This is a genomic window from Roseococcus sp. GW821-FHT12F05, assembly GCF_058806835.1.
On record NZ_JBXAQB010000002.1, the window covers coordinates 1 to 54246 of the forward strand.

50 protein-coding genes are annotated in these 54246 nt (G+C 70.4%); 22 read left to right on the forward strand and 28 right to left on the reverse strand.

Going from position 1 to position 54246, the window contains the following annotated elements; translation table 11 throughout:
* Window positions 1-186, forward strand: a 186-nt coding sequence (locus tag AC1ROY_RS04765) for a hypothetical protein (RefSeq protein ID WP_493147449.1), incomplete at its 5' end; no start/stop codon positions are given.
* Between the two features lie 182 nt (window positions 187-368).
* Here AC1ROY_RS04765 and AC1ROY_RS04770 read toward each other — a convergent pair.
* From AC1ROY_RS04770 to AC1ROY_RS04780, 3 genes are all read right to left on the reverse strand, one after another.
* Window positions 369-1346, reverse strand: coding sequence for a tripartite tricarboxylate transporter substrate-binding protein (locus AC1ROY_RS04770; RefSeq protein WP_493147450.1), 978 nt, complete (start codon window positions 1344-1346; stop codon window positions 369-371).
* Between the two features lie 76 nt (window positions 1347-1422).
* Window positions 1423-2388, reverse strand: coding sequence for a tripartite tricarboxylate transporter substrate binding protein (locus AC1ROY_RS04775; protein WP_493147451.1), 966 nt, complete (start codon window positions 2386-2388; stop codon window positions 1423-1425).
* A 67-nt stretch (window positions 2389-2455) separates the two neighbouring features.
* Window positions 2456-3316, reverse strand: coding sequence for a LysR substrate-binding domain-containing protein (locus AC1ROY_RS04780; RefSeq protein WP_493147452.1), 861 nt, complete (start codon window positions 3314-3316; stop codon window positions 2456-2458).
* A gap of 124 nt (window positions 3317-3440) precedes the next feature.
* On the opposite strand from AC1ROY_RS04780, the gene AC1ROY_RS04785 reads away from it, so the two are divergent.
* On the forward strand, window positions 3441-3671 hold the full coding sequence (locus AC1ROY_RS04785; RefSeq protein WP_493147453.1) for a DUF1127 domain-containing protein: 231 nt from the start codon (window positions 3441-3443) through the stop codon (window positions 3669-3671).
* Window positions 3672-3681: 10 nt separating this feature from the next.
* On the opposite strand, the gene AC1ROY_RS04790 is transcribed toward AC1ROY_RS04785, so the two are convergent.
* Window positions 3682-4410 carry a trypsin-like peptidase domain-containing protein gene (locus AC1ROY_RS04790; RefSeq protein ID WP_493147454.1) on the reverse strand — a complete coding sequence of 243 codons (729 nt, stop codon included), beginning with the start codon at window positions 4408-4410 and terminating at the stop codon, window positions 3682-3684.
* A gap of 195 nt (window positions 4411-4605) precedes the next feature.
* On the opposite strand from AC1ROY_RS04790, the gene AC1ROY_RS04795 reads away from it, so the two are divergent.
* The 4 genes from AC1ROY_RS04795 to AC1ROY_RS04810 all read left to right on the forward strand — a co-directional run bounded on the left by AC1ROY_RS04795 (window position 4606) and on the right by AC1ROY_RS04810 (window position 10646).
* Window positions 4606-5376, forward strand: coding sequence for an ImuA family protein (locus AC1ROY_RS04795; protein ID WP_493147455.1), 771 nt, complete (start codon window positions 4606-4608; stop codon window positions 5374-5376).
* Between the two features lie 100 nt (window positions 5377-5476).
* The gene (locus AC1ROY_RS04800; protein ID WP_493147456.1) at window positions 5477-6844 is read left to right on the forward strand and encodes a DNA polymerase Y subunit UmuC family protein; all 1368 of its coding nucleotides are present in this window, start codon (window positions 5477-5479) and stop codon (window positions 6842-6844) included.
* Window positions 6841-10125 carry an error-prone DNA polymerase gene (locus tag AC1ROY_RS04805; RefSeq protein ID WP_493147457.1) on the forward strand — a complete coding sequence of 1095 codons (3285 nt, stop codon included), beginning with the start codon at window positions 6841-6843 and terminating at the stop codon, window positions 10123-10125. Before AC1ROY_RS04800 ends, AC1ROY_RS04805 begins: the two co-directional genes overlap by 4 nt.
* A gap of 68 nt (window positions 10126-10193) precedes the next feature.
* Complete coding sequence (locus tag AC1ROY_RS04810) at window positions 10194-10646, forward strand: hypothetical protein (RefSeq protein WP_493147458.1); 453 nt, start codon at window positions 10194-10196, stop codon at window positions 10644-10646.
* On the opposite strand, the gene AC1ROY_RS04815 is transcribed toward AC1ROY_RS04810, so the two are convergent.
* Both AC1ROY_RS04815 and AC1ROY_RS04820 read right to left on the reverse strand, forming a co-directional pair.
* Complete coding sequence (locus AC1ROY_RS04815) at window positions 10641-11996, reverse strand: MATE family efflux transporter (RefSeq protein ID WP_493147459.1); 1356 nt, start codon at window positions 11994-11996, stop codon at window positions 10641-10643. The genes AC1ROY_RS04810 and AC1ROY_RS04815 overlap by 6 nt on opposite strands.
* A complete protein-coding gene (locus AC1ROY_RS04820) occupies window positions 11993-13243 on the reverse strand; it encodes an NAD(P)/FAD-dependent oxidoreductase (RefSeq protein WP_493147460.1) in 1251 nt (416 codons plus the stop codon). Before AC1ROY_RS04820 ends, AC1ROY_RS04815 begins: the two co-directional genes overlap by 4 nt.
* Before the next feature lie 73 nt (window positions 13244-13316).
* On the opposite strand from AC1ROY_RS04820, the gene AC1ROY_RS04825 reads away from it, so the two are divergent.
* The 4 genes from AC1ROY_RS04825 (at window position 13317) to AC1ROY_RS04840 (ending at window position 17224) form a co-directional block, all read left to right on the forward strand.
* Entirely contained in the window at window positions 13317-14198 is an 882-nt protein-coding gene (locus AC1ROY_RS04825; protein WP_493147461.1) for a TauD/TfdA dioxygenase family protein, read from the forward strand.
* Window positions 14195-15073 (forward strand): fumarylacetoacetate hydrolase family protein, encoded by an 879-nt coding sequence (locus tag AC1ROY_RS04830; RefSeq protein ID WP_493147462.1) that lies wholly within the window; start codon window positions 14195-14197, stop codon window positions 15071-15073. Before AC1ROY_RS04825 ends, AC1ROY_RS04830 begins: the two co-directional genes overlap by 4 nt.
* Window positions 15074-15090: 17 nt before the next feature.
* Window positions 15091-16065, forward strand: coding sequence for a Bug family tripartite tricarboxylate transporter substrate binding protein (locus tag AC1ROY_RS04835; RefSeq protein WP_493147463.1), 975 nt, complete (start codon window positions 15091-15093; stop codon window positions 16063-16065).
* A 67-nt stretch (window positions 16066-16132) separates the two neighbouring features.
* Window positions 16133-17224, forward strand: coding sequence for an Ldh family oxidoreductase (locus tag AC1ROY_RS04840; RefSeq protein WP_493147464.1), 1092 nt, complete (start codon window positions 16133-16135; stop codon window positions 17222-17224).
* A gap of 72 nt (window positions 17225-17296) precedes the next feature.
* Here the strand turns inward: AC1ROY_RS04840 and AC1ROY_RS04845 are convergent, their stop codons facing one another.
* Complete coding sequence (locus tag AC1ROY_RS04845) at window positions 17297-18256, reverse strand: D-2-hydroxyacid dehydrogenase (RefSeq protein ID WP_493147465.1); 960 nt, start codon at window positions 18254-18256, stop codon at window positions 17297-17299.
* 167 nt (window positions 18257-18423) lie between these two features.
* Between AC1ROY_RS04845 and AC1ROY_RS04850 the strand changes: the two genes are divergently transcribed.
* A complete protein-coding gene (locus tag AC1ROY_RS04850) occupies window positions 18424-19302 on the forward strand; it encodes a DMT family transporter (protein WP_493147466.1) in 879 nt (292 codons plus the stop codon).
* On the opposite strand, the gene AC1ROY_RS04855 is transcribed toward AC1ROY_RS04850, so the two are convergent.
* Window positions 19303-19695: a nuclear transport factor 2 family protein gene (locus AC1ROY_RS04855; RefSeq protein WP_493147467.1), complete on the reverse strand. Its 393-nt coding sequence runs from the start codon at window positions 19693-19695 to the stop codon at window positions 19303-19305.
* Window positions 19695-20909: a nucleotide sugar dehydrogenase gene (locus AC1ROY_RS04860; protein ID WP_493147468.1), complete on the reverse strand. Its 1215-nt coding sequence runs from the start codon at window positions 20907-20909 to the stop codon at window positions 19695-19697. The genes AC1ROY_RS04855 and AC1ROY_RS04860 overlap by 1 nt, the downstream gene beginning before the upstream one ends.
* 79 nt (window positions 20910-20988) lie before the next feature.
* Here AC1ROY_RS04860 and AC1ROY_RS04865 point away from each other — a divergent pair, with 79 nt between their 5' ends.
* Genes AC1ROY_RS04865 through AC1ROY_RS04875 form a run of 3 tightly spaced genes read left to right on the forward strand, consistent with a single transcriptional unit; the run spans window position 20989 to window position 23558 of the window.
* On the forward strand, window positions 20989-21945 hold the full coding sequence (locus AC1ROY_RS04865) for a Bug family tripartite tricarboxylate transporter substrate binding protein (protein WP_493147469.1): 957 nt from the start codon (window positions 20989-20991) through the stop codon (window positions 21943-21945).
* A gap of 12 nt (window positions 21946-21957) precedes the next feature.
* Entirely contained in the window at window positions 21958-22848 is an 891-nt protein-coding gene (locus tag AC1ROY_RS04870) for an isocitrate lyase/PEP mutase family protein (protein WP_493147470.1), read from the forward strand.
* The gene (locus tag AC1ROY_RS04875) at window positions 22845-23558 is read left to right on the forward strand and encodes a haloacid dehalogenase type II (protein WP_493147471.1); all 714 of its coding nucleotides are present in this window, start codon (window positions 22845-22847) and stop codon (window positions 23556-23558) included. The genes AC1ROY_RS04870 and AC1ROY_RS04875 overlap by 4 nt, the downstream gene beginning before the upstream one ends.
* Window positions 23559-23646: 88 nt before the next feature.
* Here AC1ROY_RS04875 and AC1ROY_RS04880 read toward each other — a convergent pair whose 3' ends face one another.
* From AC1ROY_RS04880 to dusB, 11 genes are all read right to left on the reverse strand, one after another.
* A complete protein-coding gene (locus AC1ROY_RS04880; protein WP_493147472.1) occupies window positions 23647-25365 on the reverse strand; it encodes a solute carrier family 23 protein in 1719 nt (572 codons plus the stop codon).
* A complete protein-coding gene (locus tag AC1ROY_RS04885) occupies window positions 25365-26195 on the reverse strand; it encodes an inositol monophosphatase family protein (RefSeq protein ID WP_493147473.1) in 831 nt (276 codons plus the stop codon). Before AC1ROY_RS04885 ends, AC1ROY_RS04880 begins: the two co-directional genes overlap by 1 nt.
* Window positions 26192-27436, reverse strand: coding sequence for a GTPase HflX (gene hflX, locus AC1ROY_RS04890; protein WP_493147474.1), 1245 nt, complete (start codon window positions 27434-27436; stop codon window positions 26192-26194). Before hflX ends, AC1ROY_RS04885 begins: the two co-directional genes overlap by 4 nt.
* Before the next feature lie 67 nt (window positions 27437-27503).
* Window positions 27504-27833, reverse strand: a complete 330-nt coding sequence (hfq, locus tag AC1ROY_RS04895) for an RNA chaperone Hfq (RefSeq protein ID WP_493147475.1) — start codon at window positions 27831-27833, stop codon at window positions 27504-27506.
* A gap of 66 nt (window positions 27834-27899) precedes the next feature.
* The gene (locus AC1ROY_RS04900; RefSeq protein WP_493147476.1) at window positions 27900-28553 is read right to left on the reverse strand and encodes an HAD family hydrolase; all 654 of its coding nucleotides are present in this window, start codon (window positions 28551-28553) and stop codon (window positions 27900-27902) included.
* The gene (locus AC1ROY_RS04905; RefSeq protein ID WP_493147477.1) at window positions 28550-29425 is read right to left on the reverse strand and encodes a D-amino-acid transaminase; all 876 of its coding nucleotides are present in this window, start codon (window positions 29423-29425) and stop codon (window positions 28550-28552) included. Before AC1ROY_RS04905 ends, AC1ROY_RS04900 begins: the two co-directional genes overlap by 4 nt.
* A gap of 83 nt (window positions 29426-29508) precedes the next feature.
* Window positions 29509-30903 carry a nitrogen assimilation response regulator NtrX gene (ntrX, locus tag AC1ROY_RS04910; protein WP_493147478.1) on the reverse strand — a complete coding sequence of 465 codons (1395 nt, stop codon included), beginning with the start codon at window positions 30901-30903 and terminating at the stop codon, window positions 29509-29511.
* Window positions 30893-33157 (reverse strand): sensor histidine kinase NtrY-like, encoded by a 2265-nt coding sequence (locus AC1ROY_RS04915; RefSeq protein WP_493147479.1) that lies wholly within the window; start codon window positions 33155-33157, stop codon window positions 30893-30895. The genes ntrX and AC1ROY_RS04915 overlap by 11 nt, the downstream gene beginning before the upstream one ends.
* Before the next feature lie 19 nt (window positions 33158-33176).
* Complete coding sequence (gene ntrC, locus AC1ROY_RS04920; RefSeq protein ID WP_493147480.1) at window positions 33177-34616, reverse strand: nitrogen regulation protein NR(I); 1440 nt, start codon at window positions 34614-34616, stop codon at window positions 33177-33179.
* The gene (locus AC1ROY_RS04925) at window positions 34613-35773 is read right to left on the reverse strand and encodes a two-component system sensor histidine kinase NtrB (protein ID WP_493147481.1); all 1161 of its coding nucleotides are present in this window, start codon (window positions 35771-35773) and stop codon (window positions 34613-34615) included. The genes ntrC and AC1ROY_RS04925 overlap by 4 nt, the downstream gene beginning before the upstream one ends.
* 115 nt (window positions 35774-35888) lie before the next feature.
* Entirely contained in the window at window positions 35889-36929 is a 1041-nt protein-coding gene (gene dusB / locus AC1ROY_RS04930) for a tRNA dihydrouridine synthase DusB (protein WP_493147482.1), read from the reverse strand.
* Window positions 36930-37042: 113 nt separating this feature from the next.
* On the opposite strand from dusB, the gene AC1ROY_RS04935 reads away from it, so the two are divergent.
* Complete coding sequence (locus AC1ROY_RS04935) at window positions 37043-38185, forward strand: bifunctional 2-C-methyl-D-erythritol 4-phosphate cytidylyltransferase/2-C-methyl-D-erythritol 2,4-cyclodiphosphate synthase (protein WP_493147483.1); 1143 nt, start codon at window positions 37043-37045, stop codon at window positions 38183-38185.
* 52 nt (window positions 38186-38237) lie between these two features.
* Here AC1ROY_RS04935 and AC1ROY_RS04940 read toward each other — a convergent pair whose 3' ends face one another.
* Entirely contained in the window at window positions 38238-38984 is a 747-nt protein-coding gene (locus tag AC1ROY_RS04940) for an SDR family oxidoreductase (RefSeq protein WP_493147484.1), read from the reverse strand.
* Between the two features lie 96 nt (window positions 38985-39080).
* Between AC1ROY_RS04940 and AC1ROY_RS04945 the strand changes: the two genes are divergently transcribed.
* The 4 genes from AC1ROY_RS04945 (at window position 39081) to ypfJ (ending at window position 43522) form a co-directional block, all read left to right on the forward strand.
* Window positions 39081-39983: an AraC family transcriptional regulator gene (locus AC1ROY_RS04945; protein WP_493147485.1), complete on the forward strand. Its 903-nt coding sequence runs from the start codon at window positions 39081-39083 to the stop codon at window positions 39981-39983.
* Between the two features lie 166 nt (window positions 39984-40149).
* On the forward strand, window positions 40150-41322 hold the full coding sequence (locus tag AC1ROY_RS04950) for a trans-sulfuration enzyme family protein (protein WP_493147486.1): 1173 nt from the start codon (window positions 40150-40152) through the stop codon (window positions 41320-41322).
* Window positions 41323-41439: 117 nt separating this feature from the next.
* A complete protein-coding gene (locus tag AC1ROY_RS04955) occupies window positions 41440-42618 on the forward strand; it encodes an acetyl-CoA acetyltransferase (RefSeq protein WP_493147487.1) in 1179 nt (392 codons plus the stop codon).
* A 25-nt stretch (window positions 42619-42643) separates the two neighbouring features.
* Entirely contained in the window at window positions 42644-43522 is an 879-nt protein-coding gene (gene ypfJ, locus AC1ROY_RS04960) for a KPN_02809 family neutral zinc metallopeptidase (RefSeq protein ID WP_493148351.1), read from the forward strand.
* Window positions 43523-43658: 136 nt separating this feature from the next.
* Here ypfJ and AC1ROY_RS04965 read toward each other — a convergent pair whose 3' ends face one another.
* Complete coding sequence (locus tag AC1ROY_RS04965) at window positions 43659-44642, reverse strand: isopenicillin N synthase family dioxygenase (RefSeq protein WP_493147488.1); 984 nt, start codon at window positions 44640-44642, stop codon at window positions 43659-43661.
* Between the two features lie 161 nt (window positions 44643-44803).
* Between AC1ROY_RS04965 and AC1ROY_RS04970 the strand changes: the two genes are divergently transcribed.
* On the forward strand, window positions 44804-46384 hold the full coding sequence (locus tag AC1ROY_RS04970) for an ABC transporter substrate-binding protein (RefSeq protein ID WP_493147489.1): 1581 nt from the start codon (window positions 44804-44806) through the stop codon (window positions 46382-46384).
* On the opposite strand, the gene AC1ROY_RS04975 is transcribed toward AC1ROY_RS04970, so the two are convergent.
* The 6 genes from AC1ROY_RS04975 to AC1ROY_RS05000 all read right to left on the reverse strand — a co-directional run bounded on the left by AC1ROY_RS04975 (window position 46379) and on the right by AC1ROY_RS05000 (window position 52648).
* Window positions 46379-47353, reverse strand: coding sequence for a Bug family tripartite tricarboxylate transporter substrate binding protein (locus tag AC1ROY_RS04975; RefSeq protein WP_493147490.1), 975 nt, complete (start codon window positions 47351-47353; stop codon window positions 46379-46381). The two genes, AC1ROY_RS04970 and AC1ROY_RS04975, sit on opposite strands and share 6 nt — an antisense overlap.
* Before the next feature lie 156 nt (window positions 47354-47509).
* The gene (locus AC1ROY_RS04980) at window positions 47510-48526 is read right to left on the reverse strand and encodes an ABC transporter ATP-binding protein (RefSeq protein WP_493147491.1); all 1017 of its coding nucleotides are present in this window, start codon (window positions 48524-48526) and stop codon (window positions 47510-47512) included.
* On the reverse strand, window positions 48523-49491 hold the full coding sequence (locus AC1ROY_RS04985) for an ABC transporter ATP-binding protein (RefSeq protein WP_493147492.1): 969 nt from the start codon (window positions 49489-49491) through the stop codon (window positions 48523-48525). Before AC1ROY_RS04985 ends, AC1ROY_RS04980 begins: the two co-directional genes overlap by 4 nt.
* A complete protein-coding gene (locus AC1ROY_RS04990) occupies window positions 49491-50393 on the reverse strand; it encodes an ABC transporter permease (RefSeq protein ID WP_493147493.1) in 903 nt (300 codons plus the stop codon). The genes AC1ROY_RS04985 and AC1ROY_RS04990 overlap by 1 nt, the downstream gene beginning before the upstream one ends.
* Window positions 50393-51373 (reverse strand): ABC transporter permease, encoded by a 981-nt coding sequence (locus AC1ROY_RS04995; protein WP_493147494.1) that lies wholly within the window; start codon window positions 51371-51373, stop codon window positions 50393-50395. Before AC1ROY_RS04995 ends, AC1ROY_RS04990 begins: the two co-directional genes overlap by 1 nt.
* A 198-nt stretch (window positions 51374-51571) precedes the next feature.
* Complete coding sequence (locus AC1ROY_RS05000; RefSeq protein WP_493147495.1) at window positions 51572-52648, reverse strand: AI-2E family transporter; 1077 nt, start codon at window positions 52646-52648, stop codon at window positions 51572-51574.
* Between the two features lie 10 nt (window positions 52649-52658).
* Between AC1ROY_RS05000 and AC1ROY_RS05005 the strand changes: the two genes are divergently transcribed.
* Together AC1ROY_RS05005 and AC1ROY_RS05010 are read left to right on the forward strand one after the other, a co-directional pair.
* Window positions 52659-53348, forward strand: coding sequence for a DsbA family oxidoreductase (locus AC1ROY_RS05005; RefSeq protein WP_493147496.1), 690 nt, complete (start codon window positions 52659-52661; stop codon window positions 53346-53348).
* Window positions 53349-53480: 132 nt separating this feature from the next.
* Window positions 53481-54140: an acyloxyacyl hydrolase gene (locus AC1ROY_RS05010; protein ID WP_493147497.1), complete on the forward strand. Its 660-nt coding sequence runs from the start codon at window positions 53481-53483 to the stop codon at window positions 54138-54140.
* Window positions 54141-54246: the final 106 nt, after the last annotated feature.

Here is a 54246-nt window from a genome sequence, read left to right on the forward strand (position 1 = left end):
CAGATCAAACCAACGCCCAGTTACCCAAGACATGGCACCAATCTCAAACGCGCACATATCATCTGCATCAACAGATTCGATTTTGAAACAACGATACCCGTCCCGCCGGAAGCCGGCCGGATTGGGTATACCCTCTCTTTCGAGTGGGACGCGGATTCGACCGCGAAGGACATGGACCTTAGCTAAAAGCACCAAGGTCGTCAAGCTCTTCGTGGGTCGGAACCCGCTCCGCAGTGGCATCGCCCTGCGGTGAAGCCGTATCTATGGGGACGACGCCGAACTGTAAAGTGCCCGACGCCAAATTCGTCGCATAAGCCGCATGCGTTCCCCGAGGCTTGCGCGAATCGCGCAGCCCGGCAGGTGCGCCCCTAGCTGTCGGCGCGGATGTGGTTGTCCGTGATCACCCGGCCCCACTTGGCGATCTCGGCCTCCATGAAACGCCCGCATTCCTGCGGCGTACTGGCCACGATGTCGCAGCCCTGCTCCTCAATCTTCGCCTTCACCGCGGGCTCGTTCAGCACCTGCACCATCGCCTCGTTCATCTGGCGCACGAGCGTCTCCGGCGTCCCCGCGCGGCCCAGCAGGGCCCACCAGGTCGGCGCCGCAAAGCCACTGAAGCCCTGCGAGGCAAAGGTCGGGCAGCCCGGCACGTGGCGGCTCTCGGTCGCCGTCGTCACGCCGAGCGGCCGCAGGATACCGGCGCGGATGTGCTGGCTCACGATCACGACGTTGGTCATGAACAGCGGCACATGTCCGGCCACCGCGTCCTGCACGGCCGGCCCGCCGCCGCGATAGGGCACGTGCACCATGCTGAAGCCGCCCTGCTGCTGCAGCAGCGTCGTCGAGACATGCGCGAGACCGCCCACGCCCGAGGTCGCGTAGTTCAGCGTGTCCGGCGCCCGCTTCGCCGCCTCGATCACCTGCTGGAAGTTGTGAAAGGGCGTGGACTGGTGCGCGACCATCGCCAGCGGCCCCGAGGCCGCGTGGCAGACCGGCACGAAGGCTTCCATGGTCTTGAACGGCAGCCGCATCACCGTCTCGTTGGTGGCCTGCGTGTCATAGACGAAGGTCCAGGTGCTGCCGTCGGCCGGTGCCCGCGATGCCTCGATCGCGCCGGTGGCGCCCGAGGCGCCGCCGCGGTTGTCGATGACGATCGCACGACCCAGCACCTCGGCGAGGCGCGGCTGGAACAGGCGGGCGATGGTGTCGGTGGAGCCCCCCGGCGGCCAGGGCACGATCAGCCGCAGGGTCCGGTCGGGAAAGCCCGCCCCGAGCCCTTGGGCACGAAGGACGGACGGCGTCGCGAGCAGGCTGCCCGCGAGGCCAATGAATGCGCGACGGTCCACGGCCGGACCTCCTTTTTTTGTCTCAGGACGTTCGCGATTCACATGCCGGGCGTCGCCCCGGCTGGCAAGCCTGTTTTCAGCTTTCGGCCCGGATGTTGTTGGCCCGGATCACCTCGCCCCACTTGACGATCTCGGCGCGGATAAAGGCCTCGGTCTCCGCCGGCGAGCTCGCGACGATGTCGGCCCCCTGCTCCGCCATGCGCGCCTGCACCGGCGCCTCGGAGAGCACTTGCTTCAGCGCGGCCTGGAAGCGGTTGGTGATCGGCGCGGGGATGCCGGCAGGGCCGACCATCACCCAGTAGGTCAGCGCCTCGAAGCCCGGGAAGCCCTGCGAGGCGAAGGTCGGCACGTTCGGCAGGAAGCGGCTCGGCGCGGCGCTGGAGACGCCGAGCGGGTGCAGCCGACCCTCGCGCATATGGCTGAGGATGATCACGATGTTCGACATGAACAGCGGCACGTGGCCGGCCAGCGCGTCCTGCAGGGCGGGGCCGCCGCCGCGATAGGGCACGTGGCTCAGTTTGAAACCGCCACGCTGCTGCAGCAGCACCGTCGCGATATGGGCGAGCGAGCCCACGCCTGTCGTGGCGTAGCTCAGCGTCTCGGGCGCGGCCTTCGCCGCCTCGATCAGCTGCGCCAGTGTGCGGAAGGGCGTCGAGGGATGCGCGGTCAGCGCATAGGGGCAGGTGCCCAGCAGTGAGCAGAAGGTGAAGGCCTCCATCACGCGATAGGGCAGGCTCATCAGCGTCTCGTTGCTGGCGAGCGTGTCGTTCGCGAGCAGCCAGGTGTGGCCGTCCGGCAGCGCGCGGGCGGTCTCGCCGGAGCCGACCGAGCCCGAGGCACCGGCGCGGTTGTCCACGACGACCGGCTTGCCCAGGATCTCCTGCAGCCGCGGCTGGACGATGCGCGCGACCGTATCGTTGGAGCCGCCGGGCGGATAGGGGACGATGATGCGCACCGGCCGCTCGGGCCAGGATTGCGCATAGGCCGGCGCGGCCAGCGCGGGCACGGCGAGCATGGAACCTAGGGCGGTGCGGCGGTCCATTCCGGGTTTCTCCCTCATTGTCGGCGAGCACCAGAACACGCGGCGGCCCACCGGCTCAAGGGGCGGTTCAAGACGCTTGTGCGAAGCCCTGCCGGATGGCCTCGGCTAGCGCCTCGCCGCCGGGCGAGAGCGGCACCTCGCCGGTGGCGAGCAGGATGCCCATCTCGGCCAGCGCCGGCAGCCCCTCCGCCTCGCCGAGCCAAATGAGCCCGGCCGGCAGGCGCGTGGGCGTCGAGATGGTGAGCGCCAGCCCCGCCAGTGCAACGGCGAAGCAGCCGGACTGGGTGGTGCTGTTGTAGGTGACGCGCACGCGCCGCCCCTCGCGGCCCAGCGCCTCGAGTGCCGCGCGGCGCCAGGTGCAGCCGGGATGGGCGGCGGCCAACGGCAGCGGGTCGCGCTTGTGCAGCGCGCTGCCCTGCGGCCCGACCCAGCGCAGCGGGCCGCGCCAGACCTCCTCGCCGCTGCGGCCATGGCCCTCGGTGAGCAGCGCCATGTCGAGATGGCCATGGGCGAGCCGCTGGACCAGCTCCTCCGAGCTCATGCAGAGCACGTCGACCTCGATGCCCGGATAGGCCTCGCCGAAGCGGGCGAGGATGCCGGGCAGCCATTGCAGCGCGTAGTCGTCGGGGCTGCCGAGCCGCACCTGGCCGATGATCGGCGGGGCGCGGAAGGTGGTGATGATCTCCTCGTTGAGCGCGAGCAGGGTGCGGGCGCGCTCCAGCAGCCAGGCGCCCTTGTAGGTCGGCTCGAGCCCGCGCGGGCCGCGGCGCAGCAGTTCCTCGCCAAGCACCTCTTCGAGCCGGCGCATCTGCATGGAGACGGCGGATTGGGTGCGGCCTACGCGCTCGGCGGCGCGGGTGACGCTCTGGCCCTCGGCGATAAGGACGAAGCTGCGCAGCAGTTCGGGGTCGAGGCCGGCGGGAAGCATGGGGCAGATCATCACAAAAACTGATGGGGAACGTCAAGATTAGTCGTTTGAGTGATGCTTCCAAGATTGCGACTGTTTCCTTGCGCCTCAGATTCGGGGCGCGGAAACCCAGAAGGAATGTGTCATGTCCGCCGCCCGGCTCCTCTCCCCCTCCGCGTTCAGGCCCAATGCCGCGCTGGATGGCCAGAAGGATAGCTTCCTGTGGCTGGAGCACCTCACGCGATTCTGGCGCGCCTTCGAGACGCGCCAACACCTCGCGGAGCTGGACGAGCACATGCTGCGCGACATCGGCGTCACGCCAGCCGAGGCGCGATACGAGGCGCTGCGCAAACCCTGGGACGTCCAGGGCTGCTGACCGCCCCGCGCTAATCGGCGCTGGCCAGGCGGGTGGCGGGCAGCGCCCCCATCCGCCGCGCCTCGTCCATCGCCTCGCGGATGTCGAGGATGAAGACCTGGCGGCGATCGCCCTCGGCGAAGCCGGTCAGGTCGACCCCGGTCATCATGGCGAGGACCGGGGCGTTGCCCGGATCGGGCAGCGCGGTGGTCAGGCCCATCACCCGCCCGTCGCGGTCCACCACGGGGCCGCCGGAGAAGCCCATCAGGGCGCCGAGCCGGGCCGTGAAGCCCGGGCCGAACCCGCGCAGCTGGATCCAGGGCCGGGCCACGCGGCCGGTCGCGAGCGAGCGGCCGAGCCCCTCCGGTCCCAAAGCCCAGATCGCCTCGCTCTCGCTGGGGATGTCCGGCGCGAGGCTGGCAGGCCGGAGAAAACCCTCGGGCATGCGGAGCACGGCGAGATCCATGCGCGGCGAGGTGCCGACGAGGGTGGCCCTGGCCTCGGCGCCGCCATCGGCGCGGCGGACGGTCACGTGGCCTCCCGCCTGGCGCACCACATGGGCATTGGTGAGGAGATGCCGGCTGTCCACGGCGATCCCGGCGCCGACCGAGACGCCGCTGGCCTGCAGGCTGGCGAGGCTGTCGCGCGCCACGCGCGCGGCGGGCGTGCCTTCGGCCTGGACGGCCGGCAGAGGGGCACAGGCCACGAGGGAGGCCAGGACAAGCACCAGCACAGGCGCCAGCCGCGCGGAAAGGGTCATCAGGGGGTGCCTCCTTCGGGGGGACAAGGGGCAGAGTGATGGGGGGAGGTTAAGAAAACCCTTCTTCGGGCTGATTCGCTTTGGATTTTTGCGGAAGCTTTTGTGGCTCCGGATCCCTCCAGGCTCGACGCGAAGGTCCTTGACCAGGGCGGGTGGGGATACTAGAACATATAGAGAACATTCATCGCAACCCATATGTCCGTCGAAGCCCCCCTCCCCCACCCGACCGAGCCAGATCCGACTGATCGGGCGGCCCTCCTCGCCGGGCTGCGGGCGCGGATCGCGCGGCTCGACCCGGGCATGGCCGGCTTCGGCACCGGCCGCGCCGCCCTGCCCCTCTCGCCCGAGCTCGATGCGCATCTGCCCTGGAACGGGCTCCCCCTGGCCGGGTTGCACGAGGTGCTCTCGGCCGAGCCGGGCGCTGCGATGGGCTTCTCCGCGCTGCTGCTGGCCCGTGTCCAGGCCGCCCTGCCCGGCCGCTCCGTGCTCTGGATCGCGCCCGAGCCCGACGCCTACCCGCCTGGCCTCGCGCACCTCGGCCTCTCGGCGGCCGGCCTGATCCTGGTCCGCGCCCCGCGCCCGGCCGACGCGCTCTGGGCCGCCGAGGAGGGGCTACGCTGCCCGGCCATCGGCGGCGCCCTGCTTTTCGGCGCGACGCTCGACCTCACCGCCGCCCGACGCCTCCAGCTTGCCGCCGAGACGGGCGGCGGGATCGGCCTGCTGCTGCGCCCGGACGACGAGAGTCCAGGTCCGACCGCGGCGCTGACCCGCTGGCGGCTCTCCGCCCGCGCCTCGCCCGAGGCCGGCCCGCACCATCTGGGCGAGCCCGGCTGGGAGATCGCCCTGCTGCGCGCCCGCGGCGGACGGCCGGGCGCCTGGGTCGGCGAGTGGGACGCGGCGCGCGGGGAGCTGCGGACGCTCGCGCCCGCGCAGGCCGCGCCGGCGGCGAAGCGGAGGCGGGCGTGAGGAGGTTCGCCCCCCTGGATCTTTTTTACGGATGGAAGGTGCAGGAAACTCAGTTTCCTGCCGGGGTGTTTGAGGGGCAGAGCCCCTCAAGATTCCCCTGATGGGCAGCCGCCGCTTCGCCCGCACCCCGAGCCTCCCGCTCTTCGAGGGCGGCCTGCCCTGCGCGGCGCCGCCTTTGCCGCCAGCCCAGGCCGGCACGCCTCTAGGCGACCGTCGCTTCCTCATGCTGCATGGCGAGAGGCTGGCCGCCGAGCGCCCGGCCGTCTGGGCGCTGCGCTTCTCGCCGCTGGTGGGGATCTGGCGCGAGGAGGGCCTCCTCATCGAGACCACCGGCCTGCCCGACCGCGAGCCCGAGCTGCTGCGCCGCGTGCTGGGCGCCTTCGCCGCGGCTGGGGCAACCGTGCGCGGGCTGCTGGGCGGCGCGCCGGCCGCGCTCGCCGCCCTGTTGCGCGCCGGCGCGCGGCCGCAGGTGCTGGCGCCGGATCAGGAGGCCGCCGCCCTGCCCCGTCTGCCCGTGACCGCCCTTGCCCTGCCGGAGGAGATGATCCCGGCCCTGCATCGCCTCGGCCTGCGCGACGTCGCCGCGCTGGAGGCGCAGCCGCGCGGCCCGCTGGCCCGGCGCTTCGGCACCGCCATCGCCGAGGAGCTGGCCGCGCTGCGCGGCCGGGTCGCGCCCTTCACGCCGATCCGGCCGCCGCCGCGCCATGTCCAGGCGCGCGAATACCTTTCGCCGCTCTGCACCGCGCCGGCGCTGGAGTGGGCGACCGGCGCGCTGGCCGACCTTCTCTGCGTGGGGCTGCTGGAATCCGGCGAGGGCGCGCGGGCGCTCAGGCTGCTCGCCTTCCGCGGCGACGGCTCCTGGCAGGAGCTGCGCCAGGGGCTCGGACAGGCGAGCCGTGACCCCGCCCATCTCCGCCGGCTGCTCGGCCGCCGCATCGAGGAGCTGCAGCCGGAGCTGGGCTTCGAGAAACTGATCCTGGACGCCGAGGTGACCGAGGCGCTGCACGCCCGCCAGGCCGGCCTGCCCGGCGAGGAGACGCCGAAGGAGGCTCTTTCGGAGCTGCTGGACCGCCTGGCCCAACGCGTGCGCATCTGGCGGCTGGAGCCGCGGGACTCGCACTGGCCGGAGCGGGCGGTCCGGAAAGCGGATGCCTTCGAGCCGGTCGCCGAAGCCCCGGCCGCGCCGCGGCCGCTGCGGCTGCTACGGCGGCCCATCCCCGTGGAGGCCAGCGCCGTGCTCCCGGACGATCCACCCTTCCAGATCCGCCTCGGCCGGCGGGTGGAGCGCGTGGTCTCGGCCGAGGGACCGGAACGCATCGAGCCCGAATGGTGGCGCACGCCGGAGGACCGCCCGCCGCGCGACTATTACCGCGTGCAGCTCGCCTCGGGCGCGCGCTGGTGGGTCTGCCGGTGCGGCGCAGCGGGAAAGCCTGACGTGAGGTGGTTCATCCACGGGTTCCTGCCGTGACCGCCGCGGTCCTGCCCCTCCCCGCCCGGCGTCGCGCCGGCCGCGCGATGCCGATAGCCCGGAGCGCTGTCTTCGGCGAGCTGGGCGCCCTGTCCAACTTCACCTTCCTCGAGGGCGCCTCGCACCCGCACGAGTTCGCCATGGCCGCGGCGCTGCACGGGCATCGCGTGCTCGGCATCGCCGACCGCAACTCCATGGCCGGGCTCGTGCGCGGCTGGGTCGCCTGCCAGCGGGCCGTCGCGGACCTGAAGGAGGAGGGGATCGAGACGGAGCTGCGCTTCCTCGCGGGCGTGCGTCTCTGCCTGACCGACGGCAGCGAGTACCTCGCCTGGCCGACCGACCGCGCCGCCTGGGGCCGCCTCTGCCTCCTGCTCTCGACCGTGCGGATGGAGGCGCCCAAGGGCGAGTGCCCGATCACGCCCGAGCAGATGTACACGGCGATGGAGGGGCAGGTGCTGGCGCGGATGGCGCCGGATGCGCCCGACCGCGAATTCGCCTCCCGTCACGCCCGCGAGGCGCGGATGCTGCGCGAGCGGCTGGCACTGCCGCTGCTGCTCGCCGCGCAGACCCGTGCGCGCGGCGCCGACCGGCATCGGCTGGATATGCTGGCACAGGTGCCGGAGGCGCGGCTGATCGCGGCCGGCGGCGTGCGCTACCACGTGCCGGAGCGCCGGCGCCTCGCCGACGTGCTGAGCGCCATCCGCCTCGGCTGCACGGTGGACGAGCTGGGCTTCGCCGCCGAGCCCAATGGCGAGGCCTGCCTCAAGCCGGAGGAGGAGATGCGCCGCCTCTTCAACGGGCACGAGGAGGCGGTGGAACGCGTGGCCGAGGTGGAGGCGGCCTGCCGCTTCGACATGGAGCATCTGCACTACGAATATCCGGAGGAGATCCTCGACCCTGGCCGGACGCCGCAGGAGACGCTGGAGGCGCGCGTAGCCGAGGCCGTGCCGAGGATGTGGCCCGAGGGCGTGAAGCCGGAGGTGCAGGCACAGCTCGACAAGGAGCTCGGCATCATCGGCAAGCTGAAGTACGCGTCCTACTTCCTCACGGTGAGCGAGATCGTGCGCTACGCTCGCGATCAGGGTATTCTCTGCCAGGGTCGGGGCTCTGCTGCCAATTCGGCAGTCTGCTTCGCACTCGGCATCACCTCGCTGCGCCCTGAAACCTACAAGCTTCTCTTCGAGCGCTTCATCAGCGAGCAGCGTGGCGAGCCGCCCGATATCGACGTGGATTTCGAGCACGAGCGGCGCGAAGATGTCATCCAGCACATCTATCAGCGTTACGGCCGCCACCGCGCCGCCATCGCCGCGACGGTGATCCGCTACCGCAGCCGCAGCGCGATCCGCGAGGTGGGCAAGGCTCTCGGCATCGAGGAAGAGGCGACCGCTTTCATGGCCAAGGCCGGCGGTTCGCCCGGCAATGAGTCGAGCTGGGAGGAGATCGCCGAAGCCCATGGGCTCGACCTCTCGAACCCGCGCGTGAAGCTGGCCTGCGAACTGGCCGTAGAGATCAAGAATTTTCCCCGACATCTTTCCACCCATGTCGGCGGTTTCGTCCTGACGCGCGGACCGCTGACCGAATTCTGTGTCGTCACGCGAGCGGCGATGAAGGACCGCCACACCATCGAGTGGGACAAGGACGATATCGATGCGATGAAGATGCTGAAGGTCGATGTGCTCGGTCTCGGAATGCTGAGCTGCATCCGTCGTGCCCTGGATCTGACCGGCATCCGGGCGATGGCCGACATCCGCCAGGAGAGCAAGGCGACTTACGAAATGCTGTGCCGCGGCGAGAGTCTCGGCGTCTTCCAGGTGGAAAGCCGTGCGCAGATGAACATGCTGCCGCGCCTTAAGCCGCGTGAGTTCAAGGACCTTGTGGTGGAGGTCGCGATCGTGCGGCCCGGCCCCATCCAGGGCGACATGGTGCACCCTTACCTCCGTCGGCGGAATCGCGAGGAAGAGCCGAATATCCCCAAGGGCCTGGAGGAGGTGCTGGACTACACCATGGGCATCCCGCTCTTCCAGGAACAGGCGATGAAGATCGCCATCGTCGGTGCCGGCTTCTCCCCCACACGCGCCGACGAGTTGCGCCGCGCCATGGCGACCTTCAAGCACACGGGCGACCTGCCGAAGTTCCATCCCGAATTCATCGCGGGCATGGTGGCCAACGGCTACGATAAGGACTTCGCCGAGCGCTGCTTCAGGCGGCTCGACGGTTTCAGCTCCTACGGCTTTCCGGAAAGCCACGCGGCAAGCTTCGCGCTGCTGGTCTACATCTCGGCCTGGCTGAAATGCCATCGCACCACGGCCTTCACCTGCGCGCTGCTGAACAGTCAGCCCATGGGCTTCTACGCGCCGGCGCAGATCATCCGCGAAGCGCGGGACAAGGGCGTGCAGGTACTGCCGATCGACGTGACGATCAGCGGCTGGGATTCCGCACAGGAGGAGATTCCTGGCTCAAGCCGCCCACTTGGCCACAAGCTGCGTCATGCCCTCCGCCTCGGCCTCCGCCTCGTCAGCGGCCTCTCCGAGGACGCCGCCCTGCGCATCGCCGCCGCCCGCCCCTTCACCGACCTCCGCGACATGATCCTCCGCGCGCGGCTCGACCGCCGCAGCGTGGAGCGCCTCGCCGAGGCCGATGCCCTGCGCGGCCTCGGCCTCGACCGCCGCGCCGCCATGTGGGAGGCGGCCGCCATCGAGCGGGAGGTCCCGCTGGAGGCTCCTGTCGCCGAACCAGCCGCCCGCCTGCCCCGCACCACCGCCGGCGAGCAGGTGGTGCTGGACTACACCGCCACCGGCCTCAGCCTGCGCCAGCATCCGCTCACCCTGCTGCGCCCGGAGCTGCAGCGCCTCAAATCCGTCACCACCGCCGAATTCAACAAGGCTCCCCCCGGCGCCTGGCTGCGGCTGGCCGGTCTCGTGCTGGTGCGTCAGCACCCCGAGAGCGCCAAGGGCGTGATCTTCTTCACCATCGAGGACGAGCACGGCGTGGCCAACCTCGTGCTCTTCCGCGACATCTCGCAGCGCCACCGCGCCGAGGTGGTCGGCGCGCGCCTCGTCATCGCCGAGGGCCGGATGGAGCGGGCCGAGGGTCCCGGCCATCACGTGCCCATCCTGCACCTCGTGGTCCGCAGGCTAGAGGATCATTCCGGCCTGCTCCACACGCTGCACGAGCTGGACCTCGATCCCTCGAACGGAGTGATCGCGCCGCCGGACGGGATAAGGCCCTCTCCGAGGCCGAAAGGCCGGGGCCTCCGCCAGCCCAGCCGGGATTTTCATTGAAGCCTTCGATATAAATTTGCGAGTCATTCTCAATTGCACTACAACCTCCCGACACCGGAGGTTCTTCCATGGCGACTCGCGGCCTGCCCGCCTGGCCCCATCTCGGGCAGGATTCAGAAGCTTTGCCCGAGGCCGAGCGCCTGCTGCTGGACGCGGCCCGCGCCTGGGCCGCCGAAGGGCCGGCCGGCCCCATGGCCGAGGCTGCGCTCGTCCTGGCCGCGGGTGGCACAGAGGGCACGGCCCTCATGCTCGACCCGCTGCTGCGCGGCCTTCCGACGCTGCACCTCGCCGGCCCGCTCTGCCCGCACATCACCGAGACGGAATCCGCGCTGCTGCTGGCCGTCAGCGCGGCGCAGCAGGGCTCGCGCAGCCTGGCGCTCGGGCTGCTGCACCGGCTGGCGCCGCCGCTCACCGCCTATCGCGCCATGCCGCTGCTGGTGGGCCTCGCCTGCGCGCTCAAGCGCAGCGGGCACGTGCTCGCCGCGGCCTTCGAGCCCTCGCGCCTGCCGCGCGGATTATGAAGGGCGCGGCCCCCAGACGCCGGGCCGCACCGCCACCGCCGCCAGCACGCCATAGGCCGTGACGCCCAGCGCCACCGCCAGGAACTGCCCGTCCATCCCGAGGCCCAGGACGTCGCCAAGAAGCCAGCCGCCGCCCACCGCGATGCCGAGCCGCGACAGGCCGGCCGCCACCGGATAGCCCATCCGCCCCGCGCCCATCGCCGCGAAGTACATCGCCATGCCGAGGCCGAAGCCGCCGAAGGCCGGTCCGATGAAGCCCAGCGCCCGCGCCGCGATCGCCGCCACCTCGGCATCCGAGGCGAAGAGGTTCGCGAAGGTCAGCGGGAAGAGCGCCACGCTGACGCCGACCGAGGAGCAGACGCCGAGCGCCATCAGCCCGCCCACCCAGGCGGTGCGCCGCGCCGTCTCCCAGTCGCCCTGCCCGACCGAGCGCCCGACCAGCGCCGTCAGCGCCGAGCCCACGCCGAAGGCCAGCGGGATCATCATGAACTCCAGCCGGGCCGAGACGCCGTAGGCCGCGACCGCGACGGGCCCGTAGGAGGCGAGCCGCGCCGTCACCAGGATGGTCGCCATGTTCGCCACCAAAGCGAGGCAGCAGGCCACGGCGCCGACCGCAAGGATGCGCCGGAACAGCGGCCAGCGCAGCTGCACGCGCAGGTCCAGCCGGAAGCCGGCGGCGCCGGAGGACACCACCATCGCCATCACGACAGCCGCGCCGCAGAAGCTGATCGCGAAGCCGACGCCGATGCCCACCAGCCCGAGGCCGAAGAACTCGCTGAGGAAGAAGGCGAGGATCGGGTAGGAGATCCAGGCGAAGTTCAGCACGCGCGCGGCCAGCGCGTGCTTGCCGGCGCCGCGCAGGATGGAGCCGAGCGTATTGGCGAGCCAGGCCGGGACCGCGCCCAGGCCGAACAGCGCCATCGAATAGGGCACGGCCGCCGCCGCCGCCTCGGCGCCGCCGATCAGCGGCAGCACCGTCCCCGGCAGGATCGCGAGCACGATCACGAACATCGCCGCGAAGCCCAGTGCGATGAGCAGCGCGTGCACCGCGAGCTGCGAGGCCTCCTCCTCCTTCTTCGCGCCCAGCGCGCGGGCGATGGCGCTCACCACGCCGCCGCCCATGGCGCCGGCCGACATCTGGCCGAGCAGCAGCGAGAAGGGCAGCACCACCGCCCAGCCCGCCAGCGCCGTGCGGCCGAGGCGCGCTGCGATCACCGTCTCCATGAGCAGCGCCAGCACCTGCAGCGCGGACATCAGCGAGGTCGGCGCGGCCAGCGCCAGGATGCGGCGCGCGAGCTCGCCATGGGTCGGGCGCGCGATGAGGGTGACCACCGTCTCGGAGGTGCTCATGCGAAGCGCTCCACGCCGAAGGGCGTCAGGTCGGTGTTGGGTGCCGGGCCCAGCATCGCCGCCGCCAGCAGCGCGCCCGTCGGCGCCGAGGCGGTGAGGCCGAGATGCCCGTGCCCGAAGGCGCACCACAGGCCGGGCCAGGCGCGCACCGGGCCCATCACGGGCAGGCTGTCCGGCAGGCAGGGGCGATGGCCCATCCAGTGCGGGCGCTGCTCGCGCGTGTCGGCCTGCGGATAGACCTTCGCGAGATCCTCCAGCAGCAGGGCCGAGCGGGCCGGGCTGGGCGGAGCCTCGGTGCCGCCGAATTCCACGGAGCCGGCAAGGCGCAGCCCCTCCTCCATCGGCGTGATGAAGATCTTTCGATCCGCCGGGATGAGCGGGCGGCGCGGCATGACGCCGGGGCTGGGCAGCATGACGTGGTAGCCGCGCTGGCTCTCCAGCGGAACCTGGATGCCCAGCGGCGCGAGCAGCTTCGCGGACCAGGCGCCGGCCGCGAGCACCACGTGGTCGGCCGCGAAGGGCTCGCCGTAGATGAGCGCGCCGGTGACGCGGTGCTCCTCCGTCGTCAGCGCCGTGGCGTTGCCGCGCAGGATGGTGCCGCCCATCCGCTCCACGCCCTGCGCCACCACGCGCGCCTGGCGCAGCGGATTCACCGAGTGCCCCTGCCCCGGCAGGAAGACGCCGACGCCGTAATTGTCGGAGACCTCGGGCTCCAGCTCCAGCAGCTCGATGCGGCTGAGCACGCGCATGTCGAGCCCGTGCGTGCGGCGCAGCTCCCAGGACGCATCGTCCTTCGCGAGGTGCGCGCGGTCGCGATAGAGGTAGAGCTGCCCGTTGCGCGCGATGATATCCGCCGCGCCCTCGGCCTCCAGGATCTCCAGGTGCCGGTCCTCCGCGCCGCGCAGCAGCGAGGCCAGCGCCTGCGCGATCGCCTGCACGCGCTCCGGCCGCGCCGAGAGCACGAAGCGCCAGAGCCAGGGGAAGGCCGTCGGCCAGTAGCGCGTGGGGATGGTCAGCGCGCCCTTCCGGTCCAGCAGCATCTTCGGCACGTCGCGCAGCACGCCGGGCATGGCGAGCGGCGCCACCGAGCCCGCGGAGATCGCGCCCGCATTGCCCGAGGAGGTGCCCTCGCCCGGCCCCGCGCGATCCACGATCGTGACGTCGGCGCCCGCGCGCGCGAGGTACCAGGCGGTGCAGAGGCCGACGATTCCGGCCCCGATGACCAGCACCGTGGGTCTGTGTTCCATGCGTGAACGATTCCGGTAAGTTGACTATACAACACAGCGACGCGATCATCTCGTCAACCGAGGGAAACGGACCATGCGGATCGCACCGAACAACAGCGGGCTGGGCGCCCGCGTGCTCGACATCGACCTGTCCAAGCCGCTGTCATCCCAAGGTTTTCGTGGCATCCTGCGCGCGCTCGGCGAGCACGGCGTGCTGTGCTTTCCGGACCAGGATCTCGATGCGCCGCAGCTTGCCGATTATGGGAAGCGCTTCGGCGATCTCGAGGTGAACGTCGCCAACCTGTTTCATGCGCCCGGGCTGCCGGAGGTGATGATCCTCTCCAACAAGCGCGACGAGACGGGCAAGCCCGTCGGGCTCAACGATGCCGGCCAGGGCTGGCACACCGACATGAGCTACTCGCACGACATCGCGCTGGCCAATGTGCTGCATGCGAAGGAGGTGCCGGTGCGCGACCGGCGGCCGCTCGGCGATACGCAGTTCCGCAACCAGCGCGCCGCCTATGACGACCTTCCCACGGAAGTGAAGGAACGGCTGGAGGGCAAGTTCGCCGTCCACGACTTCCAGAAATTCTGGGACATGATGCGCATCCGCCCCGGCTCGATCCGCGGGCCGCTGACGCCCGAACAGCGCGCAAAGAAGCCGCCGGTGCGACAGCCGATCTTCCGCGAGCATCCGATCACCGGCAAGCGCGTCCTCTACTGCAACCCCGGCTACGCCATGTTCATCGAGGGCATGGAGAAGGAGGAGAGCGAGGCGATGCTCGACTACCTCTTCCGCCACCAGTCGCAGCAGAAGTACCTGCACAGCCACGCCTGGACGCCGGGCGACGTGCTGATGTGGGACAATATCGGCACCACCCACAACGCCATGGCCGATTACGGGCCAGACGAGCCCCGCTTCATCCTGCGCGTGCAGGTGATGGCGAGCCTGGACTACGCGGCGCTTGCGGCATGAGGCTCGCGACGCTGAAGGATCGCCGCCTCGCCGGCGTGCTGGAAACCGCGCTCGTGCCGCTGGCGGCGGCGCTGGACGCGGCAGGCGGCAATGGCGCCGCCCTGCCCCGCGACATGATCGCGCTGCTCGGTGATGAAGCCTCGATGACGGAGGCTGCGCGCGCCATCGCCTTCGCCGCCCGGCCGGAGAATGCGAAGCTCCGCCTGCCGCTGGACGAGGCGCTGCTGGATGCGCCGCTGCGTCCTGGAAAGATCATCGGCGTCGGCCGCAACTACGGCGCGCATGCCACCGAGGTCGGCGGCCCCAAGCTGGAGGCGCCGAAGCTCTTCCTCAAGCCCACCTCCACCATCTGCGGCCCGGGCACCGAAGTCGCCATCCCCCGCGCCGTCACCAAGCCGGACTGGGAGGTGGAGCTCGCCGTCGTCATCGGCGCGCCCGCCTTCGAGGTCGAGGAGCGCCGCGCGCTGGAGCATGTCGCCGGCTACACCATCCTGAACGACGTCTCCGCGCGCGAGTTCCAGTTCGACGTGCCCCTCGCCATGACCAGCTTCGCCAAGGGCCTGCAGGATTTCTGCCCGATCGGCCCCTGGATCGTCACCGCCGACGCGCTGGGCGAGCCCTGGGCGCTCGACATCGCCTGCACCCTCAACGGCGAGGAGGTGCAGCACGGCAACACGCGCGAGCTCATCTTCCCCGTACCCACACTGATCGCCTACATCTCACGCTTCATGCGGCTGGACACGGGCGACGTGATCGCGACCGGCACGCCCTCGGGCTCCGGCCATTTCCGCAAGCCGCCGCGCTACCTGCAAATCGGGGACAGGCTGGAGCTGACCGTGGAACGCATCGGCACGCTGCGGCACGGGATCGCATAACAAACAGGGAGGCAAGAATGCTTCGATGGATCGCGCTGCTCCTGCTCCTCGCGGGTCCGGCGGCGGCGCAGACGCGCGCTCCCGGCACGGACTATCCCAGCCGCCCCGTGCGCGTGGTCGTCGCGCTGGCGCCGGGCGGCAATGCCGACATCAACGCGCGGCTCGTCTCGAGCGCGCTCTCCCAGCAGATCGGCCAGCAGTTCGTCGTCGAGAACCGGCCCTCCGGCGGCGGCACGGTGGCGATGGAAACGGTCGGCCGCGCCGCGCCCGACGGCTACACGCTGCTGGTCGGCGCGCTCGGCTCGCATGCGCTGAATGTCGGCCTCTACCGCAGCCTGCCGGTGCATCCGCTGACCGGGCTCGACCACATCACCATCAGCTCGGAGAGCGCGATCGTGGTGGCGGTGCATCCCTCCACCGGCTGGCGGAACGTGGCCGAGATGCGCGCGGCGCTGCTGGAGCGGCCGGGCTACTACATCTTCGGCAGCTCCGGGAACGGCACGACGGGGCACATCGCCGCGGCCCTGCTGCTGCAGCAGATGGGCGCGATGGCGCAGCACGTGCCCTATCGCGGCTCGGCGGCCGCCTATGCCGATCTCTCGGCCGGGCGCATCCAGATCCAGGCGGACACCATCTCCTTCCTGGAACAGCACATCCGCGCCGGCGCCGTGACGGGCCTCGTCATCGGCACCAACCAGCGCTCGCCGATGACGCCCAATGTACCGACCGCCGCCGAGGCCGGCATCCCCGGCTTCCAGGCGACGACCTGGACGCCCTGGTCCAGCGCCGCCGGCACGCCCGCGCCGATCCTGGAATTCCTGCAGCAGCAGATCGCGCAGTCGCTGTCCGCGGGACCGGTGCGCGAGCGCATCCTGGCCCTCGGAAACACCATCCCCGAGGGGATGACGCCGGCGCGCACCCGTGCCTTCATCGCGGCCGAGATCGACAAATGGGTGCCGATCGTCCGCGCCACCGGCGCGACTGTCGACTAGTTGTTTTGGCGCGTGATTCAGACCTGCGGCGCCTTCGCGCCTTCGGTCATCACGCTTGAGGGAAACCATGAACGCCACGCATGAATCCGTAAGGGCCCAGATCCTCTCGATCCTGACCGCCTGGGGCAGCCCCCCGCACAATGCCGAGACCACCGCCGAAGTCATGGTCGAGACCGACCTGATGGGCGTGGACAGCCACGGCATCTCGATGCTGATGAGCTACGAGGAGATGCTGAAGCTCGGCCAGCTCCGCATCGCCGGCGAGCCCCGCGTCATCAGGGACTTTGCGGCGACCGCCCTGGTGGACGGCGCGGGCGGGCTCGGCCATCCGGCGGCTGTCATGGCGATGAAGCTCGCCGTCGAGAAGGCGAAGACCTTCGGCATCGGCGCGGTGGGCGTCATGAACAGCCACCATTTCGGCGCCGCAGGCGTCTATTCGCGCATCGCCTCCGAGGTCGGGCTGATCGGCCTCGTGACCTCGTCGGCGCGCGGCATCCTGATGGTGCCGACGCGCGCGGCCGAGCCGGTGCTGGGCACCAATCCCATCTCCTTCGCCGCACCCGCAGGGCCGGAGCACGAAGACGTGGTGCTGGACATGGCGACCACGACGGTCGCGGGCAACAAGGTCAAGGTCTATCACCTCAACGACAAGCCGCTGCCCGAGGGATGGGTGCAGGACGAGGCAGGCCGCCCCGTCACGGATTCGCATGTCGCGATGGACTACGTGTTCAAGCGCAAGGAGGGCGGCATCACGCCGGTGGGCGGGCCCGAGACGCTGGGCGGGCACAAGGGCTACGGCCTCGCGCTGATGGCGCATATCCTGGGCGGGACGCTGGTAGGCGCGAGCTTCTCGCCGATCCGCAACCGCACCCAGAAGAAGGACGAGCCGAACAACATCGGCCACTTCATGCTGGCCATCGAGCCGCGTGCCTTCCGCGACATGGAGGAGTACACGACCGACCTCGATGCCGTCATCGACGTGCTGCACGGCACGGTGCCGGCCGATCCCGCGAAGCCCGTGCTGCTGCCGGGCGAGCCGGAGAAATTCTCGCGCGACAAGCGGCTGAAGGACGGCATCCCCATCCCCGCGAGCCTGGAGACGCTGATCCAGGGGATCGCGGAACGGGCGGGCGTGGCCTACGTGCTCAAGGACGCGTAAGCGAGGGGCACTGCCTCTCGGTTGTCTCCGCTTCGCGGCCAAACCCCGCCAGGGCTTTTTGCCCTGGACCCATCAATAGCCTGCGGCGCGGTCCACCACCGCCAGCATGGGCCGGCCTTCCAGGAACCGGCCCAAATTCTCCACGAAAAGCTTCGCCACCGCCTTGTCGCGCTCCGCATGCATGCCGCCGACATGCGGGACCACCTTGATGCCCTTCGTCGTCCAGAACGGATGGCTGGCCGGCAGCGGCTCCTGCCGGAAGACGTCGAGCAGCGCGCCGGCGATCTTCCCGCCCGTCACCGCCGCGATCAGATCCGCATCCACGATTGCCGAGCCGCGCCCGAAATTCAGCAGCCAGGCCCCGGGCTTCATCTTCGCGAGGCGTTCGGCATCGATGAAATTCTCCGTCTCCGGCGTCGACGGCAGCAGCAGGACCACGAAATCGGACCGCGCCAGCACCTCGTTCGTGCGCTCCGGCGGCAGCACCTCGGAGACGCCCTCGACCGGCGCCGGGTTTCGGCGCGTGCCGAGCACCTCCATCCGCAGCATGGTCGCGAGCTTCGCCAGCTCCTGCCCGATGGCGCCGAGGCCGAGGATGCCCAGCGTCTTGCCGTTCAGCGAGACCGGCACGCGGCGCTCCCAGCGGCTGTCCTTCTGCGCCTCCGCGACCTCCGCATAGGGCTTGGTCAGGTGGAACAGCGCGCCGAGGATGTTCTCCGGCATGGAATCGCCATGCGTGCCGCGCGCGCTGGTGAGGAGCAGGCCATCGGGCAGGTCCGGCAAGGCCAGCCAGCCCTCGACGCCCGCCATCATCGACTGGGCCCAGCGCAGCTTCGGCATGCGCGGCAACAGGCCCGGCGGCACCGCCCAGCCGATCAGGATCTCCGTCTCCGCGAGTTGCTCCTCGCTTGGCATCTGCTGGCGCGGCAGCGCCTCGACCTGGACGCGCGGCGCGAGGCCGGCGGCCTCGATCGCCGCGACATAGTCGGTGGGCGTGTCCGCCCAGAGGAGCACGCGGGCACGATTGGACATCTCGGTTTTCCTGCTTTCGCGCGAGCCTATCGCCGGGCGGCGGACCGTCCAAGGCCTGCCCAATCGCTTCGCATTCGCCCAGATCCGGGTCGCCGTCGCAGGGCCTGCGGGGAATCAACCCCCGCCGATGCCATTCCGCCACGGGCGATCCGGCCGCAGGATCGCGCATGCCGTTGCAACACCTCGCGCCGCCTCTGGTCTTCGTGCTGCTCTGGGCCTGCAACAACCTGGCGACGAAGCTTTCCGCCGGTGCGGTCGATCCCCGCGTCATGGGCTTCGGGCGCTGCGCCGTGGCGCTGCTGGTGCTGGCGCCCTTCGTGCTGCGGCCGGCCTGGCGGCTGCGGCGGACCATCCGGCCGCATCTGCCGAGGCTCGCGGTCCTCGGCCTGCTGGGGATCACGGTGGCGCAGGGCGCGCCCTATGTCGCGGCGCGCACCATCTCGGCCACCACCATCGGGCTGCTCGCCGCCTTCGTGCCACTGCTGACGCTGGTCCTGAGCGGGCTGCTGCTCGGCGAGCGGCCGAGGGTGCTGACCGTCCTGGGCGCGCTTCTCTCGCTCGCCGGAATCGGCCTGCTCTTTGGCAGCGGGGACCTCACGGTGCTGGCGCAGCAGGGTATCGGGTTGGGCGAGGCGCTGATGCTCCTCTCCTGCCTCAGCTATGCGGCCTATGGCGTGCTGCTGAAGCGTTGGTCGCTGCCGGTGCCGACCTGGCCCTCGGTCTATCTGCAGATGGCATTCGCCGCGCTCTTCTACCTGCCCTTCCTGCTGGCCGCACCCCTGGAGGCGCCGGGCCCGGCGGGGCTCGGGCTGATCCTCTATGCGGGGGTGATGGCCTCGGCGATCGCGTCCGCGATCTGGATGCACGGCATCGCGACCATCGGTCCCTCGCGTATGACGAACTTCACCAACCTCGTGCCGCCGCTGACCGTGGCGGCGGCCGTGGTCGTCCTGGGCGAGCCGCTGCACTGGTATCACGTCGCGAGCGGCGCGATCATCCTGGCCGGCGTGGCGATGGCCCAATGGGGCAGCCGGCGCCCCGCCTGACTACTTCACGTCGGTGTGGAAGCTCTTGCTGACAATCTTCCAGCCCTCGGCCGTCTTCAGCAGCAGCAGATAGTCGGTGAAGTAGCGCGGCGGGATCGCGCAGTTCACCTTCACGCAGGCCGCGTCCTCGCCGGCCATGTCGATGGCGAGGATCCGGTCCTCGCGGGTGAAGCCCATCTCGCTCGGCTTCTGGCGCGAGGCCATCCACTCCAGCCAGGTCGCGCGCGGCAGGTCCGCCACCGTGCCGTCCTTCGCGACGCTGTAGAGGTGCGAGACGGGGTGGAAGGCCTGCTGGATCTTTTCGCCGTCACCCTCGTAGAGGCCGTCGAGATAGGTGCGCACCACCGCCTCGATGGCGGCGAGCGCGGGCAGGCTCATGGAACCGTCGGGCATCAGGTGATCTCCTCGTGTCGGCGGAAGATTCCGCGGGTGTCGATGATGCGGCGGCCCGCCAGGGCGGCGGGCGGGAGGCGCGCGAAGACGCTGTGGTCGGTCAATACCAGCAGCGCGCCCGGCGATTCCAGTGCGACGTCGAGCGCGACCAGCGGCGCCTCCAGGCCGGCGGGCGCGGCGTCCAGATGCGGTTCCACCACCGTCACCCGGCCGGGATGGCGGCGCGCCAGCTCGGCGGCGATGGCGAGCGCGGGGCTTTCCCGCAGGTCGTCGACATCGCCCTTGAAGGCCAGGCCGAGGCAGATCACCCGCTCCCCGGCCATGCAGAGGGCGGAGGCCTGCTCCAGCACGGAATGGCGCTTCGCCTCGTCCACCGCCCGGGCCGCGGGAATGAGCCGCGCCGCGCCCGGTGCGCCATGCGCGAGGAACCAGGGGTCCACCGCGATGCAGTGGCCACCCACGCCCGGCCCCGGCTTCAGGATGTCCACGCGCGGATGCCGGTTCGCGAGCTCGATCACCCGCCAGACGTCGAGCCCGTGCGTTCCGGCGATAAGGGACAGCTCGTTGGCGAAGGCGATGTTCACGTCCCGGAAGGCGTTCTCGGAGAGCTTCACCATCTCCGCCGTCGCCGCATCCGTGCCGTGCACCGCGCCATCAACGAAGAGGCGGTAGAACTCGATCGCCCGCCGCGTCGCCTCGGGCGTGAGGCCGCCGGCCACGCGGTCGTTCCCCACGAGTTCGGTCAGGATGCGGCCGGGCAGCACGCGCTCCGGGCCGTAGGCGATGGCGAGGTCGCTCAGCTCCGGCCGCAGCCCGCGCAGCAGCTCCGCGATGCGGGCCGTGGTGCCGATCGGGCTCGTGCTTTCCAGCAGCACGAGGTCGCCGGATTTCAGCGCCGGCGCCAGTGCCGAGGTCGCGTCCAGCACATGGTCCAGCAGGGGCGCGTGACCGGGCCCCAGCGGCGTCGGCACGGCGATGACGAAGACGTCGGCCGGCGGCGGCTCGGCATGCACGGTGAAGAGTCCCGCACGCAGGGCGCGCTCCAGCAGCGCCTCGACATCCGCCTCCGCGATATGGACGCGCCCGGTCGCCAGCCCGGCCAGCACCGAGGCGCTCGTATCCACCCCATGCACGCGGATTCCGCGGCTCGCCAGCAGCACCGCGGTGGGCAGCCCCACATAGCCGAGGCCGATGACGGTGACGCTCTGTACCATGTTGGCAAGCTTGCCACGGATACGGGGCTTCCGCACCGGCCCAAGCCGCGCGAAGCTCCTCGCAACGGAGGAACCCAAGATGATCCGCAGACGCGCCGCCCTGGCCCTGCCCGCCCTTATACCGAGTCTGGCTTCCGCCCAGCCCGCCTGGCCGCAGCGCCCCGTGCGCGTGATCGTCCCCTACGCCTCCGGCGGCGGGACCGACATCCTCGCCCGCGCGATCGGCGAGGCCCTGCGCCCGCACATGTCCCAGCCCGTGGTGATCGAGAACCGCGCCGGCGCGTCCGGCGTCATCGGCAGCGAGGTCGTCGTCCGCTCGGAGCCGGACGGGCACACGCTCATGGCCGTGGTCTCCGCCCATGTGATGAACAAGCATGTGCTCCCGAGCATGCCCTTCGACCCTGTCCGCGACGTCTCACCCGTCGCCATGCTGACGCGCAGCACCATGGTGCTCGCGGCCTCCCACACCCTGCCCTTCAGCGACATCCGGCGGCTGGCGGCCTTCGCGCGGGAAAACCCGACGCGGCTCTCCACCGGCAGCACGGAATCGCTCTCGCAGTTCATCGGCCAGGAGATGGCGCGCCGGATCGGCGCCGAGATCCCCGACGTGCAGTACCGCGCCGGCAGCCAGCTCATGACCGACATCGTCGCAGGCCACCTGCCGCTCGGCTGGACCAGCAGCGCCAGCGCCACGCCGCACATGACGACGGGCCGGGCGAAGATCATCGCCGTCAGCACCGCGACGCGCACGCCCTTCTTCCCGGACGTGCCGACCATGCAGGAGCAGGGCATCCCCGATTTCGACCTGCCCGGCTGGGTCGCGCTGCTCGGGCCCGCCGGCATCCCCGAGCCGATCATGGCCCGCATCGGCGGCCTGCTGCGCACGGCCTATGACGACCCGGCGCTGCGCGCCCGCTTCACCTCGATGGGCATCGAGCCCGACCTGCGCGACCCGCCCGCCACGCTGGCGGCGATGCAGCGCGAGGACGCCCTCTGGGCCGCGGCGGCCGCCGCCGGCCGTCTCCCCAAAGCCTGAGGAACCCGACGAATGGCGAACCCTTCCCTGAAGGCCTGCTTCGACGCGAAGAAATTCGTCGTCGCGCCCGGCATCTTCGACATGATCAGCGCCAAGGTCGCCGACGGCATGGGCTTCGACTGCCTCTACGTCACCGGCTTCGGCACGGTCGCCTCGCATCTCGGCGTGGCCGATGCGGGCATCGCGACCTACACGGACATGATCCAGCGCGTCGGCCGCTTCGCGCAGATGTCCAGCACGCCGGTGATCGCCGATGCCGACACAGGCTATGGCGGGCTGCTCAACGTGCGCCACACGGTGATGGGCTACGAGGCCGCCGGCGTCTCGGGCATCCAGCTCGAGGACCAGGAGGTGCCGAAGAAATGCGGGCACACCCCGGGCCGCAAGGTGATCCCGGCCGAGGAGATGGTGCTGAAGATCAAGGTCGCCGCCGAGGCGCGGCGCGATCCGAATTTCCTCATCGTCGCGCGCACGGATGCGCGGACCGGCCTGGGACTCGAGGAAGCCATCCGCCGCGGCCGCATGTACGGCGACGCAGGCGCGGACGTCGTCTTCATCGAGAGCCCCGAGAGCGAGGCCGAGATGGTCGCGATCGGCAAGGCCATCACGGACAAGCCGCTGCTCGCGAACAACGTGGAAGGCGGGCGCACGCCGATCCTCTCGAAGGACCGGCTGACGGAGATCGGTTACGGTATCGCCATCTACCCCGCCGTCGGCTTCCTGGCCGTCGCCGCCGCGCTGGAGCGCGCCTACACTCATCTCCGGCAGCACGGCGACAGCAACGGGCTGCCGCCTTCGGAGAGCTACGGCTTCGGCCGCATCTGCGAGCTCATGGGCTTTCCGGAGGTCTGGGAGTTCGAGAAACGTTGGGCGCAGCCCGTCATCAAGGACGCAGCGGAATGAAACAGGTCAAGGCACTCGTCTTCGACGTCTTCGGCACGGTGGTGGACTGGCGCACGGGGGTGGCGCGCGAATTCGCCGCCTTCCTGCCGGCCATGGGCCGCACGGATCTCGATCCCTTCGCGCTGGCCGATCAGTGGCGCGGCCTCTACCAGCCGGGGATGGAGGAGTGCCGCTCCGGCCGCCGCCCCTACACGCGGCTCGACGTGCTGCATCGCGAGAGCCTGGAGAAGGTGCTCGCCGCCCACGACATCACGGGCGCGAGCGAGGGTGACCTCGATCACCTGACCCGCGCCTGGCACCGGCTGGATCCCTGGCCGGAGGTGGTGCTCGGCCTCACGCGCATGAGCCGGAAGTACTTCCTGGCCACGCTGTCCAACGGCAACTTCGCGCTGATGGGGAACATGGCCAAGCGCGCCGGGCTGCCCTGGGACGCGATCCTCGGCGCCGAGGCGACCCGCTTCTACAAGCCGCAGCCGGAGGCCTATCTCGGCACGGCGGAGATCCTCGCGATGAAGCCGGAGGAGGTCTGCCTGGTGGCGGCCCATAACGGCGACCTCAGGGCCGCGCGCAAGGCCGGGCTCTCGACGGCCTTCGTGCCGCGCCCGACCGAGCATGGGCCGGGCCAGACCAAGGACCTCGCGGCCGAGGATCCCTGGGACTGGGTCGGAACGGACTTCGTCGATCTCGCCGCGAAGATGGGCTGCCCGTAGGGCGGGATGACCCGGCTGCCTTGAGGAGGGCTCGCCCTCCTCAAGACGTTCTCTCCGCTTTGCGGCCAACCCGCCAGGGCCTTTGGTATCAGACGTCCTCGAACGCCGCGCGCCACCCGTGCTCGCCGCGCTCCACCCGGACGGCCTCCCGGGTCGCAAGCCAGAGCGTGAAGGCCTCCCGCTCGGCGGCCTCGCCTTCCAGGGCGGAGACGTGCGGCTTTGCCGCCGGCGCCGGCAGAGGCGGCCCGGCGAAGCGCACCGAGACCACGATCTCCCCCTCCCCCAGGCGCGCCCGCGCCCGCGCGCTGGTCAGCCCGCGTGCGGCGAGGACCTCGCCCATCTCGATCCAGAAGTGCTCCACCTTCTCCATGGTGCTGGGCTTCGCGCCCCAGGCACCGCCGAGCCGCAGCGCCTGGTCCTCGGCCACGCGCGGCAGGCTCGCGTCCAGCGGCAGCGTGAAGCTGGCCTGCCGGATCATGAAGGGCGCTGTGGCGAAGTGCAGGAGGAACCCGGTCAGCGCGCCGAAGGTCAGCGGCGAGGCCAGGGCCGGCAGGTGCTCGGCGAAGAGGCCGGGCGCGACGACGACGGAAAGCCCCATCACCAGCCCGAGGCCCACCACCAGGCTCCGCCGCACGTCCAGCATGCGCGCGGTCACGAGCTGGCAGCCCGTCGCGATGATGAAGCAGACGGCGTAGAGCACCATCGCCGCCTTCACGGCGCCGGGCATAGCGATGAAGACCGCCACCAGCTTCGGCGAGAAGGCCAGCGCCGCCATCATCGCGGCCCCCACCATGGCGATGACCGGCGCGAGCGTGCGGCTCGCGATGGAGAGCCCCACGCAGGCCGCCGAGGCCGAGGGCGCCATGCCGCCGAAGGCGCCGGAGGCCGCCAGGGTCAGCCCATTGGCCAGCAGCCCGCGCCGCAGCGGCCCCCCGTCGGGCTTCCGCCACTCCGCATCGGCCGCACGCTGCAGGGCGAGCAGGTTGCCCAGCAGCACCGCCTTGGCCGGGACGATGGCGAAGACGAAGCCCAGCATCAGCGGGATGGGCAGGGCCTCGAAGCTCGGCAGGATCGGCTCGGGCCAGGCCAGCCAGGGATTGGCGGCGAGGACGTCGGCGTTTCCGGAATCACCCTGCAGCAGCAGCGCCGCGCCCCAGCCGGGCACCGCGCCGATCAGCACGGCATAGGGCGAGAGCCGCGTGCGCGAGAGCGCGACGGCCACCATGACGACGAAGGAACCGAAGGTGATCGCCACCTCCACGGCGTCCTCCGCGTCGAGGACCGGATCGCGCAGCTGCATCTCGTCCAGGATCACCGGCACGAGCGAGACGCCGAGCAGCACGACCACCAGCCCCGCCAACTCGGCGGGCACGAGCGCCTGGGGGCGGCGGATCAGCAGGCTGGCCGCGATGGCGACGACGCCGGCGACGACCAGGAGCGCGCCCGTCCGGCCCGGCGAGAGCCCGGCGCCCGCGCAGAGCAGGTAGACGCCGACGAAGATCGGCGAGGGGATCGCCGGCACCTGGTAGCCGGCGCCGATTGGCCCCCTCCGCAGCCCCTGCAGGGCTGCGAAGAGCGCCAAGGCCAGCATCGAGAGGCAGAGGAAGTTGGTGGCCGCGCGCGGCGCCAAGCCGAAATCCATGGCGATCGCGGCCGGCAGCACCAGGAAGATCGCCTGCACGGCGAGGTGCTGGAAGGCGAGGCCGGCGGCGACCGGGAACGGGACCCGGTCGTCCAGGCCGAAGACGGCCTCCGGCGGGCGCTGGGGCTTGCGGTCGGCGGCGCGCGGGGCAAGGCCCAGCGCCATCACTCGTCGCCGAAGAGCGACTGCAGCGCCTCGGCATGCCCGGCCGCGTCGGGCGCGCAGACCAGCCCGCCGGTGTGCTTGCGCGGGGAATAGGGCGTGCCGTCGAGCTGGGCGGAATAGCCGCCGGCCTCGGCATGGATCAGCACGCCGGCCGCGTGGTCCCAGGGCATCAGCTTGTTGTACACTAGCAGCTGCGCGCCGCCCGTCACGGCCAGCCGGTACTCATGCGCGGCGCAGCGGAAGTTGAGCGTGCCGGCGAGCCGCGCGAGGCGCGGCAGGATGCGCGCCTTCCGCTCGGGCGGCATGAAGCCCCAGGAGATCGCGCCCACCATCGACGAGACCGGCACCGGCGCCGAGACGCGGCAGTCGCGCCGGTGTCCATCGGGCGCCTGCACCCAGGCGCCCTCGCCGCGCAGGCCGATCACGGTGTCGTCGCCCATGGGGTCGTGGATCCAGCCTGCGATGGTCTCGCCGTTGCGCACCGCGGCCACCATCACGCCGAAGAGCGGCACGCCGGCTGCGAAATTCGCCGTGCCGTCCACGGGATCGATAATGAAGCAGAGCTCCGCCTCGGCCATCGTCACCAGCAGCGAGGGATCGGCCGCGGCCGCCTCCTCGCCCAGGATCATGGCCTCGGGGAAGCGCGCCGCGAGCTCGGCGGTGATGCGCCGCTCCGCCGCCTCGTCCGCCTCGGTGACGAGATCGAGCGGACCGGACTTCGCGCGGATGTCGCCCGCCGCGAGCCGGCGGAAGCGCGGCAGGATCTCCGCCCGCGCCGCCTCGCGCAGCACCGCCGCGATGTCGTCCGCCTGAGCTGTCGTGATCCTCATGGGAGCTGGGCGTAGCGCGCCCGGTCGGTCGGCGATAGCCGCACCGTGACCTGGACCAGCCCGTCCGCCTCGGCGCGGTCGATGACTTCTCCGTGACGGTAGAGCCAGGCGAGCCGCGCACCGTCCTCGGAGGGCAGCTCGAAGCGCTCGGTGAGCATGCTGGCGGAGAGCCGCTCGTCCAGCACCTCCCGCAGGTTGTCGAGCCCTTCGCCGGTGAGCGCCGAGACCGCGAGCCCGCCCTGCGCGCGCGCCGCGATGGCCTCGGTCCCGCCGAGCAGGTCGGCCTTGTTCAGCACCTCGATGCTGCGCGCGCGCCAGCCCTCGTCGAGCGGCGCGTCGGGCCCCTCGGTCATCTCGTCCAGCACGGCGACCACGTCGTTGCGCTGGGCGGTGCTGTCGGGGTGTGCCACGTCGCGGACGTGCAGGATGATGTCGGCCGAGGCGACCTCCTCCAGCGTGGCCCGGAAGGCCTCGATGAGCTGGGTCGGCAGCTCGCTGATGAAGCCCACGGTGTCGGAGAGGATGGCATGTCGGCCGGAGGGCAGCGTGATCTGCCGCATGGTCGGGTCCAGCGTCGCGAAGAGCTGGTCCTGCGCATACACGGCGGCGCCGGTCAGCGCGTTGAACAGCGTGGATTTTCCGGCATTGGTGTAGCCGACCAGCGCGATCACCGGATAGGGCACGCGCTCGCGCGCCTTGCGGTGCAGGCCGCGCGTGCGGCGGACCTGCTCCAGCTCCTTCTTGAGCTTCACGATCCGCTCGCCGATCAGCCGGCGGTCGATCTCGATCTGCGACTCACCCGGGCCGCCCAGGAAGCCGAAGCCGCCGCGCTGCCGCTCGAGGTGGGTCCAGGATCGCACGAGCCGCGTGCGCTGGTACTCCAGATGCGCGAGCTCGACCTGCAGCGTGCCCTCGCGCGTGCGCGCGCGATCGCCGAAGATCTCCAGGATCAGGCCCGTGCGGTCGATGACCTTGGCCCCCCATTCGCGTTCCAGGTTGCGCTGCTGCACGGGGGTGAGCGCGGCGTCGACGACGACGAGATCGGCCTCCTGCTCCTGCAGCGCCTGCTTCACCATGGCCACCTGCCCCTCGCCCAGCAGGGTCGAGGGGCGGCGCTGGCGCAGCGGGTGGATCGCCGAATGGACGATGGTCACGCCGATGGAGGCGGCGAGCCCCACGGCCTCGGCGAGCCGTGCTTCCGCGGCGCGCGGCATCGCGCCGGCGGGCGCGAACTCGAGCACGTTGGAACGTTGCGCGCGCTCGTAGGGCAGGATGACCGCGGCGCGCGTGGGAGCAGCCGCGACGTCTTCACTCGTCGCGGGCAGTGGCGGGCTCCCGTGCACCGATGGTCAGCGTCGACTCGCGAACAGGCGCCGCGCCCGCAGCCGGCGCCGCCGCCGTTCCCGCGGCCTGCGGATCGAACAGCATGATGGGCGCGCCCGGCATCACCGTGCTGATCGCATGCTTGTAGACGAGCTGGGTGTGGCCGTCCCTTCGCAGGAGGACGGAGAAGTTGTCGAACCAGGTGATGATTCCCTGGAGCTTGACGCCGTTCACCAGGAACACCGTCACCGGAGTTTTGCTTTTCCGAACGTGGTTCAGGAACACGTCCTGCACGTTCTGGGATTTCTCGGCCATGAAGGCCTCCTTCTTGTTTTTGAGCGAGGCCGAGGCCCTGCACATGAAGGCCGGAATGTCGGGCCTCTAGCCCCCCTTGTCCAGGGCCCCGAGCCAGCGCGCCAGCGCCTCGCCATCGGCGAAATGCATGTCCGGACCAAGTGCCGCGACGCCGCCGTCATGCGCCGCGTCGCCCAGCAGCACGGCCTTGCAGCCCGCCGCGCGCGCGGCCTGCATGTCGACGCCGGTGTCGCCGACATACCAGATCCCGGGGCCGGCGCGCAGGCCCATGCGCGTGAGGCAGAGCTCCAGCGGCAGGCCGGAGGGCTTGTCGGCCAGCGCGTCGCCGGCGCCGATCAGTGCGCGGAAGCGGGGATTCCAGCCGAGATGCTGCGCTTCGGTGCGCAGCAGCGGCCCCTGCTTGTTGGAGACGACGCCGAGCGGCAGGTGCGCGGCCGCGTCCAGCATCCGGATCGTTCCGGGCAGCGGCGCGATGACCTCCAGATGGGTCGCGCGGACCGCGTCGTAGAAGATGTCGCGGGCGCGCTCCCATTCCTTGCCGAACAGCTCCGGAAAACTGTCGCGCAAAGACTTCCGGACGTTTGCCAGCACCTGCTCGCGGGACCAGGGTGGCTTGCCATAGGCGGCGAAGGCCGTGTTGAGCCCGGACTGGATCGCAGCCCAGCCGTCGATGAGGGTGTTGTCCCAGTCGAAGAGAATCGCCGTGGGCGCCTGATTCACGCGGCATTCCCGACGCTGGCGTTCACGTGCCGCGTGAAGATGTCGAAGAGCCGGCGCGTGACGGGGCCGACCTTCCCGTCCGCGACGTCCTTCCCGTCGATCCGAGTGATCGGCTTCACAAAGCCCGTCGCCGAGGTGAGGAAGGTCTCGCGCGCGGCCCGCATCTCCTCCAGGCTGAACTCCTCCAGGCTGTAGGCGATGCCCGCCGCCTCCAGCTCCGCGATGAGCGCGCCGCGCGTGCAGCCCGGCAGGATGGACTGGTCCAGGTGGCGCGTGCGCAGCGCGCCCCCGGCATCGACGATCCAGAAGGAGGTGGCGGCGCATTCCGTGACCATGCCGGTCGCCTCATTGTAGAGGATCGCCTCGGCAGCTCCCGCCTCGCGTGCGGCCTGGCGGGCGAGCACGTTGGGCAGCAGGTTGATGGTCTTGATGTCGCAGCGCGCCCAGCGCAGGTCGGGATGGGTGACGGCGGCGATGGCGGTGGCGTCGAGATTCGTCGGATAGGGCGGGATGCGCTTGGCCGTGACGACGAAGGAGACGGGGACCGGCTTCTTCGGAAAGGCGTGGTCGCGAGGGGCCACGCCGCGCGAGACCTGCATGTAGACCAGCCCGTCCGCCGTGATGCGGTTCCGTCGCAGCACCTCCAGCAGGACCATGCGCAGCGCCTTCCGCGGCATCGGCATGGGGAGCTGGATTTCCTTCAGCGAGCGCTCCAGCCGGCCGAGATGCCGGTCCTCGTCGATGAAGCGCCCGCGATGGACGTGGACCACCTCGTAGATACCGTCGCCGAACTGGTAGCCACGATCCTCGATGTTCACGCAGGCGTCGCGCTGCGGCACATAGGCCCCGTTCACATAGGCGATCTTCGACATGCCGGCTCCGCGCTGGAGTCCGATCGTGTCAGCTTCCTTCGAGCTGACGCGTGAATCGGCCTCGTGATGGGTCGGCGTGGAGGCTACGCCGTCCCCGTGGCCCTGTCTTCGGACTGCATGCCCAAAAACTTCAGCTTCCGGTGCAGCGCGCTGCGCTCCATGCCGACGAAGTTCGCGGTCCGGCTGATATTGCCGCCGAAGCGCAGGAGCTGCGCCTCCAGATACTGCCGCTCGAACATCTCGCGGGCGTCGCGCAGGGGCAGGGTCATGATCTCGCTGGACCGGTCGAGCCGCAGCATGGAGGGCGCGGCCGAAACGATCTCGGGCGGCAGCGACTCGGCGCGGATCGGCTGACCCTGCTCGCCCGGCGCCATGATGAGCAGCCAGTCGATGAGGTTGCGCAGCTGGCGCACGTTGCCGGGCCACTCATAGGTCTGCAGCGCCGCGATGGTGTCCTCGGCGAGGCCGCGCGGCGAGAGGCCGGAGGTCTCGATCGAGCGCGAGAGGAAGTGGCGCGCCAGGGCCGGCACGTCCTCGCGCCGCTCGCGCAGCGCCGGCATGCGCAGCGGCACGACGGAGAGACGGTAGAACAGGTCCTCGCGGAAGCGCCCGGCCGTGATCTCGGCCTGGAGGTCCCGGTTGGTGGTGGCGATCACCCGCACATCCACCTTCACCCGGGTCGCCCCACCCACGCGCTCGAAGCCCTGCTCCTGCAGCGCGCGCACGATCTTGCCCTGGGTCTCCATGGGCATGTCCGCGACTTCATCCAGCAGCAAGGTGCCGCCATGGGCGCGCTCCAGCGTGCCGGCGCGGCGCGGCTGGTCGCCCTGCGGCTCCACGCCGAAGAGCTCCTCCTCGATCCGGGCGGGGTTCAGCGTCGCGCAGTTCAGCGCGATGAAGGGGCCGTCCGCGCGGCGCGAGCGGGCGTGCAGCATGCGCGCCGCCACCTCCTTGCCCGTGCCGGCGGGACCGCTGATGAGCACCCGGGAATTGGTCGGCGCCACGCGCTCGATGGCGGCGCGCATCTGCGCCATGGCCTGCGAGACGCCGACCAGCTCCATCTCGGAGCCGGCGCGCAGCCGGAGGTCGCTGACCTCGCGGCGCAGCTTCGCCGCCTCCAGCGCGCGGGCCACGATGAGCAGCAGCCGATCGCTCTTGAAGGGCTTCTCGATGAAGTCGTAGGCCCCCTGCTGGATCGCCTGCACCGCCGTCTCGATCGTCCCATGGCCCGAGATCATGACGCAGGGGACATGCGGCTCCTCGCGATGCATCGCGTCCAGGATGCCGAGCCCGTCGAGGCGCGAATTGGCCAGCCAGATGTCGAGGATCACCAGCGACGGTCGCCGCGCCCGGAAATGCGCGATGGCGGTGTCGGAATTATGCGCCTGGCGGGTCTCGTAGCCCTCGTCCGAAAGGATGCCGTCGATGAGCGAACGGATGTCCGGCTCGTCGTCGACAATCAGGATGTCATGCGCCATGGCCGCGCTCCATCACTTCACCTTCCAGAACCTCGGCCTCCCGTGCAGGGATGAACAGCTCGGCGCGCACACCGCGTCCCAATCCTTGGCCCTCCGTCGCGTCACTGAGCACGATACGCCCGCGATGGTCCTCCATGATCTTCTTCACGATGGCAAGACCAAGGCCTGTCCCCTTCGCCTTGTGCGTCACATAGGGCTCGGTGAGACGATCGACCTCGACACCTTCCGGCAATCCGATTCCATCATCCTCCACGGCAATGACGAGCATGTCGCCATCGGGTTGCAGACTGACACGAATATGACCGAGGGGGCGCGGCCGCTCCCTGCCTTCATCCTCATCCCGCTGCACGCGCATGGCAATGGCGTCCGCGGCGTTGTTGAGCAGGTTGATGAGCGCCTGGTTGATCAGCCGGCGGTCGCAGGCCCCATAGACGGGATGCTCCGGCAGGTCGGTGATCCACTCGATCTCCGGGCGGGAATTCTGCTGAAGAATCAACGCCTCGCGCACGATCTTGCCCATCTCCTCGGTGCGGATGACCGGCTGCGGCATGCGGGCGAAGGCGCTGAACTCGTCGACCATGCGGCCGATGTCGCCGACCTGGCGGACGATGGTGTCGGTGCAGGCGGTGAAGGTCTCGGGATCGTCGTGAATCTGCTTCAGGTATCGCCGCTTGAGACGTTCCGCGCTGAGCTGGATGGGCGTCAGCGGATTCTTGATCTCATGGGCGATTCGCCGCGCGACATCGGCCCAGGCCGCCTGCCGCTGCGCGGTCAGCAGCGCGGAGATGTCGTCGAAGGTGAGCACGTGGCCCTGCTGCTCCATCTCCGGGGAGAGGCGGGCCAGCAGCGTGCGCCGCGCGTTGTGGGGACCGATCCGGATCTCCGCCGTGCGGGTCGTGCCGGGATTCGCGAGCAGGGGCGCGAATTCCGGCGCGATCTCCGCCATGGAACGGCCGATCTCGCGCTCCAGGTCGATGCCGAGCAGCTGGCTGGCGCTGCGATTCGGCAGGTTCACGCGCAGCTCCGCGTCGAGGCCCACGATGCCGGCCGAGACGCCGCCCAGCACGGCCTCGGTGAAGTTTTGCCGCTCGGCGATCTGGCGATAGGCCTCCATCAGCTCGCTGCGCTGGGCCGCGAGCTGGTTGGTCATGCGGTTGAAGGCGCGGCTGAGGCTGCCGACCTCGTCGTCCGCATCGCCCTCCTCCACGCGGACGGAGAGGTCGCCGCCGCGCACCCGCTCGGCCGCCGTGATCAGCCGCGAGATGGGCCCGGCCAGCTGGTTGGCGAGCACGAGGCCGATCAGCACCGCGGCCAGCAGCACCAGCAGCGAGCCGATGGCGAAGATCATCACGAAGGTGATCTGCAGCCCCTCGCGGTTGCGGTCGATCGCCTGATAGGCGGTGACCGCGGCCTCGGTGCGCTGCATGTGCTCCAGCACGGAGGAATCGACGGGCCGGCCGATCATGAGCTGCAGCCCCGAGGTCGGCGTGAGGGCGATCACGGCGCGGACGCGATTCTCCTCCTCGACGGCGATGACCGCGACCTCGCCGTTGGTGGCCAGCTCCATCGCCCAGTCCGGCGGCGGCGAGAGCTGGAAGCCCGAGCTGATGCCGGCATGCGCCACGATGCGGCCCAGCAGCGGCTCGAAGACCACGGCCTCGGTCAGGCCCCGCGCGCTGGCCTGGGTGGCGAGCACGCGGGCGAAGGCGAGGCTCTGGTCGGGCAGCAGCACCACGGCGCGGTTGAGGTCGTTCGCCATCGCCAGAGCATCTGCGCGGATGTTGTTCTGGTGCTCCTCGAAATAGGCGCGGCTTGCGGCGAGCGAGGCTTCGAGCGCCGTGCGCACGCGGTCGCTGAACCAGGCCTGGATGCCGAGGTTGAAGAAGCCGACCGAGAAGGCCGCCAGCGTGATCGAGGGCACAATGGCCACGACCGAGAAGAGCAGCACCAGCCGCGTGTGCAGCCGCGACCCCGCCGAGCCGCGCCGCCGCTCCGCCCAGACGCGCACGAGCTGGCCCAGCAGCGAGGCCAACAGCAGCAGGACGATCGCCGTGTTGACCAGGAAGATGACGACGACCTGCCCCGGCCGGGTCGGGCCGAAGGGGCTGCCGTCGGAGAGCAGCACGAAGGTCGCGATGCCCATGAGCAGCGCGCCGACCGCCAGCCCCAGCGTGACGCCGCGGCCCAGCAGCATGTCGGCCATCCGCCGCAGCAGGGGCACGCGGACGCGGGGGGCGGCCGGGCTCTCGCTCATGGGCTTATGAGAGGGGGGGTCATGAGAGCCCGCGCACGACCGGAAGCTCCAGGTCGCGCAGCTTCTTGCGCAGCGTGTTGCGGTTGAGGCCGAGCAGCGCAGCCGCCTTGATCTGGTTGCCGCGCGTGGCGCTGAGGGCGAGCCGCAGCAGCGGCCGCTCGACCTCGGAGATCACGCGGTCGTGCAGGTCGCGGATGGGCATGCCGTCCTTGTGGGCGGCCATGAAGAGCTTGAGGTGGCGCTCCACCGCCTGCTCCAGCGTCTCGCTGCTGCGCGGCGCGCCGTCCGCGGGCGCCTCGGCCTCGGCGAGCTCGGCGGCCACCGCCTCCTCGCCGATGATCTCCTGCGGGTAGAGGGCCGCGAGGCGGCGCATCAGGTTCTCCAGCTCGCGGGCGTTGCCGGGCCAGGCGTGGCGCTTCAGCCGCTCCAGCGCCTCGGGGCTGAGGGATTTCTGGGGCAGGCCCGCGGCACGCGCGCGATCGAGGAAGTGGCGGGCCAGGAGGGGGATGTCCTCCGTCCGCTCGCGCAGCGGCGGCAGGCGGATCGGCACGACGTTCAGCCGGTAGAAGAGGTCCTCGCGGAACAGCCCCGCACGGATGGAGGCGCGCAGGTCCCGGTGGGTCGCCGCCACGATGCGGACATTGGCCTTCACCGGCTGGCGGCCGCCGACCGTGGTGAACTCGCCCTCCTGCAGGACGCGCAGCAGGCGGGTCTGCGCCTCGGCCGGCATGTCGCCGATCTCGTCAAGGAAGAGCGTGCCGCCGGCGGCCTGCTCGAAGCGGCCGACGCCGCGGGTCAGCGCGCCGGTGAAGGCGCCGCGCTCATGGCCGAAGAGCTCGCTCTCGATCAGCTCGCGCGGGATGGCCGCCATGTTGATGGCGACGAAGGGGCCGGAGCGGCGCTTGCCGTAGTCGTGCAGGGCGCGGGCGATCAGCTCCTTGCCCGTGCCGCTCTCGCCCGTGACCATGACGGTGAGGTCGGCCGTCGTGAGGCGGGCGACGGTGCGGTAGATCTCCTGCATGGCGGCGCTGCGGCCGATCAGCGGCAGGCGCTCGCCCTCGGAATCCTCCTCGGGGGCCGAGGCGGTGGCAGGCTGCGCGAGGGCGCGCTCCACCACGCTCAGCAGCTCCTTCAGGTCGAAGGGCTTGGGCAGGTACTCGAAGGCGCCTCGCTGGGCGGCCTTCACGGCCGTGGTGAAGGTGGACTGCGCGCTCATGACGACTACGCGCAGGTCGGGCCGCACGCGCTTGATGCGGGGCAGCAGGTCGAGCCCGTTCTCGTCGGGCATGACGACGTCGGTCACCACCAGATCGCCCTCGCCATCCTCGACCCAGCGCCAGAGCGTGGAGGCGGAGGAGGTGGCGCGTACATTGTATCCCGCCCGCGTCAGGGCCTGGGACAGGACGGTTCGGATCGCGCGGTCGTCATCGGCGATCAGGATCGTTCGGGATTCGGTCATTCATCACTCTCATGGCCCGGCTCGCCGGGGGGCGGCGCCGGGAGGGACAGTCGGAAGGTGGTGCGGCCCGGGCGGCTGTCGCATTCGATCAGCCCGCCATGGTTGGCCACGAGCTTGGCGACCAGCGCGAGGCCGAGCCCCTGCCCACCCCGCTTGGTGGTCACGAAGGGCTCGAAGAGCGTGCTGCGCAGCGGCTCGGGGATGCCGGCGCCGTTGTCGCGCACCATCACCTGCAGCGGCAGGTGGACGCGCTCGTTGCTGCCGGGCACCGCGATGCGGACGCCGTGGTGATAGGCGGTGATGAGCTGGACCTCGCCGGGCCCGCCGCTGGCGCCGCCGGTGGAGACAGCCTCGGCCGCGTTCTTCACGAGGTTCAGCAGGATCTGCACGAGTTGATCACGGTCGCCCCAGACGGCGGGGAGCGAAGGGTCGTATTCCTCGCTGATCTTCAGGTGCGCGGCGAAGCCGCTCTGGGCCACGCGGCGGACGTGGTCGAGCACGGAATGGATGTTCACGGCGCGCGGCTCGATCGGCCGGTCGGAGAACATCTCCATCCGGTCCACCAGCTTGCGGATGCGGTCGCTCTCCTCCTGGATGAGGGTGCAGAGCTCGCGGTCGCCCTCGGAGGCGCCCTGCTCCAGCAGCTGGGCGGCGCCGCGGATGCCGGAGAGCGGGTTCTTCACCTCATGGGCCAGCATCGCGGCCATGGCGGTCGCGCCCCGCGCGGCGCCGAGGAAGTGGAGCTGGCGGTCGAGCATGGCGGCCGTCGAGCCGTCCTGCAGGGTCAGCACGACGCTGCCGGCCAAGTCGGTCATGGGCGCGCCGTAGGCGGAGACGCCGTGGCGGTGCAGGCGCGGGCTTTCCAGCGTCAGGTCGTGGTCGGCGACGGGGCTGTCCTGCACGCGGACCTGGTGCAGCAGCGCGAAGAGCCGGTTGTCGGGCGGCAGGAGCTCGGCCAGCGGCATGTTCAGCAGCGTCTGGCTCGAATGCTGGAAGAAGATCTCGGCGGCCGGGTTGGCGAAGCGGAAGCGGTCCTCGCCGTCGAGCACGATGGCCGGCATCGGCAGGGCGGAGAGGATGGTCGCCGATTCCGGCGGCGGCATCGCGCGCGGGCGGCGTGCGAGGGCGGCGACCTTGCCGATGACGCCGGTGGCCATCAGACTGCCTCCGATGGCCGGAGGGTGCGCAGCACCCGGAGGGCTGAATCGGCGGCCCGGGATCTCTCCGATGGCCGAAGGGTGCGCAGCGCCCGGAGGGCTGAATCGGCAGCCATCACGCGGCCTCGCGGAAGGGTTCTGGCGCCGCCTCGATGCCGCGCTCGATCAGCGAGCCGTAGTAGCGCAGCATCAGCGCCTCGGCCTCCTCCGGCGTCTCGACGCGGTTCACGACCGCGCGGTAGTCGGCGCTGCCCGGCAGGCCGCGCGAGTACCAGGCGATGTGCTTGCGGGCCATGCGCACGCCGTAGCCGGGGCTGTGATGCTCCAGCATGGCGCGGTAGTGGCGCAGGAGGATGGCCAGTTGCTCCTCGATGGTCGGATCGGGCAAGCGCGTGCCGTCACGCAGGAAGGCCGCGACCTGGCGCGGAAACCAGGGCCGGCCGTAGCAGCCGCGGCCGATCATGACGCCGTCGGCGCCGGAGCGGGTCAGCGCGGCCAGCGCATCGTCCACCGTCAGGATGTCGCCATTGGCGATGACGGGGATGTCCACCGCCGCCTTCACCGAGGCGATGAAGTCCCAATCCGCCACGCCCGTATAGAGCTGCTGGCGGGTGCGGCCGTGGATGGTGACCATCTTGATCCCGCATTCCTGCGCGATCCGCGCCAGCTTCGGCGCGTTGAGATTGCTGTGGTCCCAGCCCATCCGCATCTTCAGCGTGACCGGCACGCTCACGGCCTTCACCGTGGCCTCCAGGATGGCCGCGGCCCGGACCTCGTCGCGCATCAGCGCCGAGCCGGCGCTCTGGCCGAGGGCCACCTTCTTCACGGGGCAGCCGAAGTTGATGTCCACGATCGCGGCGCCGCGATCCACCACCAGCCGGGCCGCCTCGGCCATGACCGAGGGCTCGCAGCCGGCCAGCTGCACCGAGGAGGGCGCGCCGAAACCATCGGTCTCGGCCATCTTGAGGCTCTGCCAGTTCTCGCGGACCATGGCGGCCGAGGCGATCATCTCGCTGACCACGAGTCCGGTCCCCTCGGCCCGCGCCAGCCGCCGGAACGGGAGGTCGGTCACGCCGGACATGGGGGCCAGGATCACCGGCGTTTCGATCGTCACGTCGCGCGACAGCGCGATCGGGCGGAGACGGGTGCTCATCATTTGTGCAGCCATACGCAAATTGTCGCGCCACGTCCACGTCGGGCGTGCAGGTGGAATGCATTTCACCACCCGGCTTCCGCTACCGGGGCGATCTGGCCTATGCGGGTCGCGCAATGATCGCCGCTCTCCTCATGGCGGCCGGGCGCGGCGAGCGCTTCGGCGCGCCCGAACCCAAGCAATATGCCCGTCTCCTGGGCCGCCCGGTGCTGCGGGTGGCGGCCGAGGCGCTGCTGGCGGGCGGGCATGTGCGCCTGCTCCAGCCGGTCTGCGCCGCCGGCGAGGAGGGGCGCATCACGGAGATGCTGGAGGGGCTGCCGCATCTGCCGCCCGTGATCGGCGGGGCAACCCGCCAGGCCAGCGTGAGGGCCGGGCTGGCCGCGCTTGCCGGCCACGCGCCGGAGGTGGTGCTGGTTCATGACGCCGCCCGCCCGGTCATCCCGGCCGGGACCATCGAGGCGCTGCTGGCCGCGCTGGAGACCAGCCCGGGCGCCATCCCCGCCCAGCCCGTCTCCGACACGCTCAAGCGCGGCGTGGAATCCCGGATCGGCGAGACCGTGCCCCGCGCCGGCCTCTTCCGCGCCCAGACGCCGCAGGCCTTCCGGTTCGCGCCACTCCGCGCCGCCCATGAGGCCGCCACGGCCGAGGCGACCGACGATGCCCAGCTCCTCGAATGGCAGGGGGCAACCGTGGCGCTGGTCCCCGGCCATGAGAGCAACGTGAAGATCACCTTCCCAGAGGACCTCGCCCGCGTGGAAGCCTCCCTCCTCCCCCGCCTGATGCCCCGCATGGGCACCGGCTTCGACGTGCACCGGCTGGTGCCCGACCGGCCCCTGATCCTCTGCGGCGTCACCGTGCCGCACGAGCTCGGCCTGGACGGGCATTCGGACGCGGATGTCGGCATCCACGCGCTGTGCGACGCCATCTACGGCGCGCTGGCCGAGGGCGACATCGGCCGCCATTTCCCCCCGTCGCAGATGAAGTGGAAGGACGCCGACAGCGCGCAGTTCCTCATCCACGCCGCCGGCCGCATCGCCGCGCGGGGCGGCATGCTGGTGAACGCCGACGTCACGATCATCTGCGAGCGGCCGAAGATCGGCCCTCATGCCCCGGCCATGATCGCGCGGCTGGCGGAGCTGATGGGCGTCGAGGAGAAGCGCATCGGGGTGAAGGCCACCACCACCGAGCGCCTCGGCTTCACCGGCCGCGGCGAGGGCATCGCCGCCCAGGCCGCGGTGAGCCTGCTGATCCCGGACTGAGCGCCGGAGCCGGCCCTTCCGCCTTACGGCCTCCGGAAGACGCCGAGGTCGCTCATGCCGACCCGGCCAGCGCCACCGCGTCGGACCCCGCCGGATAGCGGAGCCGGCCGGTCTCGTCCGTTGCGGCGCGCCACACCGCCTCCGCCACATCCGCCTCCGTCGTCACCATCGCGGGGGGCTGCGCGAAACCCGCGAGAATCGGCGCCGCGAAGGGCATGTACGGTTCGGGAATCAGCTCCTCGATGCGGAGATCCGTGTTCTGCGTGAAGCGCGTGGTCGGCCCATAGCCGGGCTCGACCAGCCTGACCCGCACGCCGAAGCCCTGGAGCTCGTGGGCCAGCGAGCCGGTGAAGCCCTCGATGGCCATCTTGCTCGCGGTGTAGACCGACACCAGGGGGAACGGCGCCAGCACCGCGCTCGACGTCACATTCACCACCACCCCGGACCGGCGGGCGCGGAACCCCGGCAGCACGGCCTGCGTCATGGCCATCACGCCGAAGGTGTTGGTCTCGAACACCTCGCGGACCTTCGCCATCGGCGTGGCTTCGAGGGCGCCGAACAGGCCGATCCCGGCATTGTTGACGAGGACGTCGACGGGTCCGCTCGCCTCGATCGCCGCCGAGATGCTCTCCCGACTCGTCACGTCGAGCGGCAGCACGCGCAGGCGCTCCGACCGCGGCAGGATTTCGTCGCGCGGCCGGCGCATGGTGGCGATCACGCTCCAGCCCTGCGAATGGAAACGGCGCGCGGTCTCAAGACCGTAGCCGGACGAGCAGCCCGTGATGAGCACGGTTTTCATGGCGATCTCCTGATGGGTTCGGAGAGCGCCTTGTACCGGCCATGGATCGGACGATCTGCAACTGAAAATCCGTTTCTTGTTGCTATAAGTCCAATCGTGATCGATCCGCTCTCTGAAATCATCGCCCTGCTGCGGCCGCGCACCGTCTTCACCAAGGGCATCAGCGGCGCCGGGCGCTGGGGCGTCCGCTATGGCAGCTTCGGCCAGCCCAGCTTCTGCGCCGTCGTCGAGGGGAGCTGCCGTCTTGCCGTCGACGGCGAAGAGGCCCTCACGCTCGAGGCGGGGGACTTCGTGCTGCTGCCGACGACGCCCGCCTTCACCATCTCGGGCTTCGAGCCAGCCACGCCGGAATTCATCGACCCCAGGACGGCGCCGGCGCCGGAGGACGAGGTTCGCCACGGCACGCCCGACGGCCCCGCCGACGTGCGCCTGCTCGGCGGCTACGTCATCTTCGAATCCGACGACGCGGGGCTGCTGATGTCGCTTCTGCCCGGGCAGGTGCATGTGCGCGGCGCCGAGCGGCTTTCGGTCCTGGTGCGGCTCCTCACCGACGAAGCGGGCGAGCGGCGGGCCGGCCGGGACCTGGTGCTCGCGCGGCTGGCCGAGGTGCTGCTCATCGAGGCGCTGCGGTCGACGCAGCGGCCGGACGCGCCGCCGGGCCTGCTGCGCGGGCTGGGCGATGCGCGGCTGGCGGAAGCGATCCGGCAGATGCATGGCGATCCCGCGCACCCCTGGACCGTGGCCCAGCTCGCGAGGAAGGCCGCGCTGTCCCGATCGGGGTTCTTCGACCGGTTCACGCGCCATGTGGGCCTGCCGCCGATGGAATACCTGCTGGCCTGGCGCATGGCGCTGGCGAAGGACCTGCTGCGCCACGAGGAGATGGGGATCGCCGAGGTCGCCGAACGGGTCGGCTACGGCTCGGCGAGCACCTTCAGCACGGCCTTCAGCCGCCATGTCGGGCAGCCCCCGGGCCGCTACGCCCGCGCCGCCGCGGCGTAGCGGTCCGAGCCCCGTCGGAAAGGGCCGTTCGCGGCCCGTGCCGCGACCGGGGCTGCTGCGCCCCTCGGTGAAACCTGGCCACCCTGGACAGGGGGCAGGCCGTCACGCGATCCTCCGCGGGCCCGCTCAGGACCCCACCGGGCACGGCCAAGAAGCAGGAGCGGCGATGCGCAACAACCGGCAGGCCTTCGAGACCCGTGCCATTCACGCCGGCCAGCCGCCGGATCCGACCACGGGCGCGGTGACGGTTCCGATCTACGCGACCTCGACCTATGCGCAGGAAAGCCCCGGGGTGGACAAGGGCTATGCCTATGCCCGCACCCGCAACCCGACCCGCGACGCGCTCGAGCGCTGCATCGCCGATCTGGAAGAAGGCACCCGCGGCTTCGCCTTCGCCTCCGGCCTCGCCGCCATCGGCACGGTGCTGGAATGCCTGGACCAGGGCGCGCATGTGGTCGCCACCGATGACCTCTATGGCGGCACGGTCCGGCTGATCGAACGCGTGCGAGGCCGCTCGGCCGGGCTCACGGCGACGCTGGTCGACATGTCCGATCCCGCGGCGGTCGAGGCGGCCATCCGTCCGGAGACGCGGATGATCTGGGTCGAGACCCCGACCAATCCCCTGCTCAAGCTCGTGGACCTCGAGGCCATCGCCGGGATCGGCCGGCGCCGCGGCGTGCTCACGGCGGCCGACAACACCTTCGCCACCCCCTGGGCGCAGCGTCCGCTGGCGCATGGCTTCGACGTCGTCGTCCACTCCACCACCAAGTACCTGAACGGCCATTCGGACGTGATCGGCGGGGTGGCGGTGGTGGGCGAGAACCCGGAGCTGGCGGACCGCCTCGCCTTCCTGCAAAACGCGGTCGGCGCCATCGCCTCGCCTTTCGACAGCTTCCTCGTCCTGCGCGGCATCAAGACGCTGCCGCTGCGCATGGAGCGCCACTGCGCCAATGCGCAGCGCATCGCCGATTGGCTGCAGCGCCACCCTGCGGTGCGGCGCGTCCATTATCCGGGCCTGCCGGACCACCCGCAGCACGCGCTGGCACGGCGGCAGATGCACGGGTTCGGCGGCATGATCACCGCCGAGCTTGCCGCCGACCTCGCGGGGACGCGGCGCTTCCTGGAGCGCGTGGAGCTGTTCATCCTGGCCGAGAGCCTGGGCGGCGCGGACAGCCTGCTCGAGCACCCCGCGATCATGACCCATGCCTCCCTTCCGGCGGAACAGCGGCGCAGGCTGGGCATCTCGGACGGCCTCGTCCGCCTGTCCGCCGGCCTGGAGCATGTCGACGACCTGATCGCCGATCTCGATCAGGCCCTGGCTGGCGCGCTCCAGGGCTGAAGGCCGAAGGCCCGGCCTTGCCGCGCCCTGCCCGTCAGCGGAAAGGGCGCGCCTTCTCTGGATTCGTGCGACGGCAGGTTCCGGCGTATCCTCGTCCGGAACGGAGGAGCCCGAAACATGTCCGCACAGCACGACGCCGCCATCATCGGCTGGGCCCATAGCCGCTTCGGCAAGCTGGAGGAGGCACCCGACGCCGAGGCGCTGATCGGCCTCGTCGCGCGCGAGGCCATCGCCGATGCCGGGCTGGAGCCCCACGAGGTCGACGCCGTCTTCCTCGGCACCTTCAATGCCGGCTTCCAGCAGCAGGATTTTCCGTCGTCCCTGGTCTTCCAGGCCGTGCCGGAGCTGCGCTTCAAGCCCGCCACCCGCCTCGAGAACGCCTGCGCCACCGGCAGTGCCGCCATCCATGGCGCGCTCGACTTTCTGGGCGCGAAGCGCGGCAAGGTGACGCTGGTGGTGGGCGTGGAGAAGATGACCTCCACCCCCGGCCCCCGGGTGGGCGAGATCCTGCTCTCCGCCTCGCACCTCAAGACCGAATCCGGCATCGAGGCGGGCTTCGCCGGCGTCTTCGGCCGCATCGCCGAGGCCTATTTCCAGCGGCACGGCGACGCCTCCGACGCACTGGCCGCCATCGCCGCCAAGAACCACCGGAACGGCGTGGACAACCCCTACGCCCAGATGCGCAAGGACCTCGGCTACGAGTTCTGCCGCAACGAGAGCGAGAAGAACCCCTATGTCGCGCGGCCGCTGAAGCGCACCGATTGCAGCCTGGTCTCGGACGGCGCGGCCGCCCTCGTGATCGCCGAGGGCGACGTGGCGTCCAACGCCCGCCGCGCCGTGCGCTTCCGTGCGACGGCGCAGGTGAACGACTTCCTGCCGATTGCCCGCCGCGACATCATCCGCTTCGAGGGCGCGCGCGAGGCCTGGGCGCGGGCGCTCGACACAGCCGGCCTCAGCCTCTCCGACCTCTCCTTCGCCGAGGTCCATGACTGCTTCACCATCGCCGAGCTCATCGAATACGAGGCGATGGGACTCACCCCCGAGGGCCAGGGCAGCCGCGCGGCCCTGGAGGGCTGGACCGCCCGCGACGGCCGCCTGCCGATCAACCGGTCCGGCGGATTGAAGTCCAAGGGGCATCCAATCGGGGCGACCGGCGTTTCCATGCACGCCCTCGCCGCCATGCAGCTCACCGGCGAGGCGGGCGACATGCAGCTCCCCAAGGCCGACCGGGCCGGGGTGTTCAACATGGGCGGGGCCGCCGTCGCCAACTATGTGAGCATTCTCGAACGCGCCTGACGCGCGGAGGGCCTGCACCGTGCGGATGGACAACGAGCGCGAGAGCGCGAACGTCGAGGACCGCCGCGGCGGGGGTTTCGGAGGCGGCGGCGGACGCGGCATCTCCATCGGCGGCGCCGGTGGGATCGGCGGGCTGGGGCTGGTGGCGGTCATCGTCATCTCGCTGCTCTTCGGCGTCGATCCGAGCGTGATTCTCGGCGGGCTGGAGGGCGGCGGCGCGCCCTCGCCCGGCTATCAGCAGCAGCAGGCGCGCGGCCCCGCGCCGCCGCAGGAGGACGCCGCGGCGCGCTTCGTCAGCCGCGTGCTGGCCAGCACCGAGGATGTCTGGACCGCCGAGTTCGCCCGCTCCGGCCGGCAATATGCGGCGCCGCGGCTCGTGCTCTTCTCGGGCGCGGTGCAGTCGGGCTGCGGCGCGGCGCAGTCGGCCATGGGGCCGTTCTATTGCCCGAACGACCAGCGCGTGTACCTCGACCTCTCCTTCTTCCGCGAAATGTCGCAGCGGCTCGGCGCGCCCGGCGACTTCGCGCAGGCCTATGTCGTCGCGCACGAGGTGGGGCACCACGTGCAGAATCTGCTCGGCATCCTCGCGCGCAACCAGCAGATGCAGCAGCAGGCGGGCCAGCGGGACGCCAACGCCATCTCGGTGCGCACGGAGCTGATGGCGGATTGCCTCGCCGGCTACTGGGCCCGGCGGGCGAACGAGATGCGCAACATCCTGGAGCAGGGCGACATCGAGGAGGGCATGGGCGCGGCGGCGGCCGTGGGTGACGACCGCTTGCAGCAGCGCAGCCGCGGACAGGTGGTGCCGGAAAGCTTCACCCACGGCAGCAGCGCGCAGCGCGTGCAGTCGTTCAAGACGGGGATGGCGGCACAGGACCCGGGGGCCTGCATCAACCGGCGGTAGAATTGAGGGGGCTTTGCCCCCTCAAACTCCCCCAGCAGGGAACACGTTCCCTGCACCCTCATCAGTTAAAGGGTCCAGGGCCAAAAGCCCTGGCGGGGAGAGCGCGAGAGGGGCAGAGCCCCTCTCGCATCCAGCCTCAGGCGGCCTGGCTCTTCTGCAGGTGCGCGTAGTTCGTCCGCTGGAACCAGTCCGAATAGGCCTTCACCGTCATGGTCTCGTACTTCGGCGGGTTGCCGGGGGTCTGGCAGGTCGGCAGGCACTCGACCACCGTGTCCGGGTTGGCGTTCAGGAAGAAGGGGATCGCGTAGCGCTCCTCGCCCGAGCGGTTGATGGCGCGGTGCGGCGTCGAGACGAAGACGTCGTTCGACCAATGCGCCAGGATGTCGCCGGTGTTCACCACGAAGGCGCCCTCCATGTAGGGCACCTCGAACCAGGTGCCGTCCTTCAGCCGGATGGAGAGGCCGCCGACGGGATTGGGTGGCAGGAAGGTCGCGAAATTGCCGTCGGTATGAGGGGCGAGGCCGAACTCGTTCTCCTCCAGCGCCGGCGTGTGCGGGTAGTGCGAGAGCCGCAGCGTCAGGCCCGGCTGCGCGAAGGCCGCGTCGAACCAGCCGGCGGAAAGACCGAGCGCGCGGGCATAGATGGGCGTGAGGCTGCGCCCCAGCGCCTCCATCGCCGTCACATAGGCCAGCACGTCCTCGCGGAAGCCGGGCAGACCCTCCGGCCACTGGTTGCGCGACAGGCCCTCGCGGCCGACCTTCGCGGCCTCCTCCGGCGATTCCCGCTTCACGAAGAAGGCCTCGTTGAGGTTGGGCTTGGTGTTGAGGTTGACCTTGCTGGTGCGCGTGGTGCTGCCCTTCATCGGCAGGTAGCCAACGGTCTCCTGGTTCACCTTGATCGTCAGCTTGTCCTCGAGCGGCTGGTCGTGGAAGCGCTTCGCCGCGGCGAAGGTGCGCTCGATCAGATCCTTCGGGATGCTGTGGCCGGCCAGGAAGTAGAAACCGACCTGCTCGCAGGCGTAGCGCATCTCGCCCGCCACCCGCTCCAGCGCGTCCGTCTTCCCCGCGAGGAAGCCCGAGACGTCGATCACCGGCATGCTGCCGTTGATCATGCGGGGCATGCGGGGTTCGGGGGCGGCGGTCGGACTCATCGGGCGACTCCAAGTCATGATATGGACTGTCCGCCAGGCTAGCAATTTCCGCACCAAAACGAATTCGGCACCTTGCCGATGCACGGCGCGGCTGTTGTGATTGCGGCGAAGCTTTTGGAAAGGGCCGTCTCATGCGTCGTCGCCACCTCCTGGCCGGTGCGGCCGCCGCGGCCCTGCCCCTGCCCGTCACTGCCCAGCCGGCGCGCAGCCGCGTGCTCAAATTCGTGCCGCAGGCGGACCTCAGCGCGCTCGATCCCATCGCCGCCAGTTCCAATCCGACCCGCAACCACGCCTACATGGTCTACGACACGCTCTACGGGCTGGACGAGAACCTGCAGCCGCAGCCGCAGATGGCCGCCGGCCATGTCTGGGACGAGGACGGGCTGCGCTGCACCATCACGCTGCGCGAGGGCCTCGTCTTCCACGATGGCCAGAAGGTGCTGGCGCGCGACGCCGCGCAGAGCATCCGCCGCTACATGGCGCGCCAGCCCGCCTTCGGCGACAAGATGCGCGAGATCATCGCGGAGATCTCGGCGCCGGACGACATGCGCCTCGCGATCCGGCTGAAGCGGCCCTTCCCCTTCCTGATCACGGCCCTCGGCGTCGCCAGCGCCACCTCCTGCTACATCATGCCGGAGCGCATCGCGCAGACCGATCCCTTCCGGCCCTTCAGCGAGGTCGTGGGCTCCGGCCCCTATCGCTTCCTGCCCGACCAGTACCGCTCGGGCGCGGGCGCGGCCTATGCGCGCTTCGAAGGCTACGTGCCCCGGCCCGGCCCGCCGCGCGGGTTCACGGCCAGCATCAAGGAGGCGCATTTCGACCGCGTCGAATGGATCACCATGGACTTCGCCACCGCCGCCGCGGCGCTGCAGGCCGGCGAGATCGACTGGTTCGAGCAGGTGCCGGCGGAGCTGCAGCAGCTCCTCCAGCGCGACCGGCGCATCGCGATCTCGGCGATCGACGACAAGCCCTTCATGACGGCGATGCGCTTCAACCATCACACCTCGCCCTTCGCCGACAAGAAGATGCGGCAGGCCCTGCTGCCGGCCATCGACCAGGAAAGCTTCATGCAGGCGGTCATCGGCACCGATCCCGCCCGCTACGCGACGGATGTGGGCTTCTTCACGCCCGGCTCGCCGCTCGCGACCGACGTGGCGCTGGAGCCGCTGAAGGGCCCGCGCGACCTCAACCTCGCCAAGCGCCTGCTGCGCGAGGCCGGCTACAACGGCCAGCCCGTTCGCCTCGTCGGGCCGACCGACATCCTGGCGCCGGCGGCGGAGACGCAGGTGGCGGCTGATCTCTTCCGCCGCCTCGACCTCAACCTGGACCTGCGGCTGACCGACTGGGGCGGCATCGTCCGCACCGTGATGACCAACCGCAACCCGCTGGAGCAGGGCGGCTGGTCGGTCACCTGCCTGGCCTTCTCCTCCTACGACTTCACCTCGCCGGCCACGCAGAGCGTGCTGCGCGGCAACGGGTTCAACGGCTATGCCGGCTGGCCCGTGAGCGAGCGGCTGGAGACGCTGCGGGACAGCTTCTTCGAGGCGCGCGACCTGGACACGCAGAAGCGCATCGCCCGCGAGATGCAGGTGATCGGCATGGACGAGCTGCCCTACATCCCGCTCGGCGGCTACCGCTCGGTCAGCGCCATGCGCGGGCTGCGCGACCAGGTGAAGGGCTTCGCCATCTTCTGGGGCATCAAGCGGTCATGAATCGCCGGTCGCGCCGGTAAGGCGCACCAGCTCCTCCATCTGGATCACGTCCTGGCGCTGCATCTCGGCCATGACGGCTGCGTCGCCGCCCACGGGGATGTAGCCGAGCCCCTCCAGCCGCTCGCGCGTGCGCGGCGTGCGCACGGCCTCGGCGATCGCCCTGGACATGCGCTGAACCACGGGCTGCGGCAGGCCGGCCGGCCCGAAGATGCCGATCCAGCTGCTGAAGTTGTAGCCGGGCAGGTTCTCGGCGATGGCGGGGATGTCCGGCAGGCTCGGCATGCGCTCGGGCCGCGTGGTGGCGAGCGGGCGGATCTGCTCGGCGCGCGCGAAGCTCAGCGATTCCGCCAGCGGCGCGAAGAGCACGTCCAGCCGGCCCGCGATCAGGTCCTGCATGGCCGGCGCGCCACCGCGGTAGGGGATGTGGGTGAACTGCACGCCCGCCTTCTGCTCGAAGAGCGCGCCGGCGAAGTGCTGTGTGCTGCCGGGACCTGACGTGCCCATGTTGAGCTTGCCGGGATTGGCCTTCGCATGGGCGATGAACTCGGCGAGGTTGCGCACGGGCACGGAGGGATGCACCGCGAGCAGCGCGCCCGCCACCACGACCAGCGAGACCGGCGTGAAGTCGCGCACGACGTGGAAGCCCATGTTGCGGAACAGGAACTGGTTCGTCGCATGCGTGCCCACGGAGGCGACGACATAAGTGTAGCCGTCGGGTGCGCTGCGGGCGACGAATTCCGAGCCGATATTGCCGGAGGCTCCCACCCGGTTCTCGACGACCACGGGCTGGCCGAGCAGGCCGGAAATGCCGTCCGCCACGACGCGGCCCGAGCTGTCGGTGCTGCCGCCCGGCGCGAAGCCGACGACGAAGCGGATCGGGCGGTCGGGGTTCCAGCTGGCCTGTGCGCTCGCGAGCGAGGGCAGCAGGGGCGCGGCGGCGAGGGCACGCGCGAAGTCGCGACGGTTCATGGTTTCCTCCTTTGGTTGGAGGCAGCATAGACGCCGATCACCTGACGCTGCGAGAGGGCTTCGCGGCCGCCCGGCCCAAGGTGTTGGTTTCCAAAGGCCCTTCGGCCTTTGGTGGGGGAGTTTGAGGGGGGGGGGGGCAAAGCCTCCCTCAAGACGTCAGTCCCGCCCTTCCTCCACGGCGTGGCAGGCGACCATCGCGTCGTTCGCCGGCTTCATGACCGGCACCTCCGTGCGGCAACGCTCGTTGGCGAGCGGGCAGCGAGGGTGGAAGGTGCAGCCGGGCGGCGGCGAGATCGGGCTCGGCACCTCGCCGCCCACGGGGATGCGCTGCCGGCCGGTCATCTCCAGGTCCGGGATCGCCTCCATGAGGGCGCGCGTGTAGGGGTGGCGCGGCCGCTCGAAGAGGGATTCGGCCGGCGAGAGCTCCACCAGCTTGCCCAGGTACATCACGCCGATGCGGTCGCTCACCTGCCGCACCACGGCGAGGTTGTGGCTGATGAAAAGGTAGGTCAGCCCGAGCCGCGTCTGCAGCTCCTTCATCAGGTTCAGGATCTGCGCCTGCACCGAGACGTCCAGCGCCGAGGTCGGCTCGTCGCAGACCAGGAATTCCGGGTTGGAGCTCAGCGCGCGCGCGATGGAGATGCGCTGGCGCTGCCCGCCCGAGAACTCGTGCGGATACTTCTGGCCGTCCAATGGTGAGAGGCCCACCTGCGTCAGCAACTCGCCGACGCGGGCCAGGATGGCCTTCTTGTCCGACAGCAGGCGGAAGGCGCGGATCGGCTCGGCCACGATGTCCACCACGCGCCAGCGCGGATTCAGCGAGGCATAGGGATCCTGGAAGATCATCTGCATGCGGCTGCGCTGCGTGGAATCCGCGCGCGCCAGGGAGAGATCCTGCCCGTCGAAGAGCACCCGGCCGAAGCTCGCGCCGTAGAGGCCGACCACGAGGCGCGCGACGGTGGATTTCCCGCAGCCGCTCTCGCCCACCAGGCTCAGCGTCGTGCCCTTGGGGATGTCGAAGGAGATGCCGTCCACCGCGCGTAGCGTGCGGCGGCCCTCGCGCGCGATGAGGCGCTGCAGGATGGGCTTCGAGACGTCGAAGTGCCGCGCGACATTCTGCGCCGAGAGCATCGGCGTGGTGCCGGGCTTCACGCCGGAGACCGCCGCGCTCATGGCGCGGCCTCCGCGTAGAGCCAGCAGGCGGCGCGGGTGGTGCCGGCGTCCATCAGCTCGGGCCGGTCCACGCGGCAGCGGTCGAAGACCTGCGGGCAGCGGGGGTTATAGGCGCAGCCCCGCGGGATCGCGGAGAGCCGCGGCATGGAGCCGTCGATCTGCTGGAGGCGCTCCACACGCCGGTCGAGCGGCGGGATGGAGCCCATGAGGCCCTTCGAATAGGGATGCCGCGCGTGGCGGACGAGCTCGCGTACCGGGCCGATCTCGCTGATGCGGCCGGCATACATGACGGCGACGCGGTCGGCCGTCTCGGCGATGACGCCCATGTCGTGGGTCACGAGCATCATCGCCGTGCCCTTCTCGCGGGCCAGCGTCTTCAGCATGGCGATGACCTGCGCCTGGATGGAGACGTCGAGCGCCGTGGTGGGCTCATCGGCGACGATCAGCTTCGGCTCGGCGCAGAGGGCCAGCGCGATCACCACGCGCTGCCGCATGCCGCCCGAGAATTCGTGCGGGTAGGAGTCGATGCGCTCGCGCGCGGCCGGGATGCCGACCAGCTCCAGCCAGCCGATCGCCTTCTCGCGCGCCTCGCCGGGGCCGACGGGCAGATGCGTGGTGATCGTCTCCACCAGCTGCCGGCCGATGGTGTAGAGCGGGTTCAGCGTGGTCAGCGGGTCCTGGAAGATGGCGCCGATCTCGCGGCCGCGGATGCGGCGCATTTTTTCATAAGGCAGATTGTCGATGCGGCGGCCCTCCAGGAGGATTTCCCCCGACGCGATGCGCCCCGGCGGCTCCAGCAGGCCGATGATGGCCGCGCCCGTCATGGATTTTCCCGCGCCGCTCTCGCCGACGACGCCGAGCACCTCGCCCGGCGCGATCTCGAAGGAGACGTCGTCCAGCGCCACTAGCGTGCCGCGTCGGGTCGGAAACTCGACCCGGAGGTTCTTCACTTGCAGCAGGGACATCAGCGCAGCTTCGGATTGAGGGCGTCGCGCAACCAGTCGCCCAGCAGGTTGACGGAGAGCACCATCACGATCAGCGCAATGCCCGGAAAGATCGCGATCCACCACTCGCCGCTGAACAGGAAGTCGTTGCCGATGCGGATGAGCGTGCCCAGCGAGGGCTGCGTCGGCGGCACGCCCACGCCGAGGAAGGAGAGCGTCGCCTCCGAGAGGATCGCGAAGCTGAGGTTCAGCGTCGCGATCACCAGCACCGGCGACATCACGTTGGGCAGTACGTGGCTGCGCATGATCCGCAGCGGCGAGAGCCCGATCACGCGGGCCGCCTGCACGTATTCCTTGTTGCGCTCCACCAGGGTGGAGCCACGCACGGTCCGGGCGAATTGCGGCCAGTTGGAGATGCCGATCGCGAAGATCACCACGAAGAGCGCGATCTGGTCGTGCACCTCGCGCGGCACGGCGGCGCGGACCACGCCATCCACCAGCAGCGCCACCAGGATCGAGGGGAAGGTGAGCTGGATGTCAGCGATGCGCATCAGCAGCGAGTCGATCTTGCCGCCCATGTAGCCCGCCACGAGCCCGATCGTGACGCCCACGACCGTCGAGAAGATCACCGCGCAGAAGCCCACCATCAGCGAGACGCGCGCGCCGAACATGATGGCCGAGAGCATGTCCCGCCCCTGGTCGTCCGTGCCCAGCGGGTACATCGCATCGCCTTCGGCGTCCCAGGACGGCGGCTTGAAGGCGTCCATGAGCTGGAGCGAGGCAAGATCGAAGGGGTTGTGCGGCGCGATCAGCGGCGAGAACACAGCGCCGACGATGCAGATGAGCGCCACGATCGCCGAGATCACCGTGACCGGCGAGCTCCGAAAGCTCCACCAGATGTCCGAGTCGAAGAAGGCCTTCATCAATGGCCCCTCCCCCGGCCCACGCGCAGCCTGGGGTCCACCGCGTAATAGAGCAGGTCCACGATCAGGTTGATGGTGACGAAGACCACCGCGATCATCATGAGATAGGCCGCCATGACGGGGATGTCGGCCGCGCCCACGCTCTGGATGAAGAGCAGCCCCATCCCCGGCCACTGGAACACCGTCTCCGTCACGATGGCGAAGGCGATGATGGAGCCGAGCTGCAGGCCGGCGATGGTGATCACCGGCACCAGCGTGTTCTTCAGCGCATGGCCGAAATAGATGGCCCGGTTGGGCAGCCCGCGGGCGCGGGCGAACTTGATGTAGTCGGTGCGCAGCACCTCCATCATCTCGCTGCGCACCAGGCGCATGATGAGGGTCAGCTGCAGCAGCCCCAGCGTGATCGCCGGCAGGATCATCGCCTTGAGGCCGGAGATCGTGAGGAAGCCCGAGCTCCACCAGCCGATCCGGACCACGTCGCCGCGCCCGAAGCTCGGCAGCCAGCCGAGCCAGACGCTGAAGACAAGGATCAGCAGGATGCCGATGAGAAAGGTCGGCAGCGAGACGCCGATCAGGCTGAAGGTCAGCAGGAAGCGGCTCAGCCAGGAATGCCGGAAGAGGCCGGTGTAGATCCCCATCGGCACGCCCACGCAGAGCGAGATGAGGGCCGCGCAGACGGCCAGCTCCAGCGTGGCCGGCGCGCGCTCGGCGATCAGCTCCGCCACGGGGCGCGAGAGGCGGTAGGAGAGGCCGAACTCGCCCTGCAGGGCATTGCCGATGAATTTCGCGAACTGGATGAAGAAGGGCTCGTCCAGCCCGAGGTCGTGCACCAGGGCCGCGCGCTGCGCTTCGGTGAAGTCCTGCCCCAGCATGATCGACACGGGGTCGCCCACATAGGCGAACATGGCGAAGGAGATGAGCGAGACCACGAACATCACCGGCAGGGCCTGGAGGATTCGCGAGACGATGAAGGAGAACATCAGGCAGACGTCCGGCTGGGTGTTGTCTTCAATTCATCGCCGCCCATCTGACATGGGTGGAGCAACCGACCCCGCGCAGGTCGCGCGCCTGGCCCGCCGCCACACATATCCCGACAGCGCCGCGGCCTTGCGCCGCGACCCTCAGCACTCGCATCTTATGCTGTCTCCCGACCCGGGACGTTGCCCGGCAAACTTCCGCTATACGGTCTGCGGGGGCTCGGTGGAAGCCTCCTCGCGCTTGCCCGTCGCCCATTCCTTGATGAGCGAGTAGCCGATCGCGAGCAGCACCGGGCCCAGGAACAGCCCCAGGAAGCCGAAGGCGAAGACGCCGCCCAGCGCGCCCAGGATGGTCAGCAGCAACGGCAGGTCGGCGCCGCGGGCGATCAGCCAGGGCCGGATGAAATTGTCGACGGACGAGATGCCGAGCGCGCCGTAGAGCAGCATGAAGATGCCCCAGCCGATGCTGCCCGAGGCCATCAGCCAGATCGCCGAGGGCAGCCAGACCAGCGGTGCACCGACGGGCAGGATGGAGATCACGCCCGCGATCACGCCCAGCAGCACCGGCTGCGGCACGCCGGAGATCCAGAGGCCGATGAAGGTCATGAAGCCCTGGACCACCGCCGTGCCCAGCAGCCCATAGACCACGCCCCGCGTCACGTTGCCCGTCAGTTCCCAGAGCGGCGCGGCGCGCTTGCCCGCCACCTGCTCCAGAAGCGCATAGGCGTTCTTCGCGATCACGGCGCCGTCCCGGTAGAAGAAGAAGGCGAGCAGGATGGCGATCAGCATCTCCGCGATGCCCGAGAGCAGCGCCAGCAGCACGCTCAGCGCGGTCTGGGCGATCGTCCCCGCATAGGGCCGGAACACCGACACCAGCCGCGAGGTGTCGCCGGCCAGGGCCTGCCACCACTCGTTCAGGAACCCGCCGACGAAGGGGATCGCGAGGAAGACGCCCGAGAGGTCCGGCAGGCCCTCGGTGAAGATGCGCTCGATCCACTCGCGGATGCCGTCCACGTCCTCGCGCCGCACCGGCGTGGCGAAGACCAGCGGCAGGCCGATCACCAGGAACTCCACCACCACCATGACAACCGCGGCCGTGTTGGGACCGAGCTTCAGACGGTCGGTCAGCATGCGGTAGGCGGGCCAGGTGCAGAAGACCAGGATCACGGCCCAGAGCAGCGAGGAGATGAAGGGCTTCAGCACGAGGAAGCAGCCGGCCGCCAGCGCGGCCGCTGCGACGAGGGCGACCAGCCGCGCCAGCTGTTCCTTGGATTCCATGATCAGACCTTTGCCCGGAACCGGTTCGCGCTACAATGCGGTTGTGAACGTCCTCGCACCACCCCGGCCCAGGCTGTCCATCGAGGTCGTCTTCGACCTCGTCTGCCCCTGGTGCTACCTCGGCATCCGGCGGCTGATGCGCGTGCTGGCGGGTCGGCACGACATCCAGCCCGACATCCAGTGGCGGCCCTTCCTGCTGAATCCCGAGATCGCCCCCGGTGGCATCCCGAGGCAGGACTGGCTCACCCGGAAATTCGGCGGCGAGGACCGGGCGCGGCGGCTGCACGGCACCATCACCGACCTCGGCCGGGCCGAGGGGATCCATTTCCGCTTCGACATGGTCCGCCGCATCCCCGCCAGCCTCGACGCGCACCGGCTGCTGCGCTGGGCCTCCCGGCAGGACAATGTGGATCTGCTCGTGGAACGAATCTTTTCGGCCTATTTCTGCGAGGGGCTGGACATCGGGAGCCACGCCGCCCTCGCCCTGCTGGCCGGCGAACAGGGCTTCGACGCCGCCGCGGCCCTGCGCTTCCTTGCCGGCCCCGGCGAGATGGAGTGGGTGCACCTGGAGAACCTCCGCGCCCACCGCCTCGGCATCAACGGGGTGCCCTGCTTCCTGGTGGAGGGCGAGCACGCCATCGCCGGCGCCCAGGAACCGGAGGTGCTGGAACGGCTGATCGAGGTCGCCCTGGCCTTCTGAGACCGCCGAACGACGCAAACGTTCAAGGTCAATACGTGATTCACTGTATCTTTCCCTCGCTAACTCCTTGGCAGAATCGAGTTACGTGTCAAATTGTGACCGATCGGTCTCAATCGCCAGATTGCGAGGTTCATGGTGGCTCTTCTGTATCGCGGCTTCCCAAAGGCCCGCTTCGGCTGGTCCCTTTTCCTTCTCCTCCTCGCTGCCCTGACCCTCGCCCCTCCCGGCGCGCGGGCCCAGGACCGCATGCCCCGGCTCCATGCCGGCGACATCCCCGGGGGCTGGCTGAGCGAGCTGCGCTTCGGCGCCATGGCGCACGACCCGGGCTTCCTCGGCGGCAAGGAGAGCGGGGCGGACCTGAACGGCGAGCTGCTCTTCACCACGCCCGTTCCCCAGGCCTGGGTCCAGGGGGTCTCGCCGCGGATCCGGTGGCTGCTCCAGCCCCGGCCCCATATGGGCTTCCTGCTCAACACCTCCGGCGACACCAGCGCCGCCTATGCCGGCCTGACCTTCACCACCGCCCTCGCCTATGACGTCTTCCGGCCGGGCGACGCCATCCGATTCGACCTCTTCGGCGGCGGCTCGGTGAACGACGGGCTGCGCTTCAGCCGCGTGCCGGACCGCAAAGCGCTCGGCAGCAACACGCTGTTCCGGGTGGGCGGCGAGATCGGCTACCAGATCACGCCGCGCTATTCGGTCGCGCTCTACCTGGACCACATGTCCAATGGCGGGCTGGCGCATCGAAACCAGGGGTACAACACGCTGGGCCTGCGCTTCGGCGTCGGGTTCTGAGCGAGGGGGCTCCGCCCCCTCGCTCCCCCCCCCCCCCCCCCCGGGTTTTTTGCCCTTGGCCCCAAAACCCAGCGCACTTCCCCTGGGTTTGGACCTCCCACAAATT

Coding starts and splice junctions, on each gene's coding strand:
- AC1ROY_RS05000 (WP_493147495.1), bottom strand. CDS start 52,648: ATGGAATCCAAGGAACAGCTGGCGCGGCTGGTCGCCCTCGTCGCAGCG.
- AC1ROY_RS04775 (WP_493147451.1), bottom strand. CDS start 2,388: ATGGACCGCCGCACCGCCCTAGGTTCCATGCTCGCCGTGCCCGCGCTG.
- AC1ROY_RS04850 (WP_493147466.1), top strand. CDS start 18,424: ATGCCGTTGCAACACCTCGCGCCGCCTCTGGTCTTCGTGCTGCTCTGG.
- AC1ROY_RS04830 (WP_493147462.1), top strand. CDS start 14,195: ATGAGGCTCGCGACGCTGAAGGATCGCCGCCTCGCCGGCGTGCTGGAA.
- ntrC (WP_493147480.1), bottom strand. CDS start 34,616: ATGACCGAATCCCGAACGATCCTGATCGCCGATGACGACCGCGCGATC.
- AC1ROY_RS04935 (WP_493147483.1), top strand. CDS start 37,043: ATGATCGCCGCTCTCCTCATGGCGGCCGGGCGCGGCGAGCGCTTCGGC.
- AC1ROY_RS04985 (WP_493147492.1), bottom strand. CDS start 49,491: ATGTCCCTGCTGCAAGTGAAGAACCTCCGGGTCGAGTTTCCGACCCGA.
- AC1ROY_RS04925 (WP_493147481.1), bottom strand. CDS start 35,773: ATGGCCACCGGCGTCATCGGCAAGGTCGCCGCCCTCGCACGCCGCCCG.
- AC1ROY_RS04880 (WP_493147472.1), bottom strand. CDS start 25,365: ATGGCGCTGGGCCTTGCCCCGCGCGCCGCCGACCGCAAGCCCCAGCGC.
- AC1ROY_RS04995 (WP_493147494.1), bottom strand. CDS start 51,373: ATGTTCTCCTTCATCGTCTCGCGAATCCTCCAGGCCCTGCCGGTGATG.
- AC1ROY_RS04785 (WP_493147453.1), top strand. CDS start 3,441: ATGTCCGCCGCCCGGCTCCTCTCCCCCTCCGCGTTCAGGCCCAATGCC.
- AC1ROY_RS04865 (WP_493147469.1), top strand. CDS start 20,989: ATGATCCGCAGACGCGCCGCCCTGGCCCTGCCCGCCCTTATACCGAGT.
- AC1ROY_RS04980 (WP_493147491.1), bottom strand. CDS start 48,526: ATGAGCGCGGCGGTCTCCGGCGTGAAGCCCGGCACCACGCCGATGCTC.
- AC1ROY_RS04845 (WP_493147465.1), bottom strand. CDS start 18,256: ATGTCCAATCGTGCCCGCGTGCTCCTCTGGGCGGACACGCCCACCGAC.
- ypfJ (WP_493148351.1), top strand. CDS start 42,644: ATGGACAACGAGCGCGAGAGCGCGAACGTCGAGGACCGCCGCGGCGGG.
- AC1ROY_RS04800 (WP_493147456.1), top strand. CDS start 5,477: ATGGGCAGCCGCCGCTTCGCCCGCACCCCGAGCCTCCCGCTCTTCGAG.
- AC1ROY_RS04825 (WP_493147461.1), top strand. CDS start 13,317: ATGCGGATCGCACCGAACAACAGCGGGCTGGGCGCCCGCGTGCTCGAC.
- AC1ROY_RS04790 (WP_493147454.1), bottom strand. CDS start 4,410: ATGACCCTTTCCGCGCGGCTGGCGCCTGTGCTGGTGCTTGTCCTGGCC.
- ntrX (WP_493147478.1), bottom strand. CDS start 30,903: ATGGCGCATGACATCCTGATTGTCGACGACGAGCCGGACATCCGTTCG.
- AC1ROY_RS04840 (WP_493147464.1), top strand. CDS start 16,133: ATGAACGCCACGCATGAATCCGTAAGGGCCCAGATCCTCTCGATCCTG.
- AC1ROY_RS04905 (WP_493147477.1), bottom strand. CDS start 29,425: ATGTCGAAGATCGCCTATGTGAACGGGGCCTATGTGCCGCAGCGCGAC.
- AC1ROY_RS04915 (WP_493147479.1), bottom strand. CDS start 33,157: ATGAGCGAGAGCCCGGCCGCCCCCCGCGTCCGCGTGCCCCTGCTGCGG.
- AC1ROY_RS04870 (WP_493147470.1), top strand. CDS start 21,958: ATGGCGAACCCTTCCCTGAAGGCCTGCTTCGACGCGAAGAAATTCGTC.
- hfq (WP_493147475.1), bottom strand. CDS start 27,833: ATGGCCGAGAAATCCCAGAACGTGCAGGACGTGTTCCTGAACCACGTT.
- AC1ROY_RS04965 (WP_493147488.1), bottom strand. CDS start 44,642: ATGCCCCGCATGATCAACGGCAGCATGCCGGTGATCGACGTCTCGGGC.
- AC1ROY_RS04855 (WP_493147467.1), bottom strand. CDS start 19,695: ATGCCCGACGGTTCCATGAGCCTGCCCGCGCTCGCCGCCATCGAGGCG.
- AC1ROY_RS04975 (WP_493147490.1), bottom strand. CDS start 47,353: ATGAACCGTCGCGACTTCGCGCGTGCCCTCGCCGCCGCGCCCCTGCTG.
- AC1ROY_RS05010 (WP_493147497.1), top strand. CDS start 53,481: ATGGTGGCTCTTCTGTATCGCGGCTTCCCAAAGGCCCGCTTCGGCTGG.
- AC1ROY_RS04835 (WP_493147463.1), top strand. CDS start 15,091: ATGCTTCGATGGATCGCGCTGCTCCTGCTCCTCGCGGGTCCGGCGGCG.
- AC1ROY_RS04815 (WP_493147459.1), bottom strand. CDS start 11,996: ATGAGCACCTCCGAGACGGTGGTCACCCTCATCGCGCGCCCGACCCAT.
- AC1ROY_RS04990 (WP_493147493.1), bottom strand. CDS start 50,393: ATGAAGGCCTTCTTCGACTCGGACATCTGGTGGAGCTTTCGGAGCTCG.
- AC1ROY_RS04950 (WP_493147486.1), top strand. CDS start 40,150: ATGCGCAACAACCGGCAGGCCTTCGAGACCCGTGCCATTCACGCCGGC.
- AC1ROY_RS04810 (WP_493147458.1), top strand. CDS start 10,194: ATGGCGACTCGCGGCCTGCCCGCCTGGCCCCATCTCGGGCAGGATTCA.
- AC1ROY_RS04875 (WP_493147471.1), top strand. CDS start 22,845: ATGAAACAGGTCAAGGCACTCGTCTTCGACGTCTTCGGCACGGTGGTG.
- AC1ROY_RS04940 (WP_493147484.1), bottom strand. CDS start 38,984: ATGAAAACCGTGCTCATCACGGGCTGCTCGTCCGGCTACGGTCTTGAG.
- AC1ROY_RS04780 (WP_493147452.1), bottom strand. CDS start 3,316: ATGCTTCCCGCCGGCCTCGACCCCGAACTGCTGCGCAGCTTCGTCCTT.
- dusB (WP_493147482.1), bottom strand. CDS start 36,929: ATGATGAGCACCCGTCTCCGCCCGATCGCGCTGTCGCGCGACGTGACG.
- AC1ROY_RS04820 (WP_493147460.1), bottom strand. CDS start 13,243: ATGGAACACAGACCCACGGTGCTGGTCATCGGGGCCGGAATCGTCGGC.
- AC1ROY_RS04885 (WP_493147473.1), bottom strand. CDS start 26,195: ATGAGGATCACGACAGCTCAGGCGGACGACATCGCGGCGGTGCTGCGC.
- AC1ROY_RS04955 (WP_493147487.1), top strand. CDS start 41,440: ATGTCCGCACAGCACGACGCCGCCATCATCGGCTGGGCCCATAGCCGC.
- AC1ROY_RS04860 (WP_493147468.1), bottom strand. CDS start 20,909: ATGGTACAGAGCGTCACCGTCATCGGCCTCGGCTATGTGGGGCTGCCC.
- AC1ROY_RS04970 (WP_493147489.1), top strand. CDS start 44,804: ATGCGTCGTCGCCACCTCCTGGCCGGTGCGGCCGCCGCGGCCCTGCCC.
- AC1ROY_RS04795 (WP_493147455.1), top strand. CDS start 4,606: ATGTCCGTCGAAGCCCCCCTCCCCCACCCGACCGAGCCAGATCCGACT.